This is a genomic window from Paenarthrobacter sp. Z7-10 (genome assembly GCF_026932795.1).
Taxonomy (GTDB): Bacteria; Actinomycetota; Actinomycetes; order Actinomycetales; family Micrococcaceae; genus Arthrobacter_M.
Map to the genome: position 1 here is coordinate 1 of NZ_JADPVH010000033.1, position 45,997 is coordinate 45,997.

At 64.1% G+C, this 45,997-nt stretch carries 48 protein-coding genes; 37 read left to right on the plus strand and 11 right to left on the minus strand.

All coding sequences use genetic code 11. The annotated features are described in order from the left end of the window. Positions 1-43 precede the first annotated feature (43 nt). Together IV498_RS11155 and IV498_RS11160 are read right to left on the minus strand one after the other, a co-directional pair. Complete coding sequence (locus IV498_RS11155; RefSeq protein ID WP_269046635.1) at positions 44-268, minus strand: hypothetical protein; 225 nt, start codon at positions 266-268, stop codon at positions 44-46. A 42-nt stretch (positions 269-310) separates the two neighbouring features. Further along, positions 311-1,843, minus strand: coding sequence for a hypothetical protein (locus IV498_RS11160; protein ID WP_269046636.1), 1,533 nt, complete (start codon positions 1,841-1,843; stop codon positions 311-313). A gap of 555 nt (positions 1,844-2,398) precedes the next feature. Here IV498_RS11160 and IV498_RS11165 point away from each other — a divergent pair. The 4 genes from IV498_RS11165 to IV498_RS11180 all read left to right on the plus strand — a co-directional run bounded on the left by IV498_RS11165 (position 2,399) and on the right by IV498_RS11180 (position 7,143). Further along, entirely contained in the window at positions 2,399-5,326 is a 2,928-nt protein-coding gene (locus tag IV498_RS11165) for an FtsK/SpoIIIE family DNA translocase (RefSeq protein ID WP_269046695.1), read from the plus strand. A gap of 187 nt (positions 5,327-5,513) precedes the next feature. Then, positions 5,514-6,092 (plus strand): CDP-diacylglycerol--glycerol-3-phosphate 3-phosphatidyltransferase, encoded by a 579-nt coding sequence (gene pgsA / locus IV498_RS11170; protein WP_269046637.1) that lies wholly within the window; start codon positions 5,514-5,516, stop codon positions 6,090-6,092. After that, complete coding sequence (locus IV498_RS11175) at positions 6,089-6,580, plus strand: CinA family protein (RefSeq protein WP_269046638.1); 492 nt, start codon at positions 6,089-6,091, stop codon at positions 6,578-6,580. Before pgsA ends, IV498_RS11175 begins: the two co-directional genes overlap by 4 nt. A 122-nt stretch (positions 6,581-6,702) precedes the next feature. Continuing rightward, positions 6,703-7,143, plus strand: a complete 441-nt coding sequence (locus IV498_RS11180) for a helix-turn-helix domain-containing protein (protein ID WP_330059484.1) — start codon at positions 6,703-6,705, stop codon at positions 7,141-7,143. Positions 7,144-7,275: 132 nt separating this feature from the next. Here the strand turns inward: IV498_RS11180 and IV498_RS11185 are convergent, their stop codons facing one another. After that, the gene (locus tag IV498_RS11185) at positions 7,276-7,887 is read right to left on the minus strand and encodes a MarR family winged helix-turn-helix transcriptional regulator (protein WP_269046639.1); all 612 of its coding nucleotides are present in this window, start codon (positions 7,885-7,887) and stop codon (positions 7,276-7,278) included. 40 nt (positions 7,888-7,927) lie between these two features. Between IV498_RS11185 and IV498_RS11190 the strand changes: the two genes are divergently transcribed. The 7 genes from IV498_RS11190 (at position 7,928) to dapF (ending at position 15,269) form a co-directional block, all read left to right on the plus strand. Continuing rightward, positions 7,928-8,149 (plus strand): DUF3046 domain-containing protein, encoded by a 222-nt coding sequence (locus IV498_RS11190; RefSeq protein WP_269046640.1) that lies wholly within the window; start codon positions 7,928-7,930, stop codon positions 8,147-8,149. A 245-nt stretch (positions 8,150-8,394) separates the two neighbouring features. Beyond that, positions 8,395-9,450, plus strand: a complete 1,056-nt coding sequence (gene recA / locus IV498_RS11195; protein ID WP_269046641.1) for a recombinase RecA — start codon at positions 8,395-8,397, stop codon at positions 9,448-9,450. A 119-nt stretch (positions 9,451-9,569) separates the two neighbouring features. Further along, on the plus strand, positions 9,570-10,160 hold the full coding sequence (locus tag IV498_RS11200) for a regulatory protein RecX (protein WP_442951341.1): 591 nt from the start codon (positions 9,570-9,572) through the stop codon (positions 10,158-10,160). A 121-nt stretch (positions 10,161-10,281) separates the two neighbouring features. Beyond that, positions 10,282-11,631 carry a coiled-coil domain-containing protein gene (locus IV498_RS11205; RefSeq protein WP_269046642.1) on the plus strand — a complete coding sequence of 450 codons (1,350 nt, stop codon included), beginning with the start codon at positions 10,282-10,284 and terminating at the stop codon, positions 11,629-11,631. Between the two features lie 122 nt (positions 11,632-11,753). After that, the gene (gene miaB / locus IV498_RS11210; RefSeq protein WP_269046700.1) at positions 11,754-13,331 is read left to right on the plus strand and encodes a tRNA (N6-isopentenyl adenosine(37)-C2)-methylthiotransferase MiaB; all 1,578 of its coding nucleotides are present in this window, start codon (positions 11,754-11,756) and stop codon (positions 13,329-13,331) included. Between the two features lie 2 nt (positions 13,332-13,333). Continuing rightward, the gene (gene miaA, locus IV498_RS11215) at positions 13,334-14,281 is read left to right on the plus strand and encodes a tRNA (adenosine(37)-N6)-dimethylallyltransferase MiaA (protein WP_269046643.1); all 948 of its coding nucleotides are present in this window, start codon (positions 13,334-13,336) and stop codon (positions 14,279-14,281) included. Positions 14,282-14,369: 88 nt separating this feature from the next. Beyond that, the gene (gene dapF / locus IV498_RS11220) at positions 14,370-15,269 is read left to right on the plus strand and encodes a diaminopimelate epimerase (RefSeq protein WP_269046702.1); all 900 of its coding nucleotides are present in this window, start codon (positions 14,370-14,372) and stop codon (positions 15,267-15,269) included. A gap of 38 nt (positions 15,270-15,307) precedes the next feature. Here the strand turns inward: dapF and IV498_RS11225 are convergent, their stop codons facing one another. After that, a complete protein-coding gene (locus tag IV498_RS11225) occupies positions 15,308-15,937 on the minus strand; it encodes a class I SAM-dependent methyltransferase (RefSeq protein WP_269046644.1) in 630 nt (209 codons plus the stop codon). A 515-nt stretch (positions 15,938-16,452) separates the two neighbouring features. Between IV498_RS11225 and hflX the strand changes: the two genes are divergently transcribed. Together hflX and IV498_RS11235 are read left to right on the plus strand one after the other, a co-directional pair. Beyond that, positions 16,453-18,063 carry a GTPase HflX gene (gene hflX, locus IV498_RS11230; RefSeq protein ID WP_269046645.1) on the plus strand — a complete coding sequence of 537 codons (1,611 nt, stop codon included), beginning with the start codon at positions 16,453-16,455 and terminating at the stop codon, positions 18,061-18,063. Further along, a complete protein-coding gene (locus tag IV498_RS11235; RefSeq protein ID WP_330059488.1) occupies positions 18,056-20,119 on the plus strand; it encodes an ATP-dependent DNA helicase in 2,064 nt (687 codons plus the stop codon). The genes hflX and IV498_RS11235 overlap by 8 nt, the downstream gene beginning before the upstream one ends. Before the next feature lie 66 nt (positions 20,120-20,185). Here the strand turns inward: IV498_RS11235 and lexA are convergent, their stop codons facing one another. Then, positions 20,186-20,929 (minus strand): transcriptional repressor LexA, encoded by a 744-nt coding sequence (lexA, locus tag IV498_RS11240; RefSeq protein WP_269046646.1) that lies wholly within the window; start codon positions 20,927-20,929, stop codon positions 20,186-20,188. A gap of 290 nt (positions 20,930-21,219) precedes the next feature. On the opposite strand from lexA, the gene IV498_RS11245 reads away from it, so the two are divergent. The 8 genes from IV498_RS11245 (at position 21,220) to IV498_RS11280 (ending at position 27,547) form a co-directional block, all read left to right on the plus strand. Further along, positions 21,220-21,681, plus strand: a complete 462-nt coding sequence (locus tag IV498_RS11245) for a LysM peptidoglycan-binding domain-containing protein (RefSeq protein WP_269046647.1) — start codon at positions 21,220-21,222, stop codon at positions 21,679-21,681. Between the two features lie 107 nt (positions 21,682-21,788). Continuing rightward, positions 21,789-22,943 carry a histidinol-phosphate transaminase gene (locus IV498_RS11250; RefSeq protein WP_269046648.1) on the plus strand — a complete coding sequence of 385 codons (1,155 nt, stop codon included), beginning with the start codon at positions 21,789-21,791 and terminating at the stop codon, positions 22,941-22,943. Between the two features lie 70 nt (positions 22,944-23,013). Next, positions 23,014-23,640, plus strand: a complete 627-nt coding sequence (gene hisB / locus IV498_RS11255) for an imidazoleglycerol-phosphate dehydratase HisB (RefSeq protein WP_269046649.1) — start codon at positions 23,014-23,016, stop codon at positions 23,638-23,640. Beyond that, positions 23,637-24,311, plus strand: a complete 675-nt coding sequence (hisH, locus tag IV498_RS11260; RefSeq protein WP_269046650.1) for an imidazole glycerol phosphate synthase subunit HisH — start codon at positions 23,637-23,639, stop codon at positions 24,309-24,311. Before hisB ends, hisH begins: the two co-directional genes overlap by 4 nt. Continuing rightward, the gene (locus IV498_RS11265; RefSeq protein WP_269046652.1) at positions 24,312-24,470 is read left to right on the plus strand and encodes a hypothetical protein; all 159 of its coding nucleotides are present in this window, start codon (positions 24,312-24,314) and stop codon (positions 24,468-24,470) included. Positions 24,471-24,554: 84 nt separating this feature from the next. Further along, the gene (gene priA, locus IV498_RS11270; RefSeq protein WP_269046653.1) at positions 24,555-25,307 is read left to right on the plus strand and encodes a bifunctional 1-(5-phosphoribosyl)-5-((5-phosphoribosylamino)methylideneamino)imidazole-4-carboxamide isomerase/phosphoribosylanthranilate isomerase PriA; all 753 of its coding nucleotides are present in this window, start codon (positions 24,555-24,557) and stop codon (positions 25,305-25,307) included. Then, a complete protein-coding gene (locus tag IV498_RS11275) occupies positions 25,304-26,206 on the plus strand; it encodes an SseB family protein (RefSeq protein WP_269046655.1) in 903 nt (300 codons plus the stop codon). Before priA ends, IV498_RS11275 begins: the two co-directional genes overlap by 4 nt. 63 nt (positions 26,207-26,269) lie before the next feature. Beyond that, positions 26,270-27,547 (plus strand): MFS transporter, encoded by a 1,278-nt coding sequence (locus tag IV498_RS11280; RefSeq protein WP_269046657.1) that lies wholly within the window; start codon positions 26,270-26,272, stop codon positions 27,545-27,547. Between the two features lie 60 nt (positions 27,548-27,607). On the opposite strand, the gene IV498_RS11285 is transcribed toward IV498_RS11280, so the two are convergent. Continuing rightward, complete coding sequence (locus tag IV498_RS11285; protein ID WP_269046659.1) at positions 27,608-28,033, minus strand: DUF1844 domain-containing protein; 426 nt, start codon at positions 28,031-28,033, stop codon at positions 27,608-27,610. Between the two features lie 369 nt (positions 28,034-28,402). On the opposite strand from IV498_RS11285, the gene infC reads away from it, so the two are divergent. The 4 genes from infC (at position 28,403) to IV498_RS11305 (ending at position 31,495) form a co-directional block, all read left to right on the plus strand. Continuing rightward, positions 28,403-29,725 (plus strand): translation initiation factor IF-3, encoded by a 1,323-nt coding sequence (gene infC / locus IV498_RS11290; RefSeq protein WP_442951342.1) that lies wholly within the window; start codon positions 28,403-28,405, stop codon positions 29,723-29,725. 105 nt (positions 29,726-29,830) lie between these two features. Beyond that, positions 29,831-30,025, plus strand: coding sequence for a 50S ribosomal protein L35 (rpmI, locus tag IV498_RS11295; RefSeq protein ID WP_269046662.1), 195 nt, complete (start codon positions 29,831-29,833; stop codon positions 30,023-30,025). Positions 30,026-30,122: 97 nt separating this feature from the next. Then, the gene (gene rplT / locus IV498_RS11300) at positions 30,123-30,506 is read left to right on the plus strand and encodes a 50S ribosomal protein L20 (protein WP_269046664.1); all 384 of its coding nucleotides are present in this window, start codon (positions 30,123-30,125) and stop codon (positions 30,504-30,506) included. A gap of 83 nt (positions 30,507-30,589) precedes the next feature. Next, positions 30,590-31,495 (plus strand): TrmH family RNA methyltransferase, encoded by a 906-nt coding sequence (locus IV498_RS11305; protein WP_269046665.1) that lies wholly within the window; start codon positions 30,590-30,592, stop codon positions 31,493-31,495. Between the two features lie 90 nt (positions 31,496-31,585). On the opposite strand, the gene IV498_RS11310 is transcribed toward IV498_RS11305, so the two are convergent. After that, positions 31,586-31,861, minus strand: coding sequence for a GlsB/YeaQ/YmgE family stress response membrane protein (locus IV498_RS11310; protein WP_269046667.1), 276 nt, complete (start codon positions 31,859-31,861; stop codon positions 31,586-31,588). Positions 31,862-32,109: 248 nt separating this feature from the next. On the opposite strand from IV498_RS11310, the gene IV498_RS11315 reads away from it, so the two are divergent. Then, positions 32,110-33,084, plus strand: coding sequence for a cation diffusion facilitator family transporter (locus tag IV498_RS11315; RefSeq protein ID WP_269046669.1), 975 nt, complete (start codon positions 32,110-32,112; stop codon positions 33,082-33,084). Between the two features lie 17 nt (positions 33,085-33,101). Here IV498_RS11315 and IV498_RS11320 read toward each other — a convergent pair whose 3' ends face one another. Beyond that, a complete protein-coding gene (locus IV498_RS11320) occupies positions 33,102-34,322 on the minus strand; it encodes an MFS transporter (protein WP_269046671.1) in 1,221 nt (406 codons plus the stop codon). Positions 34,323-34,407: 85 nt separating this feature from the next. Between IV498_RS11320 and IV498_RS11325 the strand changes: the two genes are divergently transcribed. From IV498_RS11325 to IV498_RS11340, 4 genes are all read left to right on the plus strand, one after another. Then, positions 34,408-34,854: a (deoxy)nucleoside triphosphate pyrophosphohydrolase gene (locus tag IV498_RS11325; protein ID WP_269046672.1), complete on the plus strand. Its 447-nt coding sequence runs from the start codon at positions 34,408-34,410 to the stop codon at positions 34,852-34,854. Positions 34,855-34,937: 83 nt separating this feature from the next. Beyond that, a complete protein-coding gene (locus tag IV498_RS11330) occupies positions 34,938-35,147 on the plus strand; it encodes a DUF5302 domain-containing protein (RefSeq protein WP_269046674.1) in 210 nt (69 codons plus the stop codon). Positions 35,148-35,228: 81 nt separating this feature from the next. Further along, positions 35,229-35,516, plus strand: a complete 288-nt coding sequence (locus tag IV498_RS11335) for a hypothetical protein (protein WP_269046676.1) — start codon at positions 35,229-35,231, stop codon at positions 35,514-35,516. A 75-nt stretch (positions 35,517-35,591) separates the two neighbouring features. After that, positions 35,592-35,924: a cupin domain-containing protein gene (locus IV498_RS11340; protein ID WP_269046678.1), complete on the plus strand. Its 333-nt coding sequence runs from the start codon at positions 35,592-35,594 to the stop codon at positions 35,922-35,924. 49 nt (positions 35,925-35,973) lie between these two features. On the opposite strand, the gene IV498_RS11345 is transcribed toward IV498_RS11340, so the two are convergent. Further along, complete coding sequence (locus IV498_RS11345; protein ID WP_269046680.1) at positions 35,974-37,056, minus strand: Rv2578c family radical SAM protein; 1,083 nt, start codon at positions 37,054-37,056, stop codon at positions 35,974-35,976. Between the two features lie 132 nt (positions 37,057-37,188). Here IV498_RS11345 and IV498_RS11350 point away from each other — a divergent pair, with 132 nt between their 5' ends. The 3 genes from IV498_RS11350 to IV498_RS11360 all read left to right on the plus strand — a co-directional run bounded on the left by IV498_RS11350 (position 37,189) and on the right by IV498_RS11360 (position 39,752). After that, on the plus strand, positions 37,189-37,374 hold the full coding sequence (locus tag IV498_RS11350; protein WP_269046681.1) for a hypothetical protein: 186 nt from the start codon (positions 37,189-37,191) through the stop codon (positions 37,372-37,374). Positions 37,375-37,489: 115 nt separating this feature from the next. Beyond that, positions 37,490-38,149, plus strand: coding sequence for a pyroglutamyl-peptidase I (pcp, locus tag IV498_RS11355; protein WP_269046683.1), 660 nt, complete (start codon positions 37,490-37,492; stop codon positions 38,147-38,149). 106 nt (positions 38,150-38,255) lie between these two features. Further along, positions 38,256-39,752, plus strand: a complete 1,497-nt coding sequence (locus tag IV498_RS11360) for a long-chain-fatty-acid--CoA ligase (RefSeq protein ID WP_269046685.1) — start codon at positions 38,256-38,258, stop codon at positions 39,750-39,752. Between the two features lie 21 nt (positions 39,753-39,773). Here the strand turns inward: IV498_RS11360 and IV498_RS11365 are convergent, their stop codons facing one another. Together IV498_RS11365 and IV498_RS11370 are read right to left on the minus strand one after the other, a co-directional pair. After that, positions 39,774-40,439, minus strand: a complete 666-nt coding sequence (locus tag IV498_RS11365; protein ID WP_269046686.1) for an SIMPL domain-containing protein — start codon at positions 40,437-40,439, stop codon at positions 39,774-39,776. Next, positions 40,436-40,861, minus strand: coding sequence for a hypothetical protein (locus IV498_RS11370; protein WP_269046688.1), 426 nt, complete (start codon positions 40,859-40,861; stop codon positions 40,436-40,438). The genes IV498_RS11365 and IV498_RS11370 overlap by 4 nt, the downstream gene beginning before the upstream one ends. Before the next feature lie 88 nt (positions 40,862-40,949). On the opposite strand from IV498_RS11370, the gene IV498_RS11375 reads away from it, so the two are divergent. From IV498_RS11375 to pheT, 4 genes are all read left to right on the plus strand, one after another. Beyond that, complete coding sequence (locus tag IV498_RS11375) at positions 40,950-41,291, plus strand: NAD-dependent epimerase/dehydratase family protein (protein WP_269046690.1); 342 nt, start codon at positions 40,950-40,952, stop codon at positions 41,289-41,291. After that, complete coding sequence (locus tag IV498_RS11380) at positions 41,192-41,974, plus strand: NAD-dependent dehydratase (RefSeq protein ID WP_269046691.1); 783 nt, start codon at positions 41,192-41,194, stop codon at positions 41,972-41,974. The genes IV498_RS11375 and IV498_RS11380 overlap by 100 nt, the downstream gene beginning before the upstream one ends. A gap of 184 nt (positions 41,975-42,158) precedes the next feature. Further along, a complete protein-coding gene (gene pheS / locus IV498_RS11385; protein ID WP_269046692.1) occupies positions 42,159-43,244 on the plus strand; it encodes a phenylalanine--tRNA ligase subunit alpha in 1,086 nt (361 codons plus the stop codon). Between the two features lie 3 nt (positions 43,245-43,247). Next, a complete protein-coding gene (gene pheT / locus IV498_RS11390) occupies positions 43,248-45,803 on the plus strand; it encodes a phenylalanine--tRNA ligase subunit beta (protein ID WP_269046693.1) in 2,556 nt (851 codons plus the stop codon). The last annotated feature ends 194 nt before the right edge of the window (positions 45,804-45,997 follow it).

A 45,997-nucleotide genomic window follows, 5' to 3' on the forward strand; every position in this document is an offset into this window, starting at 1 on the left:
GGGCTGCGGACACCGTGTCCGCAGCCCCGCTTCCTGCCGGCGGCTAGAGGGCGGTGCCCGTTGTCGTCACGGTAAGCGGCTCGGACTCGTAGTAATTGGTCCCCACCTCGGCCTTGACCACAAAGGTGTAGCTCGTGCCGGCGGTCAGGCTCCTATCCAGCTCGTGCGCGTTTGAGCTGGATACGTCAAACACGCCGTTCTTGAAAATCTGGTACGTCGTCGCATTCGGCACCGCGTTCCAGTACAGGTCCGCACTCGTGTCCGTCATCGTTGCTCGGAGGCCGGTGGGCGCATTCGGTGTGCCTCCCGCCTAATCGGTGGTCGCCTTCAGCGGCGCCGACTGGTGCCAGACTCCGTTGACCTTCGAGCGGACAGTGAGGGTGTAGGTCGTGTTGGTGCTGAGGTTGGAGATGAGTTGGCGTGTTCCCGTGAGGGAGGAGTAGTACACGCCGTTCTTGAACACTTGGTAACCCGTGGCCCCGCTTACGGCATCCCACTGCAGGTCGGCGCTGGAGACCGTCATTGCGGCGCGGAGGTTGACTGCCACCGTCGACGACGGCGGGGTGCCTCCCGCCGAATCGGTGGTCACCTTCAGCGGCGCCGACTGGTACCAAACTCCGTTGACCTTCGAGCGGACAGTGAGGGTGTAGGCCGTGTTGGTGCTGAGGCTGGAGATGAGTTGGCGTGTTCCCGTGAGGGAGGTGTTGTAGGCGCCGTTCTTGAACACTTGGTAACCGGTGGCTCCGGTCACCGCATCCCACTGCAGGTCGGCGCTGGAGGCCGTCATTGCGGCCCGGAGGTTGACTGCCACCGTCGACGAAGGCGGGGGAGTCGGCGTTGGTGTTGGCGTCGGTTCGGGGGTCGGTGTTGGCGTTGGCGTCGGTTCAGGGGTTGGCACCGTGCCCGAATTCGCTGCGGCGGAGGCCTTCATCGCCTTGATGAACGACTCCTGCTTGCCGATCGGCGAGATGAGGCGCCAGTCGGTACCCGGAGGGCTGGATTTCGCCGTGTCAAAGTAGGCCATGGCCAGCGCGCCGTATTTGACGCCATCAGCGTAGGCCCGATCGATCCAGTGCTGGCCGTCCTTACTGGTCAGGTTGTACCCATCGGTGTCGATGCCGAATTCAGACACAGCCCATTTCGCGCCCTTCGAGTCCGCGAAGGCCTTTGTCATCGGGAAGAACTTTCCACCCTCATCCCAGCTCGTCCCCGTGCTTCCATACCAGTTATATGGGTCGATCCCAATGCCGTACGGTTTAGCTACCTTGGGCCAGAACATCTCGAACGTATAGATCTTCCGTGGGTCGAAGGTCTCATGCCAGCCGCACAAGACGATCCAGGTGCGGATGTTCGGCGCAGTCAGCAGCGGCAGCAGCCTGTCCTGCATGGGGGCAAAGCCGGCGGTCGGCTCGTCCGTTTCGGGTTCGTGGTGGATCGTAACCCAAACCTGCTTACTGGGGTCGAGCTTGGCGAGCTCGGTGTTGAGGTCCTTCACCCAGCTGTCGGCGCACCCTTCAGCTGCCTGGACCCAGGTGCAGCCCCGGAGCTTAAACGATACCCAGGGAATGCGTCCCTTACTTTGGTCGATCTTGATCTGGTTCATTGCTGCCGAAAGATCCCCGGGCAGGACATAATAAATCCGGTGCAACCCCACGTTCATGCCCGCCGCCTGCTCCAGCGGTGACGGGTCTTCATTGGTGTTGGCGATGCCCATAATCGGAGCCACCGGCGACACTTCGGCGACTTGCTGCAGGCTGGGCGTCGGCGCCGGAGTAAACCCCGAAAGGGTTATCACCGCCGCCGCCGCCGTAGCCGCTATCAAAGCGGACCTTATTCTGCGCATGTTTCGTTCTCCTTAAATCCAGTAGGAGGACGCCTGCCAGTCTCGTAGTGGCTCGGAATAGGACAATGAAGGATTGACCTGACGAAGCTGGAGCGTCCGTTTCGAGACCAGGTATTACGAGACCAGGTATTTAGAGCAAGCAACAAAACTGGAATGCCGAGTTGCTCGTGCAGCAATCCCTTCTATCGGCAGGTTCCGTTTGGGCTTGCGCCGTGGGGCCCCTGTCAATTTGTTAGCCGAATTCTCCCTGAGCTATGTGCACCATAACGGCAATTCCAACCGATGGGAATAGGAGGTGCGCTTCCGAATTGTGCAACGGGAATTCCGTGCACGGCCCAGCCCGCGCGGGAGCAGACATCGGCCCGGCTGCGTGCTGCATTTCCGCACCGATGCAGGTTCGCGCATCGAGCCGAATTGCGCGCCATAACTGTCGGGCGCGGAAACGGCGGCCAGACGGGTTTATTCCATTCCCCCGCGCCCACCGCCAGGGAACGCGGACCATGAGCGGCCCTGAAATCCGCGGCTTTGCGGCAGTTGGCGGGTATCGTGGCAGTTATGGCGACTCGAACTTCCCCCGCCCGCGCGTCGGCCAACCGGGCCGGCAACCCTGCGCCCCGCTCCGCGAAGACCGGTTCCGGGAGCACCTCCGTGCGCCCGAAACGAGTCTCAGTGCAGCCCGAGCCACAGCCCCCTCGCGCGCCTTGGCTGGCGCGCGTGCTTGGTGGCGCTTGGCAGGGCCTGGGCCATCTGGCCGGTGGCGCGGTGCGCCGGCTGGGTCACGACGTCAGCAATCTCCCGGCCGAGGACCGCCGTGATGGAAGCGGGCTGCTGTTCCTGGTCCTGGCGGCGGGAATAGCTGCGTTTGAATGGTGGGGACTGACGGGCTGGTTCGCCGACGGTGTGCATGGGGTGTTGCGCGGAACCTTTGGCTGGGTGGCCGTGCTGCTGCCGCCCATGCTGTTGCTCTTTTCGCTGCGGGTTTTTCGTAGGCCGCAGGACGTGCGGGCCAATAACAGGGTGGCCATCGGTTTCAGCATCCTGACCGTCGCCGGTTCCGCGCTTGCGCATCTGGGCGCCGGCTCGCCGGCCCTGTCCGGTGGTTTCGATGCGGTCAGGGATGCCGGCGGCATGGTGGGTCTGCTAACCGGTGCTCCGCTGGCGGCGCTGAACTTCTGGCTCGCAGCGGCCTTCTGGTCCGCCGTGGCTTTCGTGAGCCTGCTCATCCTCACGGCCACACCTTTCCGTGCCATTCCGCATAGGCTGCGAGGACTCTATGAACATCTGATGGGACAGGACCCGCAGAGCCACAGTGACGAGGACGGCCACGACCAGAGTTACCTGTACGACCGGGATGGCAATGCGCTCCCGAATGAACCGGTGGAGAAAAAGAAGAAGGGCAGGGGACGCTTCGGGCGGAAAGCCGAGCGTACCGCGGACGATGACGGTAATGGCGGCTACATCGGGGACGAGGCCTTTGAGCGCGCGCTGGTCGACGCCGAGCCTGCCCCTGACAACGCCGCGGCTCCGGCCGCCCTGCCGCCGGGCGTACGACGACCCACCCAGGCGGAAATTGCCGCGGACAAGATCAAGGCACGCCAGGGGCTGCCGACATCCACCGGCAGCGCCGGCAGTTCCATCAGTGCTGGTGCAGCGGACACGTCGCCCGTGACGGAAACGATCAGCATCGTGCCGGCCCCTCCCGCTCAGGTGCGCTCGAACCCGGTGGCACCGCAGGTACCGACGCCGATTCCACAGCGCACCGAACAGCTGTCCCTGGCCGGCGACGTGACGTACACGCTGCCGCCGTCGGACCTGCTGACGCCCGGCTCTCCGCCGAAGGAACGCTCCGAAGCCAATGACGCCGTCGTCGCCGCCCTGACCGAAACCCTGACACAGTTCAACGTTGACGCCAGGGTGACTGGATTCTCCCGCGGTCCCACCGTCACCCGCTACGAAATCGAGCTCGGCGCCGGCACCAAGGTGGAGCGCGTTACGGCGCTGTCAAAGAACATTTCCTACGCTGTGGCCAGTGCGGACGTGCGCATTCTTTCGCCGATCCCGGGCCGGAGCGCCATCGGCATCGAAATTCCAAACACGGACCGCGAAACCGTCTCGCTGGGTGACGTGCTGCGCAGCCAGAACGCCAGGCGCACGGACCACCCGATGGTGATGGGCGTGGGTAAAGACGTCGAGGGCGGCTTCGTGGTGGCTAATCTGGCCAAGATGCCGCACCTGCTGGTCGCTGGGGCGACGGGCGCCGGTAAGTCTTCCTTTGTGAACTCGATGATTACCTCGATCCTGATGCGGTCCACTCCGGACGAGGTGCGGATGGTGATGGTGGACCCGAAGCGGGTGGAACTGACGGCCTACGAAGGCGTTCCGCACCTGATTACCCCGATCATCACTAACCCGAAAAAGGCTGCGGAGGCGCTGCAGTGGGTGGTCCGGGAGATGGACACCCGTTACGACGACCTCTCCAACTACGGCTTTAAGCACATTGACGATTTCAATAAGGCGGTCCGGGCCGGCAAGGTCCATCCGCCGGTGGATTCCAAGCGCGTGGTCAAGCCGTACCCGTACCTGCTGGTGATCGTGGATGAGCTCGCCGACCTGATGATGGTGGCCCCGCGTGACGTGGAGGATTCCATCGTCCGCATCACCCAGCTGGCCCGCGCCGCCGGCATCCACCTGGTGCTGGCCACCCAGCGTCCGTCGGTGGACGTGGTCACCGGCCTGATCAAGGCCAACGTTCCCTCGCGGATGGCGTTCGCGACCTCCTCGGTGACCGACTCGCGCGTGGTGCTGGACCAGCCGGGCGCGGAAAAACTGATCGGACAGGGCGATGCGCTGTTCCTGCCGATGGGCGCGTCGAAGGCGATCCGGGTGCAGGGTGCCTGGGTCACCGAGACGGAAATCCACCAGGTGGTGGAGCATGTAAAGGGTCAGCTGAAGGCCGTGTATCGCACGGACGTGGCAGTGGAAGCGCCGAAGAAGCAGATCGAGGATGACATTGGCGACGATCTGGACGTGCTGCTGCAGGCCACCGAGCTGGTGGTGACCACGCAGTTCGGCTCCACGTCGATGCTGCAGCGTAAACTGCGGGTTGGCTTTGCGAAGGCCGGGCGCCTGATGGATCTGCTCGAATCCAGGGGAGTGGTGGGGCCCTCGGAGGGGTCCAAGGCCCGCGATGTGCTGGTCAAGCCCGATGACTTGGCGGCAACCCTTGCCGCCATCCGCGGCGACGGGTTCGCCGTGGGGCCCGAAAGCGCTCTCGACGACGATGCCACCAGCGGTGCGGGAATTGCAGCTTTGGCGGACAACGCCAATGCCAACCATGGCTACGGTGCAGACCTGGTGGCCGACGATCTGGCTGCCCGGGCTCAGTCGGTGGAGTATTACGACGGCGCCGACGGCTCCGCAGCCGGTGGCTCCGGAAATGACGACGACGACGGCGAGGACGCCTGGTCGCTCACCGGCCGTTAGCCGGCTGCTCCCCGCCGAACCCTGGCAGCCCGCCGTCGTCCGACCCTCTTCCCGCCGAAACCCCAGTCAACCCGCCGAAATCCCAGCATGCCCGCGAAACCCCAGCAGGTCTCTTGGGTCTCGCGGCTCTGCTGGGGTTTCGGGTGAAGCCCACTGCAGACGGTAGCCTTGAAGGGTGAGGAACTCGATGACGTCGCCGCAGCTCTGGAATCTGCCCAACGTCCTGACCATGCTGCGCATCGTGCTGGTGCCGTTCTTCATCTGGTTCATGCTGGAGGACGCGTCAAGCTACGGGCCGTGGCGTTGGACCGCCGTCGTCGCCTTTGTGGTAGCCATCTACACGGACAAGCTGGACGGTGATATTGCCCGCAAACGTGGCCAAGTGACCGATTTCGGCAAGATCGCAGATCCTATCGCCGATAAGTTGCTGATCGGTTCGGCGCTGATCCTGCTTTCTGCCCTGAACGAATTGCCGTGGTGGATCACGATACTGATGCTGGTGCGGGAGGTTGGCATCACTGCCCTTCGCTTCGTCGTGATCCGTTACGGCGTCATACCAGCCTCGCGGGGCGGAAAGCTTAAGACCGTCCTGCAGACCCTGGCCATCTTCCTGTTTATCCTGCCGCTAAAGGGACTGATCCCGTGGCTGGGCACCGCAGCCTTCTACGTCATGCTGGTGGCGCTGGCCGTCACACTGGTGACCGGCGTCGATTACATTGTCCATGCCATCAGGATGCGTTCACTGGCACGGGCGGCCCGGCGGTGATTGTCCTGGATTTGCCGCGGCTGGTCGCCGACGCGTCGTCGGCGCACTTGACTGTGGCCACCGCCGAATCGCTGACCGGGGGACTCCTTGCGGCCTCGCTGGTGCAGGTTCCCGGTGCGTCGAAGATGCTGCAGGGCGGTGTTATTGCCTACCAGAACAGTGTCAAGGCGGCCGTTCTGGGTGTTCCGGAGTTCCTGTTGGCGGAGGTTGGATCCGTGGATCCGCAGGTGGCCCGCGAAATGGCCCTCGGCGTCTGCCGTATCACTGGTGCCCGCGTCGGGCTGTCCACCACAGGGGTGGCAGGCCCGGAGGATCATGACGGAAAACCGGTGGGAACTGTTTATCTGGCGGTTGCCCTTGATAATGTGGCGCAGGCATATGAGTATCATTTCGACGGCGATCGCGCCTTGGTGCGCCAGCAGGCGTGCGACGAAGCGTTGTCATTGCTGCAGCAGGTGGTGGCTCAAGTCCGGGAACAAAATCTGTGACCCGATAGTTAGTTCTAGTGCAGGCACGGGCGGCAGTTCAGTCCTAGGATGGGATGATCAAGCCGCCGGCGGCAGGCCGGAGCAGCCGGCAGGCAACTACGCAAGGGAGTAAGGCGATACCGATGGTGAAACAACCCGTATCCATTAACGGCGTGGTGCGCTGGCGGGATGTGGGTTTGGCCCAAAACGCTAAGCACGAGCAGAAGGAGCGCAAAATGGTGGTCCTGCGCCATGAAATCGGAGATGTCCTGCGCGACGTCCGTCAGCGCCAAGGCCGTACCCTCCGTGAAGTCTCACACAATGCCCGTGTCTCGCTGGGTTACCTCAGCGAAGTAGAGCGCGGCCAGAAGGAAGCCTCTTCGGAGCTGCTGTCCTCCATCTGTTCGGCCCTGGAAGTTCCGCTGTCCAGCATGCTGCGGGAAGTCAGTGACAGACTGGCCGTTGCGGAAGGTGTGCGGGTGCCCGACACCGTGCCGCAGGAATTCGCGGCACGCTACGGTCGCAACCTGGGGGACGAGCTTTCCGAGGAACTGAGCAAAGACCTGATGTCCAACGCATTCTAGCTTTGGAGCCGGGCAGCTTCACGGCGATTGAACCGCCGCAAAGTTAGACCTGATCAAAGCATTCCCAAGGGAAGGGCCCGTTCCAAGTGGAACGGGCCCTTCCTTTGCATGCCGTTGCAGTGAGGTCCGCTATCAGTGGCCGGGACTGGGGTTGTGGCTTTGGCCTTGCCCCTGGGGCTTAGGCTCACGGGGCTGGGACTTTGGATCCCGGGGCGCGAAGTCGTGGTCGTAGTCGGCATTGAGCTTGGCCATCAGCGTGGCCAACTGCTTCAATTCGGCCTCAGACCAGGCTGCCAGCCGCGCATGGAAAACCTCGTTGCGGGCCGCCTGAACAGTACGCATCTGTTCGGAGCCTTTGGCGGTCAGCAGAATGGCCTGCGCCCGACCATCGGTAGGGTCGGCTTCCTTTCGGACGAGCCCAATGTTTTCCAGGAACGTGATCTGGCGGCTCACGGATGGCTTGCCCACGCCTATGCTGGCGGCGAGGTCGGTCAGCCGCAGGGCTCCGTCCCGCTCCAGGATTGTCAGCAGGCCATACGCGGATGGTTCCATTTCAGGATGAACGCTGCGCGAAAGCTGCTGTGAGATGGCGCGCGCACGACGCCACAAAAGGCTCAACTGCAGTTCGACGGCGCCAATCGCCGCTTCGTCCGGCCGCAGGGTCGCCGATGGCGCGGATTCGGTGGTGCCACCGGAATCCGGCCGTCCTTCCGGGCTGCGGAGTTCGTCCGATGAGAGCGTCATGACTACATTCTAAGGCGGTAGCCCGTGAGAGAATTTAATCGTGCGGTTAAGTGATTTCTGGCGATTGATGGACAACGAGTTTGGCGACGGCTATTCCCGGGTTTTGGCCCGGGACCTCGTCCTCGGCCCCGTTGACGGCCGAACGGCGGCGCAGGCACTTCAGGCGGGAGTTGAGCCGAGGCGGGTGTGGCTGGCCGTCTGCGACGTGCAGGACATCCCCGCCGCACGGCGCCTGGGCCGGGATGCCAAACCCATGCCGTGACACACCGTGCAGGATCTTCGAATACATGTTCGGATAAAGGTATGCTCGCAGGGAGAAGGAAATCGGCGGACAAAAGGAAAGTTCTCCACATCAGGAAGACCTCTGCTGATTTTGTCGGACCCCCGGACTAGCGTCAAGGGTGACAGGTTCGAAGACCAGTGGCACCGGTTCAGGACCACCGGTATTCCAACCGCCAATTGAAGAACGCCCGCCAGAAATGGCCTGCAGAAAGACCGAGGTGAATCATGGCTGCTCCCGCAAACCGTGAAAAAGCGCTGGAAGCTGCTCTTGCCCAAATTGATAAGCAATTCGGCAAGGGTTCGATTATGCGTCTGGGGGATGAGGTCCGCGTTCCGATCGAAACCATTCCCACCGGTTCCATCGCCCTGGATGTGGCCCTCGGCATCGGTGGCCTGCCCCGGGGCCGGGTGGTGGAAATTTACGGGCCGGAGTCATCCGGTAAGACGACAGTGGCGCTGCATGCGGTGGCCAACGCCCAGCGCGCCGGCGGCATTGCAGCCTTCATCGACGCGGAGCACGCTCTCGACCCGGATTACGCCGCGAGACTGGGCGTGGATGTGGATGCACTGCTCGTTTCGCAGCCGGACACCGGCGAGCAGGCCCTGGAAATCATGGACATGCTCATCGGCTCCGGGTCCCTGGATATCGTAGTGATCGACTCGGTGGCTGCACTGGTTCCGCGAGCTGAAATCGAAGGCGAAATGGGCGACAGCCACGTGGGTCTGCAGGCCCGGCTAATGAGCCAGGCGCTGCGGAAAATTACTGGCCGGCTCAGTCAGACGAAGACAACAGCCATCTTCATCAACCAGTTGCGGGAAAAGATTGGCGTGTTCTTCGGCAGCCCGGAAACCACCACAGGTGGTAAGGCGCTGAAGTTCTACGCTTCCATCCGGATTGATGTCCGGCGTATCCAGACCCTGAAGGAGGGCGCGGATGCGGTGGGTAACCGCACCAAGGCAAAGATTGTCAAGAACAAGATGGCACCGCCGTTCAAGGTGGCCGAGTTCGACATCATCTATGGACAGGGCATCTCCCGTGAGGGAGGCATCATCGACATGGGCGTGGAACACGGCATTATTAAGAAGTCGGGCTCCTGGTTCACCTACGACGGGGATCAGCTGGGGCAGGGAATGGAAAACTCGCGGCGATTCCTGCGCGACAATCCGGAGCTGACCGAGGAACTCGAGCGGCTGATCAAGGAAAAGCTCGGTGTCGGCGTGAAGCCGCCGACACCTGTGGAGGAAGCTGCGCCGAAACTGAAAGCCGTCGACGGATTCTAAGGCCGTTTCCAGGCCGATGACACTGACGACATTCGGGAGGATAACTTTGGCCGTTTCGAGTCAGCGTCCGGAGGGCAGCGGGCACCGGCGATGGATGGCCGCTGCGTCGGGGAGGCACCGTGGCTAGGACGAGGCCGGACGCCGGACCGGACGCCGGGCCGGACGCGGGGTCGTCTGGCGACCCATTGCCGGATCCGTCCGCGGTGGCGCGCTCCATCGTGCTGCGGCAGCTCACCAACTCGCCAAAGAGCCGTTTGCAGCTGGCCCGGAAACTCGCGGAGCGGAACATTCCGGACGAGGTGGCCGGGGCCGTGTTGGACCGTTTTGAAGAGGTCCAACTGGTGGATGATGAGGAGTTCGCCCAGCTCTGGGTCCGCAGCCGGACCCAGACCCGGTCCCTGGCCCGTGGGGCTCTCAAACGGGAACTGGCTGACAAAGGCATCGGCGGGGATATCGCCGAAGCTGCCCTCGGTCAGGTTTCCGATGCGGATGAGAATGCCATGGCCACGGCATTGGTGCGAAAGAAGCTGCCGGTCTCCGCTGTCTTGGCGGATCGCGCCGAGCGGGAAAAATACGTGCGCCGGCTGGCTGGGATGCTTGCCCGTAAGGGCTATTCACCCGGCTTGGCGTTCCGTCTGGTCAATGCCGAAATTGACAGATTGCTTGATGCCGACGACGATCCCGTGGACTCATTTTACGATATGCACTAGGGGCATGGCCGGTCCAAAACCGCTCGTCTTTGGAAAAAGGTGAGACCACGGCGACCCATTCTGGACGATCACCGGTTATGCTTGGCGGCATATGTTCAAGTTCCGAACGAATCAATTGCTCGTGTCAGCCTTGCTTGCTGGCGCCCTGATGCTGCCGGGAACGCTGGCCGCACCGGCCTTCGCCGGCGATGATGCGCCACCCAGTGGCTTTCCCAGCTGGCAGGACGTGCAGAAGTCCAAGGCGAACGAGTCCACCAAGTCTGCGGAGGTCGCAACCATCGGTGCGCTGTTGGACGGATTGCAGGCACAATCGGACCAGCTGGGCAACGCGGCAGTGAAGACCGGTGCCGAATATGCCGTCGCACGTTCGGCCTTGGACGTGGCAAGTGCCAAGGTCGACGTGCTCAGTGAGCAGGTTCGCCGTGCGAATGCCGTGGTGGCTAAATATAAGAAGGAAACGGGTGCCTTGGCGGCGCAGTCGTATCGGAGCGGCGGAGCCAACCTCGGATTGCTGGCCACCCTTGACGCCGTTGAGTCCGAGGACGGTCTGCAAGGTCTAAATGTCCTGCGCGTCGTGGCGGACAAAGCGGCCTCTGCTTACAACGAATCGAAGGTCTCCCGGAGTGCGGCCCAAGCGCTGACGGACCAGGAGAAAGCCGCCACGGCTGAACGGGAGCGCCTGGCCAAGGACGCCAAAGAAAAATTGGATGCCGCCGTGCAGGCCCAAAAGGCGTTGGACGCCCAGGTGGCCCAGCAAAAGCAGCAAAGCGCGGTGCTGGTGGCCCAACTCGCGTCGCTGAAGAACACAACGGTAGCGGTGGAGAAGCATTATCACGACGGTCAGGTGGCGCTGGCGGCCTACCAGGCTGCGCAGGAAGCCAAGCGTCGTGCCGCAGAGGAGCGGGCGCGTCAGGAGGCTGCCGCAGCCGCAGCCCGGGCCGCCGCAGCCAAGGCCGCCGCAGCCGCGCAGGCCGCGGCCGCCGCGCAGGCCGCGGCCGCCGCGGAGGCCGCGGTCGCCGCTCATGCTGCGAATGCAGCTCCGGCTCCGGCACCTGCTCCGGCCCCTGCTCCGCCAGTCGCCGTCCAACCGGCCATTCCCGATCCTGGCAGCGGCTATATCCCGGTCAACGTCCTGCTGCCCAACATTCCGGGTAACGGAGTTAACGACCCTGCCGGCGCCCAGGGCTATGCGCGCGGTCGACTGGGCGCCTTCGGATGGGGACAGGAGCAGTTTCAATGCCTTGTCCAGCTGTGGAATCAGGAGTCTGGATGGCTGACCAACGCCACCAACCCCACTAGTGGCGCCTACGGCATCGCGCAGGCACTGCTGCCCAGCAAGTACGCCAGTTCAGGCAATGACTGGCTGACCAACTACCGGACCCAGATCGACTGGGGGTTCGGTTACATTCGGGATCGGTACGGCTCGCCGTGCGGCGCCTGGTCGCACGAGGGGTCCAGTAACTGGTACTGAAGCCCGGCAGTTGGTACCGAAGGCCCCAGCACCAAACTCGCCCGGCAGGACGGGACTGGTCCGACAGGTGGTGGTCATCAGTACCGGTGCGCAGGTCTTAAGCTTGATGGGTGAGCTTGACCATGACCGGCGTTGATACCTCCGCCACAAAAGCTAAAGCAACAGACCCACGGCGCACCTACCAGGTGCGCACCTTCGGCTGCCAGATGAACGTCCACGACTCCGAACGCATGGCCGGGTTGCTGGAAACGGCCGGGCTGGTTAAAGCGGCGGGCGGCCCCGCGGACGGGAATTTCGCAAACTATGCCGACGTCGTCGTCTTCAACACCTGTGCCGTCAGGGAGAATGCCGACAACAAGCTCTATGGCAGCCTGGGCATGCTCGCCCCGGTGAAAAGGGCCAACCCGGGCATGCAGATCGCGGTGGGCGGCTGTCTGGCACAGAAGGACCGCGAAACCATCCTCAAAAAGGCCCCCTGGGTCGATGTTGTCTTCGGCACCCACAACGTCGGCTCACTTCCGGCCCTGCTGGAGCGGGCCCGCCACAACAACGACGCCCAACTGGAGATCCTGGAATCGCTGGAGGTGTTCCCCTCCAACCTGCCAACAAAGCGCGACTCGGTATATTCGGGATGGGTCAGCATCTCGGTGGGCTGCAACAACACCTGCACGTTCTGCATTGTTCCGTCGCTTCGGGGCAAGGAACGTGACAGGCGCCCCGGCGAAATACTCGCGGAAATTCAGGCGCTGGTCGACGACGGAGCCATAGAAGTTACGCTGTTGGGTCAAAACGTCAATTCCTACGGCGTCGAGTTCGGCGACAGGCATGCCTTTGGCAAGCTGCTGCGCGCCTGCGGTCAAATAACGGGGCTCGAACGTGTTCGCTTCACCAGCCCACATCCGGCGGCCTTCACCGATGACGTCATCGAAGCAATGGCCGAAACCGCCAATGTCATGCCGCAGCTGCACATGCCACTGCAGTCCGGATCAGACAAGGTCCTGAAGGACATGCGGCGCTCCTACCGTTCCACCAAGTTCCTGGGCATCCTGGACAAGGTCCGTGCGCGGATGCCGCACGCGGCCATCTCCACGGACATCATTGTCGGGTTTCCAGGCGAGACGGAGGAGGACTTTCAAGCGACTCTGGACGTGGTGGAACGATCCCGGTTCGCGACCGCCTTCACCTTCCAGTACTCCAAGCGGCCCGGAACCCTCGCCGCGGAGCTGCCGGATCAGCTGCCCAAGGCCGTGGTGCAGGAGCGTTTCGAGCGCCTGACGGCGCTGCAGGACAGGATCGCGGCCGAGGAGAATGCCGAACAAGTGGGACGCCTCGTGGAGGTCATGGTCACGGCGCAATCGGGGCGCAAGGCCACCGAGACGCATCGGCTCTCCGGCCGGGCCCAGGACCAGCGGCTGGTCCATTTCAGCGTGCCCGACGGCGGCGCGGTGCCGCGCCCCGGAGACCTCGTCAGCGTTACCATCACCTCGGCGGCCTCTTTCCACCTCGTGGCGGACCCCGTGTCCGCGGACACCTCCAGTTATTCCGTGCGCCGCTCGCGGGCTGGGGATGCCTGGGATCGAGCGCAGGCAGCCTCATGCAATGTGCCGGCGGCGTCAGTGAGCGACTCGGCACCCGGTTCGGCAACCGGTGCCAAGGCCTCCGCCGTGTCGCTTGGAATGCCATCCCTTCGGGTCAGCTGAGCGTGCCGCGAGAGCAGCAAAACACGCGGCTGGTCGCCGTCGTCGGCCCTACCGGCACCGGAAAGTCGGACCTGGCTGTGGCATTGGCGCTGGCGCTGGACGGCGAAGTCATCAACGCTGACTCCATGCAGTTTTACCGCGGAATGGACATCGGGACAGCGAAACTGACAACGGCACAAAGATGCGGCGTGCCGCATCACCTGCTGGACGTGCTGGACGTGCGCGAGGAGGCCAGCGCGGCGGGGTTCCAGCGGCAGGCGAGGGACGTCGTGGCGGAAGCGCTGGCGCGCGGTAAGGTACCAATCCTGGTGGGTGGGTCCGGGCTGTACCTGCGCGCAGCCCTCGATGTGCTGGAATTTCCCGGCACTGATCAGGCGGTCCGGCGACGCCTGGAAGCTGAACTGGACGAGCTCGGCTTCGAGTCGATGCTCTCCCGACTTCTCGCCGTCGATCCGGTCTCGGCCGGCCGGATCGGTGACGGCAAACGATTGGTCCGGGCGCTGGAAGTCCACGAGCTCAGCGGTCGCCCGTTCAGCTCGTTCATGCCGGTTCGTGAATACGTCCGTCCAACGGTCCAGGTGGGACTGTCCCTCGAGCGCAGCGTGCTGCGTGGGCGCCTGGCGGACCGGGTGCATCGGATGGTGGGCGAGGGGCTGCTGGAGGAGGTGGCTGAGCTGGATCGGCGTGGGCTTCGGGCGGGGAAGACCGCTTCGCGCGCGCTTGGCTACCGGCAGTTTCTGCGTGTTATGGATGGGCAGGCAGGGATCGACCAGGCCAGCGCGGAAACGATTGTGGCCACTGCGCAGTTTGCGCGCCGGCAGATGACCTGGTTCCGGGCCGACCCCAGGGTCGGCTGGCTCGATGCGCAGAGGCCTGACCTGCTGGAAGCCGCCCTTACCGCCGTGAGGGAGAGCGCGGTGGTTGGCGTACGCTTAAAAAATGATGACTGAGCCTCAGGGCGATCCCCACATTGCGGTCCAACGTGGCTTGCGGAATTCGGACGCCGTTGGATTCGAGGCGGAACATCCGTGGCCGGGAATGGGAGCGGTCCCTTTCGCCAAAGGACATGGAACCGGCAACGACTTCGTGCTCTTCGCTGACCCCGAGGGAAGCATGACCGTCAGCCCGGAGGCCGTGGCCGCGATCTGCGACAGACACCGGGGCATCGGGGCCGACGGGCTGATCCGCGCGGTGCGCTCCCGGAACCTGCCGGAGGGACAGGTTCTGCTCGCGACCGAGCCCAACGCGGAATGGTTCATGGACTACCGCAACGCTGATGGCTCATTGTCAGAAATGTGCGGCAACGGCGTGCGGGTGTTTGTGCACTTCCTGCTGGATCAGGGTCTCGTCGCGCTGCTGCCCGGCGAATCCCTGACCATAGGCACCCGCGCCGGCCGGAAGGACGTGCTGCGAACCTCCGAGGGGTATGCCGTCGACATGGGACCCTGGGAATTCATTTTCCCGGAGCAGGCGGAGAATCGCGGCGTTGATTCGCTGGTGACAGCCGCTGGGCTCGATGTGGCACGGCCCGCGGTCTCCATCAGCATGGGCAACCCGCACACCGTGGTGGCATTGGCCCACGATCTGGAGCTGGCCGGCACGGACCTGAGCACGCAGCCCACGGTTGACCCGTTGCCCGTCCATGGAACCAACGTGGAGTTTACGGTACCGTCCGATCCATTGGTGGCCGACGGAATGGGCACTATTACGATGCGGGTGCACGAACGCGGTGTCGGGGAAACTCAATCCTGTGGTACGGGTGCCTGCGCCGCCGCCGCCGCGACCCGCTTTTGGGCTGGCGTCGAGGCACCGGATGCATGGCGGGTAAACGTGCCGGGGGGAGCCGTCGCCGTGACATTCTTTGCCGCTGCGGACGGAAGTGAGCACATCCTGCTCAGCGGTCCGGCGGTGCTGGTGGCCCACGGCGTTCTCACGTAATTCGTCCGACGTATGCGGGACCGTTTTTGCGGGTTCTCCTATTCCTCCGGTCGCAGCAGCCGCAGGATGCGGAAGGTCTTTGAGGTGCTCTCCCGGCTCACTTTGAGCCGCAGTTCCGGGAATCGCGCGGACAGTTCCGTGCCGAGCCAGCGCTGCAGGGAGTCCGATCCCAGGTTCTTCTGCACCACAAGATAGGCGCTTCCCCCTGGAGCCAGCCGGGGAAGCCAGGTCAACAGCAGGACATGCAACTCGTCCTTGCCCACCCGGATGGGCGGATTGGACCAAATCGTGGAGAACTCGACGGTTGGGTCCACCTCATCCGGCAGGCTGGCCTGAACGTTCGGAAGACCCAGGGACGACGCGTTTTCTCTGGTCAGCGCCAGACAGCGCTCATTGACGTCGACAGCGTAGACGACGGCGTTGGGCGATCGCAGACCCAAGGTCAGGGCGATGGGTCCCCAGCCGCAGCCAATGTCCAGCAGATTCCCGCTGGGCGCCGGTGGCGGGGCCTCGGCCAGCAGAACGGCTGTGCCTTTGTCCACCCCATCAGGACTGAATATTCCAGAGCTGGTTCTCAGCTGGCGGGCGGCGCCGGCAAGGACCACCTGCAGCGGGCGGCGTGTGTCCGGGCCAGCGGGTTGTGCGCTGAAATAATGATCCGTACCCATGGTCGTCCCAGATTAGCTGCAAATGTCGGGAGAAGGATATACGGACACGGCAGTCCAGCGGGTCACCAGCCGGAGGACATGTGGCCGCCGCCGCCACCGTTGCCGTCATAGTCGTCGTCGCCGCCGCCGTCGTCGTCGTCATCGTGACCGCCATCGCCTGACCCCGTCGACGGTCAGGCAGGACTTGGCCCGGGCCCTGCTATGCTTGATGGATGAAGAATAAGTGATTGGGCTGCCACGCGGCGCTTGAGTCCCGCCCCAGCTCCTGACGAAACGGCTTCCGGTGGCTTCAGCCGCCGCTCCAGCCTCGTTGGATGCACTTAGATGCCCTTGGAGGCGTCCCCAGCGGGAACCAGCACCGCTTTTACCTGCCGACGACGGCTTGAAACGGCCTCTGCACCGTGCGTTCAAACTTCCAAACCGCCGTATGGTGGCAGCCCATAATCAGCGTTCCCATCGCCCGTACGCTTCGGCGCGGAGACTACGATGGATGAGAAGATTCTTCGAAGGAGAACATGACCAACCAGATCAACACCGGAACAGATTCCGACGGCCAGGACATGACGCCAGCGGAAATTCAAGCCGTCATTGACCGGATTCTGGCCAAGGACGCCGGGGCGGCAGCACATGCGGCGAAGTCCACTCCACGTGAAGCGGACGATGCGGACAATTCCGGCTCGAGCCGGAGCAGCCGACCCTTCACCGGTAGGGCGCAGGCGCTGTCGCAGCATGCCGGCGAACGCAACGATTTTGATGGCGACCAGGAGGATCTGCAGGAGCGGCGGGCTCTGCGCAGGGTGGCAGGTCTTTCCACGGAACTTGAGGACGTCACCGAGGTTGAATACCGTCAGCTGCGGCTGGAACGGGTCGTGCTGGCGGGACTGTGGTCAGAAGGCACCTTGGCGGATGCGGAAAATTCCCTGCGGGAGCTGGCGGCTCTGGCGGAGACGGCAGGCTCGGAGGTGCTGGATGGCATCGTCCAACGTCGGCTGAAGCCGGACCCGGGAACATTTCTCGGGTCGGGCAAGGCCCAGGAGCTCAAGGACATCGTCTCAGCCACCGGCGCCGATACCGTTGTGGTGGACGGAGAGCTGGCCCCATCCCAGCGCCGCGGTCTGGAAGACATCGTCAAGGTCAAGGTCATTGACCGTACCGCATTGATTCTGGACATCTTTGCCCAACATGCGAAATCGCGTGAAGGCCGCGCTCAGGTGGAACTGGCCCAGATGGAGTACCTGCTGCCGCGGCTGCGCGGCTGGGGCGAATCCATGTCCCGGCAGGCGGGTGGACGTGTTGGTGCCGCCGGTGGAGGTATTGGTTCCCGTGGTCCCGGCGAGACCAAGATCGAACTCGACCGCCGGCGGATCCGGACCCGGATGGCGAAACTACGGCGTGAGATCGCAGCCATGAAGCCTGCACGGGAGACCAAACGCGCCAATCGCCGGCGCAATGATGTTCCCTCGGTCGCCATCGCTGGGTACACCAACGCCGGAAAGTCTTCGCTGCTGAATCGCTTGACGGACGCCGGCGCCCTGGTGGAGAACGCCCTGTTCGCGACGTTGGATCCCACCGTGCGTAAGGCTGAGACCGCCGACGGACTCGGTTACACGCTCGCCGACACGGTTGGCTTTGTCCGGTCGCTGCCGACGCAGCTGATTGAGGCTTTCCGCTCCACCTTGGAAGAGGTGGCGGACTCGGATCTGATCCTGCACGTGGTGGATGCCTCGCATCCCGATCCTGAGGGCCAGATTGCCGCCGTCCGAAGGGTTTTCAGCGAAGTCGATGCGCGCAACATTCCGGAGATCATTGTCCTGAACAAGGCTGACGCGGCCGATCCCTTTGTTGTGGAGCGGCTGCGCCAGCGGGAACCGCGCAATGTGGTCGTGTCCGCGCGGACCGGTCAGGGCATGGACGAACTGCTGGCTGCGATCGGGGCGGCCATCCCGCGGCCGGCCGTGAAGCTGGAACTGTTGGTTCCCTATGACCGGGGAGATCTGGTCAGTAAACTGCATGAATCCGATGCTGAAATCCTCACCATGGACCATGGTGAGGACGGTACAAGGGCCACAGTTTTGGTACGGGAAGGATTGGCTGCCGAACTGGAGCAGTTTGTTCTTCGTGGCTGAGCGCGCCGCTGCGGACCGCGCAGTGCCGGAGCGCAGTGGACAGGCTTTCGCCCTCGAACTGCTCGATGCCGCGGTCGATGCCATGGGAGGCCAGCGCAGGGATGGGCAGCACGAAATGGTCCGGCAGGTGGTGCACGCGATAGGCACCGGTGACCACCTGCTGGTCCAGGCCGGGACCGGGACGGGAAAGTCGCTGGCCTACCTGATCCCGCTGATCGCCAACGCCGGGGAAGCCGAGAAACCCGCACTTGTGGCAACCGCAACCTTGGCCCTGCAGGCGCAGATTGTTGGCAGGGATCTTCCCAAGCTGCTCGAAGCGATTACCCCATTGCTGGACCATCCGGTGAAGGTCGCGCTGGTCAAGGGGCGCAGTAACTACGTGTGCCGGCACAAAGTGGAGGGCGGATTCCCCTCTGAAGAGCCTTCTGAGGGGCAGCTTTTTGCCCTTGGTGAGGAGACCAGCGTCGTGCATCTGCCCGGTTCCAGCCTAGGACCGGGAAGCCAGCTGGGAAAAGAGGTGGTGCGGCTGCGCGAATGGGCGCAGGACACCGAAACCGGGGATCGGGACGAACTGACGCCCGGGGTCACCGACCGTGCCTGGCGGCAGGTCTCCGTGACCTCCATGGAGTGCCTCGGGGCGCAGAAGTGCCCGCTGGCCCAGACCTGCTTCAGCGAACTGGCCAAACAGCGCGGCGCGGAGGCGGACATCATCGTCACGAACCACGCGATGCTCGCCATCAGCGCCTTCGAGGGCCTTGCCGTGCTGCCGGAGTATGGCGTGGTCGTCGTCGACGAGGCACACGAGCTGCAGGACCGGGTTACCGGAGCGGTCAGCGGAGCGCTGTCCGTCCAGATGGTGCACGCCGCGGCCTCCGGTGCCCGCAAGAATACGGCCATTTCAGTGGAGGCGCTCAACACCGCCGCGGCGCAGCTGGAAACCTCTCTTGAGGTGGCGCCTTCGGGTCTGCTGCCCTCGGGCCTGAATGACGAACAGCTCACGGCCGTGGATCAATTGCGCAGTGCCTGCCGGACGGCGCTGTCGGATTCCAAGGGTGATGCCGGCACCGCCGCCGACGGTGGCCGCCAGATCGCGCGGTCGCGGCTGACACTGATCCTGGAACTGTGCGAACGGCTGCTCGCGGCGCGCGAGGGTGGGGAAGTCGTGTGGATTTCGCGGCAAAGCAGCTTCAATCCGCAGCAGGGGTATGCCGCGCCGGACGAATCCTCACCGGCGCTGATCAACATCGCTCCGTTGAGCGTGGCCAGCCGTCTGCGTGAGGGACTGTTCGCGGACCATACCGTGGTTCTAACGTCGGCCACGCTGGCCATTGGGGCCGCTTTCGAACCGGCGGCAGGGGGACTGGGCCTGCTCGGCAAGGGCGCCCCCAGCTGGACAGGCGCAGATGTGGGATCACCTTTCGATTACCCGAAGCAGGGCATGCTTTATGTTGCAGCCCACCTGGACAAACCCGGCCGCGGCACGTCTCCCGAGCAGCTCGACGAGCTGGAGGCCCTGATCCGCGCCGCCCAGGGAGGGGCGCTGTGCCTGTTTTCCTCCCGACGAGCAGCCGAGGACGCGGCGGCAGCGCTGCGCACCCGGCTGCCGCTGCCGATCCTCTGTCAGGGCGAGTCGTCGATGGCTGCCCTGGTGAAGCAGTTCGAGGCCGAGGCTGACACCTGCCTGTTCGGCACGATGTCGCTGTGGCAGGGGGTGGACGTGCAGGGCAGCTCGTGCCGGCTGGTGGTGATAGACCGGATTCCGTTCCCGCGTCCGGATGATCCGTTGATGACCGCCCGGTCGCGGGCCGTGGCGCAGGCGGGTGGCAACGGCTTTATGACCGTCTCCGCAACCCACGCCGCCATCCGGCTCGCGCAGGGAGCGGGCAGGCTGATTCGATCCTCGGGTGACCGGGGGGTCGTTGCCGTGCTCGACTCCCGGCTGGCTACGGCGCGCTACGGGGGATTTCTGCGGGCGGCTCTGCCGCCGTTCTGGCCGACCACCGACAGGTCCGTCGCGCTGGCGGCGCTGCAGCGGCTGGGCGAAGACGCTCACTGAGCCGACCGCACTGAGCGTCAGCACTGAGCCGCTCCACTTGTAGCGGCTCAACGAGGGCGGAGCGGTTCAGAGGCTGCGCAGGACGCTGACGACCTTGCCCATGATGGTGGCGTGGTCACCGAGGATGGGTTCGTAACGGGTGTTCTGCGGGAGCAGCCAGGTGTGGCCGTCGCGCTGACGAAAAGTCTTCACTGTCGCCTCGTCGTCCAGCAGGGCAGCAACAATTTCTCCATTGATGGCTTGGTTCTGGCGCCGCACCACCACCCAGTCACCGTCACAGATGGCCGCGTCAACCATTGAATCCCCTGACACCTTGAGCATGAACAGTTCACCGTGTCCCACCAGCTGCCGTGGCAGAGGCATGATGTCTTCGACCACCTGATCGGCGAGGATCGGACCGCCCGCGGCAATCCGACCCACCAGTGGCACCATGGCGGTGTCGGACGAACTGCTCAATTCAGCCATGCTCAGGCCATTGGCTCCGCGCAGCTCCGTGAGCCGGGGAACGCCCTCAATGGCAGTTTCTCCGTCGTCCAAGGTCAGCGGAATCAACACCTCCATGGCACGGGGACGCTTGGGGTCCCGGCGGAGATAGCCGAGCTTTTCAAGCTGGGAGAGCTGATGCGTAACGCTGGACAGGCTGGCCAAGCCGACAACGTCGCCGATTTCGCGCATGGACGGAGGGTATCCATTGACGCGGATGGAACGCTGGATGCACTCAAGAATTTTTTTCTGCCGGACAGAAAGGCCTTTCAGCCCGGCCCGGCTCGTGGGATTACCCCTCTGGAGGGTGGATTCCGGACCTGGCATAGCGGGTTGTCCTTTCTGCGGCTCCGCATCCCTCCGCAGCCCTCCGGCTGCGGCTGCCAATAATGTCAGTGGGCTCTGCTGGACTCTTCGGTACGGGGGATCTTGCTTTCCAAGGTATGGCAGTTCGGTCCCCATTTCAAACATTTGTTCTAGCGAGTCTTGGCAAGGTTCGTCGATAAGTGCTAAAACTAGAGAACACAGTTTCGAATATATGTTCTAGTTCTCCGCACTTGTTCGATGATGCCGCGGAACGGGGCGTGCGGAACTTCGTATCGTGAAAGGTGTGCACCATGAACGCCGTTACAACTCTTAAGGTTGCAGGTCAGCTTCCCGTTGTCCCTCAGCGTCCGGCCGCAGGTCAGCGTCAGTTGGCAGGTCGCCGTCCAGCCGTCGGCCAGCGTCCGGCCGAAGATCAACTGCGGCCCGGGGCGAGCTCGGGAAGGCTGCGCCTGACCAGGCGCGGCAGGTTGCTGTTTATCGGCACGCCCCTCATGCTGGCCGCCGTGGCAGCGGCCCTGCTGCTGGGGTTCTTCACCTCGCCGGCGAGGGCCGCCACGCTTGGCTCCGAGCCAGCGGGCGCGGCCGCCTCTAAGGTGACAGTCCTTCAGGGCCAAACGTTGTGGAGCATCGCTTCCTCCGCCGACCCTTCCCGCGATCCGCGTGATGTGGTCTCGGACATCGTGGAGCTCAACGGACTTCGCACTTCGGTAGTCCAGCCGGGCCAGCAGCTCTTCGTTCCCTCCCATGCCTGATATTGCGCCCGCAGCCGCCCTCCCCAGCGTCTGTCCGAGGCATCGATGTGACGGTCCGGAACGCGGCAATTTCCCCGCAGGGCGGGAACTGGCTTAAACTTGGAATTGTGAATTCCCAGACGTCGAGCGGCCAGCCATCGCGTGAGCGGATCGAACGTCTGGACCGCCTTCCCGTTCGGGAGGACCTGCGCGGGAAACATCCTTACGGAGCACCGCAGCTGGATGTGCCAATCCTGCTCAACGTCAACGAGAACACCCACGGCGTACCGGCGGATGCCCGAAAAGCCATTTTGCAGGCCGTGGAGGATTCGCTGATGGACCTGAATCGCTATCCAGATCGGGAATTCACCGAACTGAGGCGTGCCTTGGCCGCGTATCTCGGTCATGGTCTGAGTGCGGAAAACATCTGGGCCGGTAATGGCTCCAACGAGGTGCTGCAGCAGATCCTGCAGGCCTTCGCGGGTTCGGGCCGCACCGTGCTGGGGTTCCCCCCCACCTATTCCATGTATCCGCTGCTGGCCAGCGGCACCGGGACTGCCTACCTTTCCGGCCAGCGTTCGGCGGATTTCACGTTGACCGCCGATTCGGCGGCGGAGCAAGTCCGCCGATTGTCGCCACATGTCGTATTCCTGTGCTCGCCGAACAATCCCACTGGAACGGCCCTCGGGCTCGATGTGGTGAAGGCCGTCTACTCAGCCGGTGAGGCGTCGCAGACCGTCGTAGTCGTGGATGAGGCGTATGCGGAATTTGCCCACGATGGCGCGCCGAGTGCCCTGAGCCTCCTGCCCGGGCGCGAGCGGCTCATCGTGACCCGCACCATGAGCAAGGCGTTCGCATTGGCTGGCGCCCGTCTGGGCTATCTGGCAGCAGCGGAAGAGATTTCCGATGCGTTGCGCCTGGTCCGGCTGCCCTACCACCTCTCCGCCATTACCCAGGCAACGGCCGTGGCCGCGCTGCGCAACTCCGATTCGCTGCTGGCCAATGTGGAGGCCATCAAAGTTCAGCGGGACCGGATAGTGCAGGAATTGCAGCGGCTGGGTCTCGATCCCGCGCCCTCGGACTCAAACTTCGTCTTTTTTGGTGGTCTGAATGATCCGCAGGCAGTCTGGGCAGGATTGCTGGCCGCCGGGGTCCTGGTCCGTGACGTCGGGATCGCTGGCCATCTTCGGGTCACCGCCGGGACCGAAGCGGAGACCTCGGCCTTCCTGGCGGAACTTGCCCGGCTGTTGGGCCGGCAAAATCCCGCCGTTGTCCTGGAATGAGCCGCTGGGATTGCAGCAGAGGACGCAGGAACCCGACACACATTCCCCCGCAACGAAGGGTCCGCCCGAAATGAGCGAGAACAGCCAGAGATCTTCCGCAGGACGCTCCGCCAGACTGGAGCGGAGCACCAGCGAATCCTCCGTCCTGGTGGACCTGGACCTGGACGGCACCGGCAAATCATCCATCGACACATCAGTTCCGTTTTACGACCACATGCTGACGGCCCTGTCCAAACACTCGCTGATTGACCTCACCGTCAAGGCCAGCGGGGACATACACATCGACGTGCACCATACCGTGGAGGACGTTGCCATCACCTTGGGTGAGGCTCTGCGCCAGGCACTCGGGACCAAAGCGGGTATCCGTCGTTTCGGCGAGGCCACGGTGCCGCTGGATGAGGCGCTCGCCCGAGCGGTCGTCGACGTCTCGGGGCGCCCCTATCTGGTGCACAGCGGGGAGCCGGCCGGCCAGGAATACCATCTGATCGGCGGGCACTTCACTGGTTCCCTCACCCGGCACGTTTTCGAGGCCATTACCTTGCACGCCCGGATCTGCCTGCACATGGAGGTATTGGCGGGCCGGGATCCGCACCACATCGTCGAGGCCCAGTTCAAGGCCTTTGCCCGTGCGTTGCGCGCCGCGGTGGAAGATGACCCGCGCGTCGACGGTGTCCCCTCCACGAAAGGGACTCTGTGATCGCCCCGGTCATATCCAAAGTTCCGCAGCCCACAGTGACAGTGCTCGACTACGGCTCGGGAAATGTCCGCTCCGCCGTGCGTGCTTTGGAACGTGCGGGTGCCGCGGTGCTGCTGAGCTCGAGGCCGGAGGACGTCCTGAACGCCGATGGCTTGGTGGTCCCCGGAGTCGGTGCCTTTGCCACAGTCATGAAGGAACTCAAACGAGTCGATGGCCTGCGCATGATCGGCCGCCGGGTGGCCGGCGGCCGGGCGGTGCTGGCCATCTGCGTAGGGCTGCAGATCCTCTTCGACGACGGAGTGGAGCACGGCAACCGGGAGCCGGGCATGGGGGAGTGGCCGGGCACCGTGGAGCTGCTCGATGCCCCGGTGGTCCCGCACATGGGGTGGAACACCGTGGACGTTCCGCAAGGCTCAACTCTTTTTGCGGGCGTGGAAAACGAGCGATTCTACTTCGTGCACTCCTACGGGGTGCAGAAGTGGGATTTTGATGTCGCCCAGCCCCGGATGAAGCCTCCGCTGGTGACGTGGTCCGAGCATGGGTCCCGGTTCATCGCCGCGGTGGAGAATGGACCGCTCTGCGCCACGCAGTTCCATCCGGAGAAATCCGGTGATGCCGGTGCCCGCCTGCTGCGGAACTGGGTCGATTCGCTGCGGCCGCGGAGCGCCTGAATGTGGTCAGTGGTGTTGATGGGTGCAGCCGGACTTCTTGCCGGCGGAGCGATAGCCTTCCACCAGCAGAAAAAGCCGCGCTGGACCTCTGTCGCGTTCGGCATCCTCGCGGCGATGGCCCTGTTGGCAGCCTACCTGCTGACGCTGCCCGGCAGCTGACCGAGCAGCTGACCCATCCCGGCGGCCCACTTGATCCCAAACGCCGGAGCTTCCTTCCGCCCGATCCGAACCCCAAGGACCCCCATGACCAGCACTGATTTGCCCATCCTGGAACTCCTGCCCGCCGTCGACGTGGCCGACGGCCAGGCCGTGCGTCTGGTGCAGGGCGCGGCCGGCAGCGAAACCAGTTATGGCGCGCCGCTGGAAGCGGCGCTGGCCTGGCAGAACGACGGCGCCGAGTGGGTTCACTTGGTGGATCTGGACGCAGCCTTCGGGCGTGGGTCCAACGCTGATCTGCTCCGCAGCGTCGTGCGCGCACTGAGCATTAAAGTGGAGCTCTCCGGTGGCATTCGCGATGACGCCTCGCTGGAGGCCGCGCTGGAGCTGGGAGCCGAACGGGTCAACCTGGGCACGGCTGCGCTGGAAAATCCCAATTGGACGGCCCGTGTCATCGAGCGCTTTGGCGACCGGATCGCCGTCGGCCTGGACGTCCGCGGCACCACCCTGGCCGCCCGTGGCTGGACGCAGGAGGGCGGAGACCTCTGGGAGGTCCTGTCGCGGCTGGAGGACGCCGGCTGCCCGCGGTACGTCGTCACCGACGTCACAAAGGATGGCACGTTGCGCGGTCCGAACATCGAGCTCCTCCGCGAGGTGCTCGAACGCACAGGCAAGCCCGTAGTCGCCTCCGGCGGCATCTCCAGCCTGGCGGATCTGAAGGAACTGCGCACTTTGGTTCCGCTCGGTTTGGAGGGTGCCATCGTGGGGAAGGCCCTTTACGCCGGTGCCTTCACGCTGCCGCAGGCCCTGGATGTGGCGGGGCGGCGCCAAAAGTCATGACGGGCCCGGCTAAGCCGCATCTCCCCGGCCACATCGCCGCGGCGTTGTCGCGGGCCGGCGGCAACGGGGACTCAGCCGGCCAGCCCTGGCAGGACCGGCGGCTGAAGTCAGAGACGCAGTACCACAACTTCGAGGACGACGACGGCGGCACCGATGCCGGCTATGCGGCGGCTTTGGCGTCGCTTGCCGCGGGGACGGCTGATGAAGCCGCGGTGGTGCGCAGCCTGGCGCTGGCCCGGGTTTTTGTCCCCATCGTCGCCGAGGTGGCCGAAACCACGGTGGATGCCAGTGGGCTGGCCTCGGACAAGGAATCTGACATGGCGCTGGTGACAATTCAGGCGCCGGATGGTCGGCGCGCATTGCCGGTATTCAGCTCGGCGCGGTCCGTGGCGCTGTGGCACCCGCAAGCGCGCCCGGTGGCCGTCCACGCCGCGCGGGCGGCCCTGTCAGCCGCCGCCGAAGAGGCCCAGCTGATGGTGGTGGATCCGGGAGCGGAGATTCCTTTCGTGGTGCGGCGTCCGGCGGTTTGGGCACTGGCCCAGCAGCAGCCCTGGCTGCCCAGCTATGACGATCCCCAAGTGCTAACCGCGGTACGGCGCGCGGTGGATCAGTTGTCCGGCACGGAGGGCTCGGTCACGGATACACTGGCATCGCGGTACCTGTCAGGTTTCCGGGTGCAGGCCGGCTCGGGGGTAGCCTCCCGATCCGCCAGCGGCGCGGTGATCTGCGGCGGCGGAGCCGGACCGGAGTTGCGCGTGGTGCTGTATCTGCGGCCCGGTCTGAACCAGTTAGGAGTGGAATCGCTGACCGGTGGGTTGCAGCAGGGCTGGGCCATGGACGAAGTATTTGCAGAGCGGGTGGACTCGGTGGAAATCAGTCTGCGGCCCGCCGCTGTTTAGCCCGATGTGAGTGGACAGGACAAGGATCCTTGACCGCCGGCGGGCCGGTTGAAATGAGGACTCTTGGACTTCTCCCTGTACAAGGAGCTGTTGCGCGTGGCGCCGATCCGGCGCCTGCTGCTGGTGGCCATGCTGGCGCGGGTGCCGCATGCTGCCGCGGGCCTGATGCTGACCTTCCACGTTGTGGACACTCTGGGGCTCGGATATGGCGCGGCTGGCGGAGTGGCCACCGCCGTCACGCTGGGAATTGCCGTTGGCGCGCCGTGGCGCGGCCGCAGGGTTGACGCGGTGGGCCTGCGCCGCGCCCTAGTACCCTCCGTTGTCTCCGAACTCGTCGTCTGGTCTGTGGCTCCGTTCCTGAACTATCCGCTGCTGCTGCTGGCGGCCGTGATCGGCGGATTGTTCTCTGTTCCCATCTTTTCCGTGGTTCGCCAGTCCCTCGGCGTGATGGTCTCCCAGCGTCAGCGACGCACGGCCTACGCGTTGGATTCCGTCGGTGCGGAACTGACGTTCATGATTGGTCCGGCGCTGGGCGTACTGCTGGCCACCACCATCCACACCACAGTGGGGCTCATCATCATAGGGGCGGCTGCGGCCTCGGCGGGACTGTTCCTGATCTGGTTTAACCCGCCGGTCCGCTCGGGCCAGCGCGGCAGCTACCTCCGTGAATGCGATGAGGAGCTCGCCTCGCTGGAGGAAATGCCTCCGGTTGAGGTCATGAGCAGCCAGTCATACGCGGGCGGGAACATTTTCGGCCGGATGTTCGGCCGGGTACGCGGCAATCTGCTGTGGATAAACGCCGCCGTCCTGGCGGTGCTGGGCGCCGCTGCCGCAGCGGGCCTGGTTCTCTCCGGAACCGATGTGGGCATCGTTGCCGGCCTGCGCTCCATCAGCCGGCCCGACGACCTTGGCATCGTGTTTTTCTTCTGGTGCGCCGCTTCAGTGATCGGCGGTCTGCTTTACGGCGCCCTGCACCGCGCGGTCAACCCGCTCTGGCTGCTGGCAGGAATGGCTGCGCTGACGGTTCCGATGGGATTTGCCACCGGCACCTGGGCGCTGGCGCTGTGGTCAATTCCGCCTGGGTTGCTTTGTGCGCCGGTGCTCTCGGCCAGCGCCGAACGCATCGCTTCCCTCGTTAAGGAAGAACGGCGAGGAGAAGCGATGGGCTGGTATGGCTCGGCTCTGACCTTAGGCAGCGCGCTCGGCGCCCCGCTGGCGGGTGTGTCCATCGACGCGGTGGGACCATGGGGCGGCTTCCTGGCCGTCGGTTCGATGGCTTTCCTGCTGGCGCTGCTGGGAATTGGCCTGCAAGGTGTGCGCCGTCGGGTGACCGCGCGCTGATGCGACAGCCCGTCGGGTACTGAGGTGGGGCGATGACCGTTGCAGTCGTTCCAGCCGGCGTCAGTTGACCGCACCGGTGAACTTCTCGCCGGGCCCCTTGCCCGGGGCGTCCGGAAGGACCGATGCTTCGCGGAAAGCCAGCTGAAGGGAACGAAGTCCGTCGCGCAGCGGACCAGCATGCTGGCTGCCTATTTCCGGCGCCGCGGCGGTGACGAACCCTGCCAGCGCGGTGATGAGTTTGCGCGCCTCGTCGAGATCCTTCAGCTCTTCGGCGTCCGGGCCATCCGCCAGCCCACACTTGACCGCAGCAGCGCTCATCAGGTGAACGGCCGCCGTCGTAATAACTTCAACTGCGGGAACCTCGGCAATGTCCCGCAGCGCGGTTCCGGATTCCCGTGCCGGTGATTCCGGCTCGGAGGCCGAGGTCTTAGGCTCAAAGCTGTGACGGGTGGTTTCGGCGGTCGGATTACTCTCAGGCGTGCTCATACTGATAAGCTTGTCACAGACCAGCTGGATGTTTTCATTTGCCGTGCCACCGGAAACGGGGACGACGAAAAGGATATCCGGTTGCAAGCGGAGTTCTCTCCCACCCGTCGACCCAGGTACAGTGCCGAAAGGCCCTTCCATTGCCGCAAGGCAGTGCTGGAGTTAACCGGGTACCGGTCGGCCAGGCGTCCTCGAGGCGCAGGGTGGATACCCCCGGTGGGGGGAGTCCCGGCCGACCGAACATTGAGGCCTTCGATTGCACCAGCAGTCGGGGGCCTTCCCCTTTTGCTGGTGTTCATCAAATAATTGCGAAAACAGGAGTTACACATTAGCGAGCCACGAATCAACGATCGAATCCGTGTCCCTGAGGTGCGGCTGGTAGGACCAGCGGGTGAGCAGGTTGGCATCGTCCGTATTGAGGATGCCCTGCGCCTTGCTGCTGAGTCGGACCTGGATCTTGTTGAGGTAGCACCGCAGGCCAAGCCTCCGGTGTGCAAACTGATGGACTTCGGCAAGTACAAGTACGAGGCGGCCGTGAAGGCCCGCGAAGCGCGCAAGAACCAGACCAATACGGTCCTGAAGGAAATCCGCTTCCGCCTGAAGATTGACACGCATGACTACGAGACGAAGCGCGGCCACGCCATGCGCTTCCTCGGTGCCGGAGACAAGGTCAAGGCCATGATCCAGTTCCGCGGCCGTGAGCAGCAGCGTCCCGAGATGGGCATTCGCCTGCTGCAGCGATTCGCCGACGACGTTGGCGAAGTGGGTGCCGTGGAGTCCAGCCCGCGAATCGACGGCCGCAATATGGTGATGGTCATTGGGCCGCTGAAGAACAAAGCAGAGGCCAAGGCGGAGGCGCGCCGCGAGACGCAGCGCGCGGAGGCCAAGGCCCACAATGAGGCCGTAGCGGCCGGCATCATTCCTGAAACCAAGGCGAGGGTCGATGTGGACAAGGACAATAAGTCCCCGCTGACCCAGAGCCTGGCGGATCTGATGCCCACCGGCCTCGCCGCGCGGGATTCCCAGGTTGCGGCAGACGGGACCGCGGTGCCTGAAGCGAAGACCTCCGCCGCCCCTGACGCCAAGGTGCCTGACGCCGTCGTCGCCCCGTCCGAGGAGGCACCGGAAGCGGTGTCTGTCCCGAGCGCCGGAACCGAATCTGTTGCTGTGGCGAAGGCTCCGGAAGCGTCGAAGCCTGCTGCTGTGGCGAAGGCTCCGGAAGCGTCGAAGCCTGCTGCTGTGGCGAAGGCTCCGGAAGCGTCGAAGCCTGCTGCTGCGTCGAAGGCTCCTGAAGTCTCGAAGCCTGCTGCTGTGGCGAAGGCTCCGGAAGTCTCGAAGCCTGCTGCTGTGGCGAAGGCTCCGGAAGTCTCGAAGCCTGCTGCTGTGGCGAAGGCTCCGGAAGCGTCGAAGCCTGCTGCTGTGGCGAAGGCTCCGGAAGCGTCGAAGCCTGCTGCTGCGGCGAAGGCTCCGGAAGCGTCGAAGCCTGCTGCTGCGGCCGTGAAACCGGCAGCCGCGCCGAAGCCAATGGCTTCACCGAAGCCGATTCCGATGCCCAAGCCGGTTGCCAAACCGGGAGTGGGCAAGCTGGCGGGAGCCAAGCCGGCCGGGAAATCGGCCACCACCAAACCTGCTGTCCGGACGAGTGCCCCCAAGGACTCATCAGGCCAGAGTGCGTCAGACTCAGCCGAGTAGGGCAACAGCCCTGTAGGGCAATAAGTACCCCCCGCCAGCGACCTGACCGGTCGCTGCAAGAGAACCACGGGCAGCGCCGGTGGATACGTAAGGAGATCGGTTCCCATGCCGAAGATGAAGACACACAGTGGAGCCAAGAAGCGCTTCAAACTGACCGGAAGCGGCAAGCTCAAGCGCCAGCAGGCTAACCGCCGCCATTACCTGGAGCACAAGTCCTCGAGACTGACCCGCCGTCTGGCCGGGGACAGGATCGTTGCCCCGGCAGACGCCCGGAACATCCGCAAGATGCTGGGCATCTGACCCATAGTCAATCTGCTGCAGGTTCACATCGGCCGCAGCACCGCATAAGCCTTCTCAGGCATGTTTGGCTTGGGATGTAATTTTAAGGAGTACGCACGTGGCACGTGTGAAGAGGGCGGTCAACGCCCATAAGAAGCGTCGGGTTATTCTTGAGCGGGCTAAGGGCTACCGTGGTCAGCGCTCACGTCTGTACCGCAAGGCTAAAGAGCAGCTGCTGCACTCGTTCGTGTACAGCTACGGTGACCGCCGCAAGCGCAAGGGCGACTTCCGCCGCCTGTGGATCCAGCGCATCAACGCTGCCTCCCGCGCGAATGGCCTGACCTACAACCGCCTGATTCAGGGCCTGAAGGCCGCCGAAATTGAGGTGGACCGCCGCATGCTCGCCGACTTGGCCGTCAACGACGCCGGAGCCTTCGCCGGCTTGGTGAAGCTGGCCAAGGCAGCCCTTCCGGCTGATACCTCGGCGCCGGTGGCAAAGTAACACCAGCATTGCCGCGCAGTCAGCCTGAGAGCGCGCAGATTGCGGTTTTCTTCGGCCCGGGCCAGGACTGCTAAAGTCCAAGAATGAATGACGACGGACGCCCGCCAGTTGACGCAATGACCAATCCCCGAGCAGATCGGGTAAAGGACGTTGCAAAACTGGCCGGGCGTCCGGTGCGTTTAAAGCGCAGGCAGTTTCTGGTGGAGGGACCGCAGGCCGTACGCGAAGCGCTGCGGGCGCACCGCGACTGCCTGCTGGCCGGGGGGACGGCCGTGATTGCGGAAATATACGCGAGTCTGGAATGCCTTAAGCGGTATCCCGAGATGCTGGATCTGGCCGAGGACCCGACCAGTCGCCTTCACATCCGGGTTGCCAGCGAATTGGTGCTGGAGGCAATGACGGACACGGTCTCGCCGCAGGGAATCGTCGCGGTATGCAATTACGTCGATGTGCCGCTGCATGAGGTACTGGCAAGCCGGCCGAAGTTGATTGCAGTGATGTGCCAAGTCCGCGACCCTGGCAATGCCGGAACTGTTCTGCGGGCAGCGGATGCCGCCGGGGCGGACGCGGTTATTTTTACTTCCTCAAGCGTGGACGTCTACAACCCCAAGAGCGTCCGTTCCACGGTCGGTTCGCTGTTCCATCTTCCAGTGGTTGTTGGCGCAGAGGTGTCCGCGCTGGTTGACCAGTGCAAGCGGGCGGGTCTGGCGGTGTTGGCCGCGGATGGCTATGGACACCTCAATCTTGATGATCTGCAGGACGAAAGCGCCGCGCGCAGTTTTGAGCAGGAAGTTCCCGAGTCCGCCTTGGAATTGGAGTCGCCGACCGTCTGGCTGTTCGGCAATGAGGCACAGGGGCTCTCCGAGGACGAACTGATGCTCGCTGACCACCGGGTGGCCGTTCCGGTGTACGGCTCTGCCGAGAGCCTGAACCTGGGTACTGCCGCCACCGTGTGCCTGTATGCCAGCGCACGCGCCCAGCGGCGCTAAGGATCCTAGGCAGCATCTCCCAGGCAGCAAAGGGGGCCGGCACCTGCGCGGTGCCGCCCCCTTTGCTGCCAAATATTGTGGATGCTTCGCTTAGCGTGAGACGCTCTTGTTCCGGCCGGTGATGGCACCGTAGATACCGGCAACGACGAAGCCGCCGATGATGGCGAAGATCCAGGTGCCGAGGTGGAAGAAGCCGTTGATCGCGTTGCCGCCGAAGACCAGGGCGGAAATCCAACCGCCGACAATCGCTCCCACAACACCCAGGATCAGGCTGGTGACCCAACCGCCACCGACCCTGCCGGGCATAACTGCCTTAACAATCGCACCAACAATAAGTCCGAGAATAATCCAGCTAATGAAACCCATGACTCCTCCTTCAGGTGAGCTTACGAGATAGACACTAGCACTCCTGGACGCATTCGGCAGCATGCTTACTACCCCATAGTTGCCGGCGTGTCGTTCCCTGTGTGGGCAGTAACGAAACGTTGTTGTCCGGAACCGGTCACTGGTGGCACGGTACGGTAATGGCAGGGGAATGAGCGCCTCAGCAACCTTGCGCCGCCGTCGAGAACGGCGGGGAGTTGCCGGGAAAACCAATCGGAAGGAATTGCATCGTGTCTGCCGGAGGTGGAAGCGAGGCCATTATTGCCGCGCTGGCCGCAAATTTGTCCATCGCGGTGCTCAAATTCGTGGCCTTCCTGCTGACGGCTTCGTCGTCCATGCTGGCGGAGTCCATCCACTCGTTGGCCGACTCCGGCAATCAATTGCTGCTGTTGGTCGGCGGCAAACGCGCTGCCAGGCAGGCAAGCCCGGAGCACCCTTTCGGTTACGGGCGCGAGAGGTACATCTACGCCTTTATCGTCTCCATCGTGCTCTTCAGCGTTGGCGGTCTCTTTGCCCTGTATGAGGCTTACGAAAAATGGCATGATCCGCACGGTATTGAACCGACGTGGGCCTGGGTGCCGCTCGTGGTCCTCGTTGGATCGATTGTCCTGGAGGGGTACTCCTTTCGCACCGCCGTCCGGGAATCCAACCACACCCGGGGTGGAAAGAGCTGGGTCCAGTTCGTCCGCACGGCTAAGGCGCCGGAACTGCCGGTGGTGCTGCTGGAGGATTCAGCTGCTTTGGTTGGTCTCGTTTTCGCCTTGGGCGGCGTCTCCATGACACTGGTTACGGGCAACGGCCTGTGGGATGCCGCGGGAACTGCTCTCATCGGTCTCCTGCTGGTTACCGTGGCTGTCATCCTCGCCATCGAAACAAAGTCATTGCTGCTGGGTGAATCTGCCACCGCTGCGGATGTGCGCGCCATTGAGAAAGCCCTGGTGGGCCCGGGAGTGAGCCGGATCATTCATCTCAAGACCATGCACCTTGGCCCGGACGAGCTGCTGGTCGCCGCGAAGATTGCCGTTGACACCGCGGACACCGGGGCGCAGATCGCGGCAGCCATTGATTCGGCCGAGCGTCGGGTCCGGGCCGCTGTTCCCACCGCCAAGGTGATGTATCTGGAACCGGATATCTATTCGTCCTCGAAGGCCCCGGGTACACCCGCCTCGGCGGGGCACGACGACGGCGTCCCCGACCCGCGCTGAAGGGTGCCGCACCCGCGTCACACCGTTGTGGAGACCAGCAGCACGGCCTTGGAACGCCGTCGTCGGACATCAACCAGGCCACTGACTGCCGCAATGCCCAGCCCCAGGACAGCGAGGGCCGCGCCGATCAGGGCCGGGGCGGTGTAGCCCCAACCCAAGGTGATGACCAGCCCGCCAAGGAACGGACCGAGCGCGTTGGCCACATTGAGGGCTGAATGATTCAGCGAGGAGGCCAGTGCGGGGGCATCCGGGGAAACGTCCAGCAGCCGGGTCTGCAGTGCCGGGATGAGCATGGCCCCGGCCGCTCCGACGACGAAGACCATGAGCAGCGCGGCCCACTGCACGTGCACGGCGGCGCTGTAGATCAGCAGCATCGCCGCGATGAAGGCCATCACGGCGAAGATGCTGCCCAGCACCGATTTGTCCGCGATCCGGCCGCCGATGACGTTGCCCGTCACCATGCCGAGACCGTACAACGCCACGACGATCGGCAGGAAGGACGCTGGGAAACCGGCGACATTTGTCATGGTGGGAGCGATGTAGGCGTAGACCGCGAAAAACCCGCCAAATCCGACGATCCCGATCAGCAGCGTCAGCCAGACCTGAAGGCGCTTGAGGGCGCCGAGCTCCGAGCGCAGGCCGGCATCCTGCGGCACAGGCATCAGCGGTACGAACCTGCGGATGCTGACCAGTGTGAGCACTCCCAGCAAGGCAACCAGCACGAACATCAGCCGCCAGCCCAGCTGTTGGCCGATCAGGGTTGCCAGTGGCACACCGACGACATTGGCGATGGAGAGCCCGAGCATCAGCATCGAAATTGCCCGGCCCCGCTTGGTGGGCGCCACCAGCGAGGCGACGATGACGGCGGCAACGCCGAAGTAGGCGCCGTGCGGCAAACCGGCGATGAAGCGGGTGAGCAGGAGGGCCGGATAATCAGCGGCGAAGTACGAGGACAGATTGGCCACGGTGAACAAAACCATCAGCAGTGTGACAAGCGTCTTCCGCCTGATTCGCGCGCCCACTGCGGCGAGCACCGGGGCGCCCACGACGACGCCGAGGGCGTAACTGGAAATGAGGTGCCCGGCCTCCGGGATGCTGACATGGACTCCTTGGGCGATATTGGGCAACAGTCCCATCATGGCGAATTCAACGGTGCCGATGCCGAATCCGCCTATGGCCAGGGAGGCGATCGCAAATGCGGTGTGCCGCGGGGACAAGGGGGCAGCGGTTTTGGTCATTCGCGTCGTTTCTGGGAAGGGAATCCGGAGGACCGGCCGTTCCGGCGCGCTCCCTTAACAGTCTAGGGCGGCCTAGAATGAGGCGGTGACTGTGCGAAAAGAGATTGTCGCCGGAGCCATCGTGGATTCGCTTGTCCGTCCGGAGCGGCTGCTGGTGGCGCGCCGGACGGCGCCACCAGCGTTCGCCGGCATGTGGGAGTTCCCGGGCGGCAAAGTGGAACCGGGCGAGTGGCCCGAGGCCGCGCTGCATCGCGAACTGGCTGAGGAGCTAGGCGTCACCGTCTCGCTGGGGGTTGAACTGCCAGGCCCGACCCCGGAGGGCTGGCCTCTGTCCGGCAGCGCGGTGATGCGCGTCTGGCTGGCCGAGCTGATGCGGGGTGCGCCGGCACCGCTTGAAGACCACGACGAGCTGCGCTGGGTTGACCTGAATGCCCCGGCCGCGTTGCTGGCACTGCCGTGGATCCCGGCGGACCTGCCGATTGTGCTGGCGCTGCTGAGTGTGGCGGTCACCGGAGCCGGCGGCTCTTCCTGAGACTTATGCAGGTTCATCCCTACCGGGGCCGGCGCGACCTATGCCAGACTGTACCTTTGACGTCCGCATCCCAGGAGGATTAGATGAGCGCATCTGACGAGCACGGCGAGGCCACCAAGGACGCGCCAGCCAAAGCGGGAACCAACGAGGAACAAAAACGGAAATTCCGCGAGGCGTTGGATCGCAAAAACAGCCAGCACCACGCCACAGTGGAGACCGCGAACGGAACGAAAATCAGCCAGGTACACGGTTCAGCCTCGCAGAAGCGTGAGTTCCGCCGCAAGAGCGGATAAGCTTTCGGTCACCATCAGCGGGCCCCGGTCCGACGTCGGACCGGGGCTTTGCCGTGTCGTTTACAGTTCAGGGGGAGCACAATGGCAAGTATGGATATGCACAAGACGTACTCTGCAGCAGCGGAAGCCTCAAGCCGACATCCGCATGATTGGGGCAGGGCCATGGCGCAGGCCATGAGCGATCTGGCGACCCAAGTGGGGGCCGGGGCCGACGAGGACAACTACGAGATGTTGTTCGGTAGGACGCTGGCTTTGCACCTCGCCGAGTCCGAGGAGGGTGTGCTCATCACGCTGTCGTGGACACCGGACCGGCCCGATGAGGCCGAGCGCGACCTTGATCCGGACGAACCGGAACCGGATCTGGATTAGTGCATTCGGTCCCATTGCGGCCTTCCCTCGGCGTATGGTGACGAATCAGCAGGATTAATCGATGGAGGATGTCGAATGGAAAAATCGTCCCTGACCGCGGTGACCCGGCAGCAACTCGATAAAGCCCGGACGGCATCCAGCGGCCGCAGCTCCCAGACGGTCTACGGCGGGCATGAGCACGTCCTGCGCCAAACGGTGATCGCCCTGGCGGCAGGGCAAAAGCTGGATGAGCACGAGAATCCAGGCGAGGCCACTGTCTATGTCCTGCGGGGGCGGGTCCGGCTGGCCTCGAGTGCTGTCAGTTGGGACGGCATGTCCGGGGATCTGTTAATCATTCCGGCGGCCCGGCATAGTCTGGAGGCTCTGGAAGACGCCGCCATCCTGCTGACCGTGGCCAAACTCCACTGAGCGGCTGCGCGGCGGAGAGTTCCCGCCGTCCGGTCAGAACAGCGTGCCATCAGAAGAGTGTGGGTTGTGCCCCGGCGGCGCTTCCGCAGGCCACCGGGATCCCGCGGCTGGCACCGGAAGGTACGGATGGCAGACTCCCCTCAGGGTAGCGGGCTTCCTCATGTCGGGCGTCGTGGATGAAGCCGTCCGTGCCGGTAAAGCCGTGCCGGTCTTTGAAGACGTTGATCCGGCCGGATAACCAACGCCGGTAATCCTTGTCCGCATATGACCCGGTGGAATAGAGCCGCTGGAAGCGGGACACCAGTGCCGGCTGCTCCTTGGCCAACCACTGCATGAACCACTCGCGCGTACCCGGACGGAGATAGAGCGCCCCTGCGCTGACCCCCGTGGCGCCTGCTGCGGCAAGGGCGCTGAATAGTGAGTCCAGTGCCTCATCGGTGTCCGTCAGCCAGGGAATTATGGGCATTGCCATTACGCCGCAGGGCAGGCCGGCCTGGCGTAGCCGGCTGATTAGCGCCAATCGGGCTTTGGGAGTTGGCGTACCGGGTTCCAGTGTTTGGGCCAGGGTTTCGTCGGTGAGCGCCAGGGAGATCCCCATCCCCACCGATACCAGCAGTGACGCTTCCTTTAGCCGGGGAATGTCCCGCGCCAGCAGGGTGCCCTTGGTCAGGATCGAAAACGGGGTCCCGGAGTCCGCGAGGGCGCCAATGATGCCCGGCATTAGCTTGTAGCGGCCCTCGGCGCGCTGGTAAGGATCGGTGTTGGTCCCCAGTGCCACATGGTGCCGGCCCCAGCCGGGCCGGAACAATTCTTTGCGGAGTACTTCGCCGGCGTTGATTTTTACCACTACCTGGCTGTCGAAATCCATTCCGGCATCAAAGTCCAGATATGTGTGAGTCTTGCGGGCAAAGCAATAGACGCAGGCGTGGGAGCATCCCCGATAGGGATTGACCGTCCAGTTGAACGGCATCTTGGAACCGGCCGCCACCTTATTCAACACGGATTTTGACATCACTTCGTGGAAGCTGATGCCAGCAAATTCCGGAGTGGTGACCGTACGGACCAGTCCGGCCAGCGGCAGCAGCGGAACCGCTGCTTCCGGCGACTTAAGCTGCTGAGTATCCCACCGCATTGACTTATTCGAACATATATTCTATTAGAGGTCAAGGCCGCCCATTCAGTCCTGACGGCCTTCCTTTTTCTGTTCCAGTGCTCTAGTTTCGTACCAGCAGGATCGAACATGGGCTGAGAGAGGTAGAGGGCAATGAGTGAGGAAATCGGTGAGGGCGGCTATGAGAGTCCGCAGCCCGAAGATGAAGTCCCCGCACCCGACAAAGGTGTTTCTGGGAAGGCCAGTCCTGTGGAGACCGACGACGGACAGAGCGGGAAGCCGAACGGCGACTCCGCCGGAAACGATCGGAATGACGGGGAGCGCGGAAGCGGACAGTAGAAGTGGCTTCCGCGGAAGGCGCGGCTTGGCTTGGCCACAGGTTGCCGGTCCGCCCGGGCCTTGAGGTGCGTCGCCCGCCGGTTGTTCGCCAATGATCAGGGGCTAAGCTGGGGTCATGATTTTGCTGACGGGATTTGAGCCCTTTGATGGGGAATCCGTGAATCCATCTTGGCTGGCGGTCCAGCAGGCGGCGGAGCTTCTGCGGGCGGCGGGACATGCCGTGCGCGCCGTCGAACTTCCATGTGTCTTTGGCCTGGCGGCGGCCGCGATCCGCCGCGCTGTGGATGAGGCGAACCCTGAGCTCGTGCTCGCCGTAGGTCAGGCAGGGGACCGGAGCCGATTATCGCTCGAACGCGTGGCGATCAACGTCGATGACGCCCGCATTCCAGATAATTCCGGTGCGCAGCCCATCGACGAACCTGTTCGTTCAGATGGCCCGGCAGCATACTTCAGCACACTGCCGATCAAGTCCTGCCTGGAGCAGCTGACGGCGGCCGGAGTGCGGGCGGAGGTCTCGCAGACGGCCGGCACTTTCGTCTGCAATCACGTGTTCTATGCCCTGATGGATCATCTGGCCACGCGTGCGCAGCCGGCGGGGATGGCCGAGGTGGTGCGGGGCGGATTTATCCACCTGCCGTACGCGACCGAGCAGGTCCGCACTCAGGACGTGCCCAGCATGGACGTCGCAGTGATGGCACAGGGCCTTGCCGTGGCCGCACTGACAGCGCTGGACACCCGCTCCGATGCGAAGATCGGGGCCGGGGCGCTGCACTGACCGGGTTTGGGAACCACGCACTGCGGCCGGGAGTTAATGTTGGAACAGCAGCATCGGGGCCGCCGGCCGGCGACTGCCAGCAGGAGCCGAGCAAAGGAGCCCGTCCATGTCCAACCTGGCCACCATATTGAGCCAATCCGCGCGGTCCAACCCGTCGGCGGTCGCCGTCAAAATGGATGATGTTGAACTGAGCTATGCCGCCATGGACGGGCTGAGCCGGCAGGTGGCGGGGTTGCTCTCCGCCCATGGCGCGCACCCGGGGGATCGGGTGGCCCTGATCAGTCCCAATCTGCCGCAGATGCCCGCCATCTACTATGGAATCCTGCGCTTCGGTGCCATCGTCGTTCCGCTGAATCCACTCCTGAAGTCCCGCGAAGTGGAATACCATCTCACGAATTCCGGCGCCGCGTTCGCTTTCGCGTGGGAAGGTGTCCTGTCTGAGGTAATTCCGGGCGCGGAGTCGGCCGGAACCGAAGTCATCGCCATCAATGCCGCCCTGATGGCTGAGCTGTCCGCCGCGGATGCTCCGGAGGACATCGCAGAAGCTGCACCGGAGGATACCGCCGTCATCCTCTACACTTCCGGGACCACCGGCCGGCCCAAGGGCGCGGAATTGACGCACGAAAATCTGCTCAGCAACGCCACATTGTCGCGGGATCTGTTCTCCACCTCGGCCGATGACGTCATCTTTGGCGGCCTTCCCTTCTTCCACGTCTTTGGGCAGACCTGTGCACTGAACTCGGCGATCATGAGTGGAGCCATGGTCACGCTGCTGCCTCGATTCGATCCGGTCAAAGCGATGGAAATTCTGCAGCGGGACAAGGTGACTATCCTGGAGGGCGTACCAACGATGTACATGGGCCTGCTCCATGCACCGCACCGGGAACAGTATGACGTTTCCTGTGTTCGGCTCGCCGCCTGTGGAGGAGCGCCGTTGCCGCTGGAAGTGCTGCGTGAATTCGAGAGCTCCTTCGATGCGACCTTGCTGGAGGGGTATGGCCTGTCCGAAACCTCGCCGGTGGTCTGTTTCAATCAGCTGGACGGCATCCGCAAGCCGGGTTCGATCGGCACTGCCGTCCGCGGCGCCCAGTTGCGCGTGCTTGATGAGAACGGGAACGACGTCGATCCTGGCTCCGTGGGTGAGCTCGTGGTATCCGGTGGTTACGTGATGAAGGGGTACTGGAAAAACCCGGAGGCCACCGCAGCCGCCATTGTCGATGGCTGGTTCCACACCGGAGATCTGGCTCGGATGGACGAAGACAAGGTGTTTTTCATTGTCGACCGGAAGAAAGACATGATTCTGCGCGGCGGCTACAACGTCTACCCGCGCGAGGTCGAGGAGGTGCTGTACGAGCACCCGGCGGTGGCGGAGGCGGCCGTCGTGGGCCGCGCCGATGAACTGCAAGGGGAGGAAATCGTCGCCGTCGTCTCTCTTAAGGACGGCGCTGCCGGCGCTGTCGACCTCGAGCAGTTGGCGCAGGAAATCCAGGAATTCGTGAAGGAGCGAATCGCCGCCTATAAATATCCGCGCCGCGTTGTGATTGTCGATGCGCTGCCCAAGGGCCCCACGGGCAAGATCCTCAAGCGCGAAATCAACGTGTAGCTGGCGCTGCCGGGCCCGGAATCAAATCAGTTCCCAACTGACTGTCACAGCGGCTGTGATGCTGGATAGTCCCGGCGGCAGCGGAAGTGCTTGAACGTTGGATGCTCGTGCCATCGCCGGGGCAGAGCCGACGGCGGCATCCCCGCCCTGGCAGATCCGCAGCACCTGTCCCAGCGGGCGTCCCGCCAGGGCGGCGTAATCCTCGGCTTGGGCGCGGGCGTCCTCCCACGCCAGATTCCGTGCTTGCGCTGCTGCTTCTGAAGGGTCGGACACGGCTGGCTCCATGCCGTTGACCCGAACGTCGTTGCCGCCGGTTTCGACAACGGCGGCAACCACGTCCTGCGCTCCGGCCGCGTACTTCTGCCGCACGCTCAGGGTGCTGCTCACCAGGTATCCGGTCACCACGCTGCCGCGGCCTTCCTGCCAGCTGGCCTCCGCCTGGACGGTGAGTGCGCTTGCCGCGTTGTCATCGGCTCCGACACCCAACTCCCGCAGCCGGTCCAGGACGGTGCGCAGGGCCGCGGCGGCCGCGCTGTACGCTTCCCGGACGGACGCACGCCTGGCCTCGATGCCAATGTTCAGGGTCAGAATGTCCGGCTCTTGCCGGGCCGAGCCCCGCCCGGTCACAGTGATATGTGCGCCCCCGGAGAAGTCGGAATTGGGGCCGCGGGCCGCAGAGTCATTCATTTTACAAACCTCTTCAGTACGGGCAGTTCCACATATCCGCCTGCCTCGAGGCCGGCGGAGCGTTCAAAGGGATTTCGGCTGCCCGGGTTCCCCGTTTTCCAGAGCGACCAGAGTGCGGCCACGGCGTACAGCGGAAGAAAAGGCAGCCCCAGACATGCCGCATACTGCGTGCTGTGCCGCTCCTCGTGCGCCAGTAATCGCGGACGATCATCGATAAACGCACGGTCGCCACGATAGATCACCACGTTTCCGACCGTGAATGCCCCGGCTGCCGGAAGCTTGGGCCGGTAGCCAGTGCCCAGCAACAGCCCGCGGGGGCCATGCTCGAGGTGCGTCCGGGTGACAAGTGCGATCAGCACGCCGAAGGCAGTGGAAATATTGAGCAGGTTCAGGACCACCCGTAACCGTTGGCCAGCCGTCATGCCACCATCGTAGTAGCCCGGAACTTATCCTGGACGGGAGCTTTTCCCTCAACAGGCCGCCCCGGATGGAGAAACAAGGAGACACACGATGAACGCAGCAACTACGCCGGAACGAAACGCCTTGGTTGTTGGCGGCACAGGGATCTCCGGCAGTGCCCTGTCCAGGGAACTCGTGGTGCAGGGATGGCAGACCACCAGTCTGTCGCGGAGCCAGCTGCCTTTACAGGAGGGCGCCGCGACCGTCCGTGCGGATCTGACCGACCCGCTGTCCGTGCACGCAGCCTTGGCGGGGCTGAACCCGACGCACGTTTCTTCACGGCGTGGAGCCGCATGCCGACCGAAGCGGAGAACATCACTGTCAATGCCGCCATGGTCCGCAAAGTTCTGGATACTACCGCGGCGTCTGGGCACCTGGAGCATGTCGCACTAGTTACCGGTCTCAAGCACTACCTCGGTCCGTTCGAGGCTTACGGTACTGGTGCGACACGAGACGCTCCCTTCCACGGGGACGAGCCCAGACTGGACGCCCCGAACTTCTACTATGCACAGGAAGACGAGCTGTGGCAGGCCGCCGACCGCCACCGGTTCGCCTGGAGCGTCCACCGTTCACACACCATGATCGGACACGCCATCGGCAATGCCATGAACCTCGTCCCCGGTAATGAGGTGCAGCGGAACGGCGTCACGGACATGACTGACAGCAGGCTACTCGCCCGCCAGATGATCTGGGCCACCAACCCCGGCCTGCCCAGCCAGGCCTACAGCACAGCGAACGGCGATGTCTTCCGCTGGCGATGGATGTGGCCGCGCATCGCACAGATGCTTGGCGTGGAACCAGAGGGCTACGCCCACCGGCCGCGCCCACTGGGAGAGCAGATGGCAGGTAAAGCGGACCTGTGGCGGCAGCTCGTTGAACGCGAGAGCCTCGTGGAACCCGACCTCGCCCGCGTGGCATCCTGGTGGCACACCGACAGTGACCTCAACCGCCCTGTCGAATGTTTCACCGACATGACGCGGAGCCGCAGTGCAGGGTTCACCGACCACGCCGACACTCTCACTTCCTTCGCCACCCTGTTTGACATTCTGCGCAACGACCGTGTGATCCCCGGCTGATACACGCGGCCGCCCCGCTTCCAATGCTCAACCGGCGTCGGCGTGGTTCTCCTTTGGTTTCTCTTCGATGAGCTGGATGAGGTTGCCATGTTCGGGGCTGTCCGGGCGGTTCTACTAGACTGGTCCGGGCGGGAGATCCAAAGGCCCCGCCGTCGTTAACCCTGACCTTAGGTAAGAACAGCAGATGTCTGAGAATACTTCCGTGGCACAGCAACCCGAGGCCACCACCTCCGCCGCGCCTGACCCGACGGACGAGGCGGCCATTAGCGCCGCCGTCGACCGTGCCGTGGCGGCCATTGCCGGCGCCACCAGCCTTGACGAACTCAAAGCTGCACGTTTGGCCCACAGCGGGGAGAAATCTCCACTGAGCCTGGCCAACCGTGGTATTGGCGCTCTGCCCAAGGAGCAGAAGGCGGCCGCGGGCAAGGTTTTGGGCCTCTCCCGCGGGCGTGTTAATCAGGCGCTCGCCGCCCGGACAGAGGAGCTGGAGGCCCAGGACGCCGCGAGGATCCTGGTCGAGGAGACGGTTGATGTCACGGCCGCCCCCCGCCGCCGCCACGCCGGTGCCCGGCATCCGCTGTCCACCCTGCAGGAACGCGTCAGCGACATTTTCGTCGGCATGGGCTGGGAAATTGCGGAGGGACCGGAGCTGGAATCGGAATGGTTCAACTTCGACGCCCTGAATTTCCCGCCGGACCATCCCGCGCGCGAAATGCAGGACACTTTCTTCGTTCAGCCGCCGGAGGCCCACCTGCTGCTGCGCACGCACACCTCCCCGGTCCAGGTCCGGTCCATGCTGGAGCGCGAACTGCCGATTTACGTGCTGTGCCCCGGCAAGGTTTTCCGCACCGATGAGCTGGATGCCACGCACACTCCGGTGTTCCACCAGTTCGAGGGCCTGGCGATCGACCGGAAGCTGTCCATGGCGGACCTGCGCGGGACGCTGGAGCATTTTGCCCGGCAGATGTTCGGCGACGAGGCGCAGATCCGGCTGCGGCCAAACTATTTCCCGTTCACGGAACCGTCTGCGGAGCTCGATATCTGGCACCCAGGGGCCAAGGGTGGTCCGGGTTGGATTGAATGGGGCGGCTGCGGCATGGTTCATCCGAATGTGCTTCGGGCGGCGGGCATCGATCCGGAGATTTATTCAGGTTTCGCCTTCGGGATGGGCATTGAACGAACCCTCATGTTCCGCAATGAGGTGGGCGATATGCGCGACATGATTGAAGGCGATGTACGTTTCAGCGAGCACTTTGGGATGGAGATCTAAGACGTGCGTATTCCTCTTTCTTGGCTGCGCGAGTATGCTCAGGTTCCGGCTGGTGCCAGAGCCGAAGACGTGATGGCGGATTTAGTCCGGGTAGGACTGGAAGAAGAAGGCGTCCATCGCCCCACCGATCAGCTGCAGGGCCCGATCGTGGTGGGCCAGGTGCTCTCGATGGTGCCGGAGCCGCAATCCAATGGCAAGACCATCAATTGGTGCCAGGTTCGGGTAATCCCCGAGGGTGCCGCGCAGACCCTCAGCGGGGACGGCATTGACCCCTCCGGTGTGCAGGGCATTGTCTGTGGTGCGCACAACTTCGCGGTCGGAGACAAGGTCGTGGTCACCCTGCCTGGCTCCGTCCTGCCCGGGGACTTCCGGATTTCGCCGCGAAAGACCTATGGCCACGTCTCTGCCGGCATGGTCGCCTCGGTGCGCGAACTCGGCATTGGCGAGGACCATGACGGCATCCTGGTGCTGTCCACGCTGGGATTGGATCCGGAGCCGGGCAGCGACGCGATGGAACTCCTCGGTCTGTACGACCAAGCGGCTGAAATCAATGTCACCCCGGACCGCAGTTACTGCTTCAGTATCCGCGGGGTGGCCCGCGAGTATGCGCACGCCACCGGAACACGGTTCAAAGACCCGGCCGACGGCGTGCACGTCGCCACCGCGGCGGGCCCGGGCTACCCGGTCCGAATTGAGGATGCGGCGCCGATCTACGGCAAATTGGGCTGCGATCGTTTCGTTGCCCGCACAGTGCGTGGCATCGACGCGGGCGCGCCCACCCCTGTCTGGATGTCCTCCCGACTCCGGCTGGCCGGCATGCGCTCCATCTCCCTCCCGGTGGACATTTCGAACTACGTCATGTTGGAGCTGGGCGAGCCGCTGCACTGCTACGACCTCGATAAACTGTCGGGGGACATCGTGGTGCGGCGCGCCAATCCGGGTGAAACCCTGAAGACCCTGGACGCCAAGGTCCGCACCCTGGATCCGGAAGATCTGCTGATCACGGATTCCTCCGGCGGCATCGGCATCGCCGGCGTGATGGGCGGGGCGTCCACCGAGACTTCGTCGCGCACCGTCAACATTTTGGTGGAGGCCGCACGCTTCGATGAGATCTCGGTGGCCCGCTCCCGCCGGCGGCATAAGCTGCCCTCCGAGGCGTCCAAGCGGTTCGAACGTGGCGTTGACTGGCAGATCGCTGATGTTGCTGCCCAGCGGGCGGTGGATCTGCTGGTGTCCTTGGCAGGCGGCACCGCCGACGAAACCGGCACGGACGTTGGAACGGCTCCGGAACCGGTGCTGATTCAACTCACGGACACCTACGCCTCCGGCCGGATTGGCATTGACTTCACTGACGCGGAAATCACCACGTCGTTGCTGGATCTGGGCGCCACGGTGGACAAGACCGCATCCGGGAACGAAACAACGTATACCGTGACGGTGCCCAGCTGGCGCACCGACCTGCGGATACCGGATGACCTGACGGAGGAAATTGCCCGCCTGGTTGGTTATGACAAGATTCCCGCCACGCTTCCGGTGGCCCCGCCCGGACGCGGGCTGTCCCGCGTCCAGCAGCAGCGCCGTCGGCTGCTCCAGGCGCTGGCCGACGCAGGCCTGACCGAAGTGATCGCCTACCCCTTTGTGTCCAAGCTCAGCAATGACACTTTCGGAACCGCGGATGCCGCCGTTTCGGCTCCGGCAGTCAAACTGGCGAATCCGATCAGCGAGGAACACAGCTTCCTGCGCACCTCCATCCTGCCCGGGCTCATCGAGATCGCCAAGCGCAACCATTCGCGCGGATTTCGCGATCTGGCGCTGTACGAAGCGGGGCTGGTGTTCCTGCCGGAGGAGAAAATGGGTACCGCCACGGTTCCGCCGCTGGGCCTGCGGCCGCCCGAGGAGGTGCTGGACGCTCTCTACGACGGTCTGCCGGAGCAGCCGCTGCACGTCGCCGCGGTGCTGACGGGTAAAGATTCGCCGCTGGCCGCCGGACATTCGGCACGGTCCTGGGACTGGGCCGACGCGCTGGACATAGTCCGGTTGATGGGTGACATCGTGGGCGTGGAGGTCGCTGTCAGCCAGGGATCGCACCAGGCATTCCACCCGGGGCGAACCGCACGTCTGGCGCTGCGCACCGGTGAACTGCTCGGTTACGCCGGCGAACTGCATCCGAAACTGCTCACGGAGCTGAATATGCCGGCACGGTCCGTGGCACTGGAAGTCAACGCCGATCTGCTCTTCGAAGCGGCCGCGGACGTCATCGTGGCCAAGCCCATCTCCACTTTCCCGATCGCCACCCAGGACGTTGCGCTGGTGGTTCCAGCCGATGTTCCGGCCGACGACGTCCTGGCGGCGCTGCGCGAGGGCGCGGGGGAGCTGCTGGAGGATGTTGCCCTGTTCGATGTTTATTCCGGTGCGGGCATTGAGGAAGGCAAAAAGTCATTGGCGTTTGGGCTGCGCTTCCGGGCAGCCGACCGGACTCTGACAGCCGAGGAGGCATCCGAGGCCCGAACCGCTGCGGTCGCCGTCGCCGCCGGGCGTTTCGGGGCCGTCCAGCGTTAGGCGGACCTTCTGCGCAACGAGACCCCCGTTGGGTGGGCAGATTACTGTTCTGGGCGAGTTCTAGCGAACGTTGCAACACCCCCGACTAATCGGGAGTTGCAGCACCCATGGAATCAGCAGCAGTAAGTAGTTCATCGTTTTTGGGGAAGGGTTCGTCTTTTACGCAAGGGTCGGGTTTCCCGGTCAGGTCACGT

Excerpts from the sequence above, each read along its gene's own strand:
- IV498_RS11155 (WP_269046635.1), bottom strand. The coding sequence starts at position 268 with ATGACGGACACGAGTGCGGACCTGTACTGGAACGCGGTGCCGAATGCG.
- IV498_RS11160 (WP_269046636.1), bottom strand. The coding sequence starts at position 1,843 with ATGCGCAGAATAAGGTCCGCTTTGATAGCGGCTACGGCGGCGGCGGCG.
- IV498_RS11165 (WP_269046695.1), top strand. The coding sequence starts at position 2,399 with ATGGCGACTCGAACTTCCCCCGCCCGCGCGTCGGCCAACCGGGCCGGC.
- pgsA (WP_269046637.1), top strand. The coding sequence starts at position 5,514 with ATGACGTCGCCGCAGCTCTGGAATCTGCCCAACGTCCTGACCATGCTG.
- IV498_RS11180 (WP_330059484.1), top strand. The coding sequence starts at position 6,703 with ATGGTGAAACAACCCGTATCCATTAACGGCGTGGTGCGCTGGCGGGAT.
- IV498_RS11185 (WP_269046639.1), bottom strand. The coding sequence starts at position 7,887 with ATGACGCTCTCATCGGACGAACTCCGCAGCCCGGAAGGACGGCCGGAT.
- recA (WP_269046641.1), top strand. The coding sequence starts at position 8,395 with ATGGCTGCTCCCGCAAACCGTGAAAAAGCGCTGGAAGCTGCTCTTGCC.
- miaB (WP_269046700.1), top strand. The coding sequence starts at position 11,754 with ATGACCGGCGTTGATACCTCCGCCACAAAAGCTAAAGCAACAGACCCA.
- dapF (WP_269046702.1), top strand. The coding sequence starts at position 14,370 with ATGGGAGCGGTCCCTTTCGCCAAAGGACATGGAACCGGCAACGACTTC.
- IV498_RS11225 (WP_269046644.1), bottom strand. The coding sequence starts at position 15,937 with ATGGGTACGGATCATTATTTCAGCGCACAACCCGCTGGCCCGGACACA.
- hflX (WP_269046645.1), top strand. The coding sequence starts at position 16,453 with ATGACCAACCAGATCAACACCGGAACAGATTCCGACGGCCAGGACATG.
- lexA (WP_269046646.1), bottom strand. The coding sequence starts at position 20,929 with ATGCCAGGTCCGGAATCCACCCTCCAGAGGGGTAATCCCACGAGCCGG.
- IV498_RS11245 (WP_269046647.1), top strand. The coding sequence starts at position 21,220 with ATGAACGCCGTTACAACTCTTAAGGTTGCAGGTCAGCTTCCCGTTGTC.
- hisB (WP_269046649.1), top strand. The coding sequence starts at position 23,014 with ATGAGCGAGAACAGCCAGAGATCTTCCGCAGGACGCTCCGCCAGACTG.
- IV498_RS11265 (WP_269046652.1), top strand. The coding sequence starts at position 24,312 with ATGTGGTCAGTGGTGTTGATGGGTGCAGCCGGACTTCTTGCCGGCGGA.
- priA (WP_269046653.1), top strand. The coding sequence starts at position 24,555 with ATGACCAGCACTGATTTGCCCATCCTGGAACTCCTGCCCGCCGTCGAC.
- IV498_RS11275 (WP_269046655.1), top strand. The coding sequence starts at position 25,304 with ATGACGGGCCCGGCTAAGCCGCATCTCCCCGGCCACATCGCCGCGGCG.
- IV498_RS11285 (WP_269046659.1), bottom strand. The coding sequence starts at position 28,033 with ATGAGCACGCCTGAGAGTAATCCGACCGCCGAAACCACCCGTCACAGC.
- rpmI (WP_269046662.1), top strand. The coding sequence starts at position 29,831 with ATGCCGAAGATGAAGACACACAGTGGAGCCAAGAAGCGCTTCAAACTG.
- IV498_RS11305 (WP_269046665.1), top strand. The coding sequence starts at position 30,590 with ATGAATGACGACGGACGCCCGCCAGTTGACGCAATGACCAATCCCCGA.
- IV498_RS11310 (WP_269046667.1), bottom strand. The coding sequence starts at position 31,861 with ATGGGTTTCATTAGCTGGATTATTCTCGGACTTATTGTTGGTGCGATT.
- IV498_RS11320 (WP_269046671.1), bottom strand. The coding sequence starts at position 34,322 with ATGACCAAAACCGCTGCCCCCTTGTCCCCGCGGCACACCGCATTTGCG.
- IV498_RS11330 (WP_269046674.1), top strand. The coding sequence starts at position 34,938 with ATGAGCGCATCTGACGAGCACGGCGAGGCCACCAAGGACGCGCCAGCC.
- IV498_RS11335 (WP_269046676.1), top strand. The coding sequence starts at position 35,229 with ATGGCAAGTATGGATATGCACAAGACGTACTCTGCAGCAGCGGAAGCC.
- IV498_RS11340 (WP_269046678.1), top strand. The coding sequence starts at position 35,592 with ATGGAAAAATCGTCCCTGACCGCGGTGACCCGGCAGCAACTCGATAAA.
- IV498_RS11345 (WP_269046680.1), bottom strand. The coding sequence starts at position 37,056 with ATGCGGTGGGATACTCAGCAGCTTAAGTCGCCGGAAGCAGCGGTTCCG.
- IV498_RS11350 (WP_269046681.1), top strand. The coding sequence starts at position 37,189 with ATGAGTGAGGAAATCGGTGAGGGCGGCTATGAGAGTCCGCAGCCCGAA.
- pcp (WP_269046683.1), top strand. The coding sequence starts at position 37,490 with ATGATTTTGCTGACGGGATTTGAGCCCTTTGATGGGGAATCCGTGAAT.
- IV498_RS11360 (WP_269046685.1), top strand. The coding sequence starts at position 38,256 with ATGTCCAACCTGGCCACCATATTGAGCCAATCCGCGCGGTCCAACCCG.
- IV498_RS11365 (WP_269046686.1), bottom strand. The coding sequence starts at position 40,439 with ATGAATGACTCTGCGGCCCGCGGCCCCAATTCCGACTTCTCCGGGGGC.
- IV498_RS11370 (WP_269046688.1), bottom strand. The coding sequence starts at position 40,861 with ATGACGGCTGGCCAACGGTTACGGGTGGTCCTGAACCTGCTCAATATT.
- IV498_RS11375 (WP_269046690.1), top strand. The coding sequence starts at position 40,950 with ATGAACGCAGCAACTACGCCGGAACGAAACGCCTTGGTTGTTGGCGGC.
- IV498_RS11380 (WP_269046691.1), top strand. The coding sequence starts at position 41,192 with ATGCCGACCGAAGCGGAGAACATCACTGTCAATGCCGCCATGGTCCGC.
- pheS (WP_269046692.1), top strand. The coding sequence starts at position 42,159 with ATGTCTGAGAATACTTCCGTGGCACAGCAACCCGAGGCCACCACCTCC.